This window comes from Rhodococcus sp. BP-261, from assembly GCF_019835205.1.
In the GTDB taxonomy this organism is placed as follows: Bacteria; Actinomycetota; Actinomycetes; order Mycobacteriales; family Mycobacteriaceae; genus Rhodococcoides; species Rhodococcoides kyotonensis_B.
The window spans coordinates 56,076-106,606 of record NZ_JABUCO010000019.1 but is presented as its reverse complement, the minus strand read 5'-3'; the positions used below and the strand labels follow the sequence as shown (position 1 = coordinate 106,606).

Genomic DNA, 50,531 nt, shown 5'->3' with positions numbered 1-50,531 from the left:
CGTGGCAACGTGGCACCAACGAGAACACCAACGGACTGCTTCGTCAGTACTTTCCCAAAGGCACCGATCTGTCCGTTCACTCCCCGGAACGGCTCGCCGAGGTCGAGGACCTACTCAACAACCGTCCCCGTAGGACCCTCGGATGGGATACTCCTCTGAAGGCATACGACAAGACGCTCGTTGCGATGACCGCTTGAGACCGCCTACATTGCCACTCACCTAGGCAGCTCTGTTCAGCCATTCCGCGATCCGCCGACGCAACCGACCCGGATCACGCACGACGGCGGTGAAGCTGTCGTCCGCTCCCCTGATCAACCCGAGCAGTAGATGTTCGGATCGGATCTCGGCGTCCTTGCGCGCAATGGCTTCGCGCAGAGACAGTTCGATTCCCTTCTTCGCGGCCGGTGCGAACGGAATGTGCCCGGTGCGCCGAAGCCATCCCCGCTTCTCCTCGGCCGGTCGGTCCAACGCGCCCTCACCGAACGACGCTTCGAGACTCGCACGCACGGCGTCCAAATCGATGCCTATCGACTCCAAGGCCTTCGCGTCGTCGTCGCCGAGCGCACGACCGTCCGCCAGCGTCGCCCGCACCGAGTCGACGGTGAATCCCTCCGCATCGAGCACCGACCGAAGCAACGAATCCGCCGTGTCGATGATGCCCAGAAAGACGTGTGCCGGTTCGATTTTCGACGCCTTCTGCTCGCGCGCGAATTCCTGAGCGGCGACGACTGCCATGCGCGCGCTGCCGGTGAATCGTTCGAACATCTCCTACCTCCCGTTGTGCTTCTTGTGCACGGCTTGCTTGCTGACGTCGAGGGCGTCGGCGATGGCCTGCCAGGACCATCCCTGCCTGCGCGCATTCGTCACCTGAATCGCTTCGAGCCGCTCGAGCAGCCTGCGCAGCGCGAGGACGGCGCGCAGACCCTCACTCGGATCGGGACTGCCTGCTGCGGCGGCGAGAGTCGTTGCTTCGGTCATGGTTGTCAATCTAGGTTGACGGGACGCGTTCGTCAACCCACGTTGACACCCTACGTGCGTGCGAATGTACAGCCGGCTATACATTCGCGCGCACGTAAGGTTTCACCCATGAGCACCGCGAACCTGACCCGGACCGAAACCCGCCGCCGCTCGCGCCACATCGACAACGTCACCTATCGCGTCGAACTCGATCTGCGCGGCGCCGTCGGCGACTCGGCGACCACGTTCGGTACGCGCACGACCATCACGTTCGACGCCTCGACCCCCGCCACCTGGCTCGACTTCATCGGCGCCGAGGTCAAATCGGTCACCCTCGACGGTGCCGACGTCCCGGTCGAGTACGACGGTGCGCGCATCCAACTGGTCGGACTCGGCAAATCCAACACCGTCGTCGTCGACGCGGTGGGACGCTACAGCCGGACGGGCGAGGGCCTGCATCGCTTCGTCGATCCCGTCGACGACGAGGTCTACCTGTACACGCAGTACGAACCCGCCGACGCACGACGGGTGTTCGCGAATTTCGAACAGCCGGACATCAAGGCGCCGTTCACGTTCCAGGTACAGGCCCCGGAGAACTGGGAGGTCCTGTCCAACCGAACCGGCACCACGAACGGATCGACGGCGACGTTCGAGCCGACGCTCCCGATCTCCACGTACATCACCGCGATCGCCGCCGGCCCGTACCATCGCGCCGAATCGGTGTGGCGGCACGGCGATCTCACCGTCGAGCTCGGGGCACTGTGCAGAAAGTCCCTCGCCGACCATTTCGATCCCGACGACATCTTCGAGATCACGAAGCAGGGCCTCGATTTCTTCCACGAGAAGTTCGACTTCCCCTACCCGTTCGGCAAGTACGACCAGATCTTCGTTCCCGAGTACAACCTCGGCGCCATGGAGAACCCGGGACTCGTGACCTTCACCGAGTCGTACGTATTCCGTTCCGCCGCAACCGAAGCGCAGTACGAGCAGCGCGCCAACACGATCCTGCACGAGATGGCACACATGTGGTTCGGCGACCTCGTGACGATGGAGTGGTGGGACGACCTGTGGCTCAAGGAGTCGTTCGCCGACTTCATGGGCGCATACTCATCCGCACACGCCACGCGCTTCACCGACGCGTGGGTCAGCTTCGCGAACCGCCGCAAGGCATGGGCATATCTGCAGGACCAGCTTCCGACGACGCATCCCATCGTCGCCGACATCCCGGACCTCGAAGCCGCGAAACTGAACTTCGACGGCATCACCTACGCCAAGGGCGCCAGCGTCCTCAAGCAACTCGCGGCATACGTCGGCGAGGATGCGTTCTTCGAGGCGTCACGCCGCTACTTCGCCGAATTCGCCTACGGGAACACCACTCTCGCAGACTTGCTGACGCACGCGTCCTCAGCATCCGGGCGGAACCTGGAGGACTGGTCCGCAGCGTGGTTGCAGACGACGGGCGTCTCGACGCTGACCTACACCGGCACGGGCGTCGAGCAGACCGACCCGCGACCGCATCGCATCGCCGTCGGCCTGTACGACGCGGACGTCGACGGCACCATCGTGCGCACGTCGCGTCGCGAGATCGACCTGGTCGACGCGTTCACACCGCTCGAACTTCCCAGCGCCGCACTGGTTCTCCTGAACGACGACGATCTCACCTACGCGAAGATCCGATTCGACGACCGTTCGCTCGACACCATTCGTACGTCGCTGGGAAGCGTCGTCGATCCCCTCGCGCGCGGGTTGATCTGGTCGGCACTGTGGAACGCGACGCGTGATGCGCAGCTCGACCCGCGCACCTACCTCGACATCGCGTCGCGCTTCGCTGCATCGGAGAGCAAGGTCGGCGTTCTGGCGGCGGTCGTCGCCAACGCTCAGTACGCGATCGATCACTACCTCGCCGATTCTGTTTCGGCAGCAGATGATTGGCTCGCCACATGCTGGTCACAGCTCGAAACCGCGGACCCGGGCAGCGACGCTCAGATCGTCTGGCTGCGCGCCGTCGCCGCCGCCGCGTCACGCTCCGACGTGCGATCCGGGCAGCTCGACCGCGTTCTCGACGGCACTCTGCCGATCGAAGGAATCGACCTCGATCCCGAACAGCGATGGATGCTGCTGAAGGGCGTCAGCGCCCGCGGAAACGCATCGTCGACGCGTCTCGACGCCGAATTGCAGACGGACGGAACGGCGTCGAGCCGTAACTCGCATCGCGCCGCGATGGCAGCGATGCCGAACGCCGACGCCAAGGCCACGGCATGGTCGGATCTGTTCGACTCCGACGAGCTGTCCAACGACGCGGTCGACGCGGCCGTGTGGGGATTCCGAGCCGGCGGCCGTCGCGATCTGCTCGAACCGTACGACGAACGCTACTTCGCCTCGATCGCCGACCTGTGGTCGACGCGCAGTATCGAGATCGCCCGACGCCTCGTCGTGGGTCTGTTCCCGCAGCAGGATTCGACCGACGCCGCCGACGCCTGGCTCGCGGCGCACGAATGGGCGCCCGCCGCGCTGAGGCGCCTGGTCGTCGAGCAGCGTGATCACCTCGCGCGCGCGTTGACGGTGCAGCGGGCGTTCTGAGCCCGTGACCGCGCAGGTTGCAGCGCACGCGCACGTTGCAACCTGCGCACCTGCTGGAACCTGCGCGGCGGGCGGCTGAGCTGACTGCGACCTAGACCCTGAACTCCCCGGTCCGAGCGAACCCCTCCAACGTCGCCGTCGGGCCGGTCAGGTCCATCCCCTGCCCTGCTACCCAGTCGTCGTCGAAATACGTTCCGGCGTAGCGCTCTCCGCCGTCGCACAGCAGTGTGACGACGCTGCCCTTCTTTCCGGCGGCGATCATGTCGGAGATCAGGCCGAAGGCTCCCCAGAGGTTGGTCCCGGTGGAGCCGCCGACGCGTCGGCCGAGCACCGTCGAGGCGTGCCGGGCGGCGGCGACGGATGCAGCGTCGGGAACGGCGATCATTCGGTCGATGACCTGACCGACGAACGACGGTTCGACGATGGGCCGTCCGATTCCCTCGATGCGCGACGGTTTGCCGGTCGAGAAACCCGCATCACCGGTCTCGTAGCCACCGATGAACGCCGAGTTCTCGGGATCGACGACGGCCAGACGCGTCGCATGACGCCGGTAGCGGATGTAGCGGCCGATCGTGGCGCTCGTCCCGCCGGTGCCCGCTCCGACGACGATCCACGTGGGGATCGGCGACTCTTCCTTGCCGAGCTGGTCGAAGATCGATTCGGCGATGTTGTTGTTGCCGCGCCAGTCCGTTGCGCGCTCGGCGTGCGTGAACTGGTCCATGTAGTGCGAGTGCGGCTCCGCCGCCAGCCGGTGCGCCTCGGTGTACATCGACGCGGGGTCGTCGACGAAATGGCAACGCCCGCCGTGGGATTCGATCAGTGCGATTTTCGCGGGGCTCGTGCTGCGCGGCATGATGGCGACGAATTTCAGGCCGAGCAGCCGCGCGAAGTACGCCTCGCTGACGGCCGTCGACCCGGACGACGCTTCGATGACCGTCGTGTTCTCGGTGACCCAGCCGTTGCAGATCGCGTACAGGAACAACGACCGCGCCAGCCGGTGCTTGAGGCTGCCGGTGATGTGGGTCGACTCGTCCTTCAGGTAGAGCTGCACCCCCCACGCGCCCGGCAGCGGGTACCGCAGCAGGTGCGTGTCCGCGCTTCGTTGCGCGTCGGCGTCGATCAGCCGGACCGCGTTGTCGACCCACTCACGCGACACCGAGTGGTCGACGACGCGCGACACTACTGTCCGTCCTCGCCGCGCAGCTTCGCTTGCAGTTCGGCGCGGGCTCGGCGACGGCCCTCGTCGACCCCTGCGATGGATTCGTTGACGCGGATGCGGAGCGATTTGAACAGCACCAACGACAACGGTAACGAAATGAGGACGGCGAACACCGCAGCGACGAGAACGGGCACTTCGACACCGACGAGGAGACCGATGCCGATGATCGCGGCCGCGATGACAACGACGAGCAACAGCCGGGCTCCCGAGTAAAGCGCGACGTCACGGAACAGTTGTCCCTTGGTCGCGGTGGGCACGGGCTTGGCATTGCGTTCGTTCACGAACCCCAGGTTACCGCCCCGACCGCGCCCGATTCGGACCGCCTGACTTATCCGATTTGTCTATTACCTCCCCTTTACCAACTTTAGATCAGTCGAGTACCTAGGGGTTCGAGTGCCACCATGGAGCCCGACATCGAAAGTTGTTTCATTCACGTCACGGCAACGGCCGACGACGAGCAGCGAGAACGACCGGTTTCCGCGCTGCCGTGACACAGCATGCAGGAGGACACGACAAGATGAGCGCACCAACACTGCACAAGGCTCAGGACGCATTGCTCACCCCGGGACAGGTAGCCGCGCTCTTCCACGTCGATCCGAAGACCGTGACCCGCTGGGCACATGCAGGACGACTCGGATCGCTTCGCACTCCCGGAGGCCACCGTCGCTTTCGCGAGGCCGAGGTGATGCAGCTGCTGACCTCCCTCACCACCGAGGCCGGTCACCGGTAGGTCGCCGTTCGACGCAGGCGCCGAATTCTCAGGAAACTGCGAGCCGCGTAGGGTGCCAACGGCTCCCCTGCGCGGCTACCCTCGTATGAGGAGGTGCGTCGTGATCTATCTTTTGGCGTTGATCGGTTTGATTGCAGTGATCGTGTTGTTCTGGAAGGCGTTCGGACCCACGCGTCAGGCGCCCGCAGGCAAGGTGATCGGCCCTGACGACGACCCTGAATTCCTGTGGCGCATGAACCGTGACGCGAAGCGTTCCGGCAAGGACGGCCCGGATACCAGCTCACCGGAACCGACCGAATAGACCTGCGGGACAACCGAAGAACACAGACCAGCCCGCTGCTCACGCGCGGGCTGGTCTCGTCTTACCGCCGCTCGACTCGTCGGCCTCGCGCGCTCGCTCGACGTCCCCCGGTCGATTGCTCGGGAATCCGGCGGCGACGGCGGCAGCGAGTTCCAGCAGAGCGTGCCTCGTACCGCGACGCAGTCGCTTCAAGTCGATCTCGGCGCCTTCCTCGAGATGCGGGTCGAAGGGAACGATCACGACCTGCCTGCATCGCTGCTCGAAATGTTCGACGACCTTCGGTACATCCACCTTCCCCGCCCGTGGGCGGACAGCGTTGACGACCGCGACCGACGAACGCACGAGTTCCCGATGCCCGTGCGCGTCGAGCCAGTCCAACGTGGCCGACGCGCTGCGAGCTCCGTCCACCGAACTGGAGCTGACGACGACGAGCGCGTCGGACCCGGCGAGAATTCTGTCCATCGCCGAGTGCATCAACCCGGTTCCGCAATCGGTGAGCACGATGTTGTAGAACTTCTCGAGCAACGTGACGGTGCGGTCGTAGTCGCTGCCGCTGAACGCGTCCGACACTGCCGGGTCGGAATCCGACGCGAGCACCTCGAGCCGATACCGATTCTGTGACGTGTACGCGCGGACGTCGCTGTAACGACGCAGATCGTCGATGTCCCGCAACAAATTTCGTACCGTCGCGGGGGTCTCCGTCGGCACCTTCTGACTCAGTGTGCCGCGGTCCGGATTGGCATCGACGGCGATCACGCGGTCGCCGCGGATGCTTGCGAACGTCGAGCCGAGCGTCGCCGTCGTCGTGGTCTTCCCAACGCCACCCTTGAGGCTGAGGACCGAGACGCGGTAGCAGCCGACGAGGTGGCGGTCGACCTGCGTGGTCAGGCGAAGCCATCGTTCGTCGCGGGCGCTGTTGCCGACGTGAACGCGTCGGCCGGTGACCTCGTACAGCCACCGACGCCACCCCGAATGCGGCGGCGGTGAGGCCGTCTTGATCAGCAGGGCGTTGGTCAGATCGAGCGCCGACGCCTGCACGACGGGCGGCAGGCGTTCCGGCTCGGGTGCGGCAGGCTCCCCAGTGCCCACCGATTGCCACGACGTCGTCTTCTGTTCGGCCACGAGCGATCCCCCATCGCTGTCGACTGCTCCCCCGACGCCGGAGGCTACCAGCTAGTTCAGACCGGCATACGAATGGAGACCCGAGACGACCATGTTGATGATGAAGAGGTTGAACAGCATGGCGATGAATCCGGCGACGTTGATCCAGGCCGCACGGGTGTTACGCCATCCCGACGTCGCACGGGCATGCAGGTACGCCGCGTACACGATCCAGGTGATGAACGACATCGTCTCCTTGGGATCCCAGCCCCAGAAGCGGCCCCACGCCGCCTCGGCCCAGATGGCGCCGAGGATGACGCCCGCACCGAACAGTGGGAACGCGACGATGGTGGTCTTGTACGCAAGCCGGTCGAGCGCCTGGGCGTCCGGAAGCTTGGACGCGAAACGACCCCAGAAGCCGGTGCCCTCCTGTCCGGGCTCGTTCCGGATGCGGAGCAGGAAGAGCACGCTGGCCACACCCGACACAAGGAAGATGCCGCTGCCGACGCTGACGATGGTGACGTGGATCGGCAGCCAGTACGACCGAAGCGCGGGAACGACGGGTGCCGCGTCGGCGTAGAGCTTGGTCGCCGCCAGGAACATCAGAACGATGACCGGAGCGAGCACGAACACCAGCATCGGACGCATGGACCGCCTACGCAGCAGCAAGATCGATGTCAGGGTCGCGGCCGCGGTAGCCATCGCGACGAACTCGTACATGTTGCCGAGCGGGAAGCGATCGGTGGCGAAACCACGCAGCACGACCGACGCCGCGTGCAGCGCCAGCGCCGGGAACAGCAGTGCGTAGCCCATGCCCGCGAGGCGGTCGGACATCGGGCGCTTCGGAGTCTCGACTACACGGCCGGGCACATCTTTAGCCGTGACAGGTGCACCACTGCCGACCAGATCACGCGCCTGCGCCTTCGACGCCTTCATCGATGCGTACTGCGCGGTGAGCAGGATGAACGCAAGCACGTAGATCGTGAACGCGGATTCGAAGCACAGATCGCTGTAGTGCGCGAGTGTCTCGTTGATCGGCATCGGTCAGTTCTCCTGGTTGGTCCGGTCAGCGGTGGGCCGGTCTGCAGTGGACACGTCACCGATCAGCTTCTCGCAGAGCCTGTCGAACTCGTCTCCCCAGCCCGCCTGATCGGTACGGGCGAGCCCGCCAAGCTCTACTACAGTACGTCGTGTATCGGGTTCCGTGGTGAGCCGGACCCAGACGCGACGTCGTTTGACGATCAGCGAGACCAGCAGGCCACCCATCATCGTCAGCGCGAACACGAGCACCCACGTCTGCGCGGGGTCGTGCGAGACCTGCAGGTTCACGAATTCCTCGGCGCCGTCGAAGCGGACGGTCGTGCCGTCGGAGAGCGTCGACGTCTCCCCCGGCTTCAGGTTCACTCGATCCTGCTTGACGAGCCTGCCCTGATTGATCATTTCCTTGTTCAGCGAGAACAACGACTGCGGGTAGCCGGTGTCCAGACCGGTGTCACCCTTGTAGATGTCGACGGCGACGGCCGGATCCGTCATGGCCGGATAGCTCGACGACAACAGGTTGCCGTGGAAGAACGCCGTCGGCGCGAACAGTCCCTCGATCGCGATCTGATTCTTGCGACGCTCGGTCGCGTCGGGATAGAGGCCGCCGGGCGGGTCGATCCGCAGCACGCCGCTGGAGAGGAACGTCGTCGCATCCGTCGGCTGCCACTGGATGGTCTCGGTGCGGGTCTCGCCGTTCGGGAACGTCACCGTGAACGTCGGCGCGTACCCGTGCCCCTGCAGGTAGACACGGTCGCCAGCGACGCGCAACGGGTGGTTGACCTGCAGCGTGTCGTCACGCCAGACGTTGTTCGTCAGGTCGTCGCCCGCCTGATATTCGATGTTCGACGTGAACATCTCGGCCTGGCCGTTGTCGAGGTAGTCGGCCTTGAAGTCCTTGACGCGGATGCACAGCGGCTCGAGGCCGGTGCCGTCGACGAGCTGGCCGGCACGGAACCCGTCGTAGATCGCGGGCGACGTGCTGCAGAATCCGGGGCCGTCGTTGGCGATGACGACGACGTTGCCTTCGTAGCCGAGGAGTTTGCCGAGAGCGATCGCCGCGAGCAATCCGACGAGCGACAGGTGAAAGACGAGGTTGCCGAACTCGCGGAGGTAGCCCCTCTCGGCCGAGAGAGTCACGGTGTCGCCGGAACCCCTGCGAGCGACCCGCCACCCACGTAGCTGCGCCGCGACCTTGTCGGCGGTGTTCTCCGCCGACTCGTCGGTCGTGTAGGTGCGGTGGTGAGGCAGACGCGCGAGATTGCGAGGCGTCGGAACGGGCTTGGTGCGCAATGCGCGTCCGTGTTCGACGCACCGCGGCACGATACAGCCGACGAGCGAGATGAACAGCAACGCGTAGATCGCGGTGAACCAGAAGCTGGAGAAGACGTCGAACAGTTCGAGCTTGTCCATGAGCGGGCCGAGAGTCGGCCGGGCTGCGATGTATTCGTCGACCTTGCCCGAGTTCAGGCTTCGCTGCGGAACCAGCGCGCCGGGAATGGCCGCGAACGCGAGGAGGAACAGCAGAACCAGCGCGGTGCGCATGCTGGTGAGACTGCGCCACGTGTTGCGCACCAACGCAAGTGCGCGTCCACCCGCGGACTGACGCGGCGGGTTCTGCGACGGCTCGGCGTCGAGGTCCGTCGTATTGCTGGTCGTATAACTCATATGGGAAGCACCACATCGGACACGAAAGCGTCGCGGACCCAGCCCACGAACACGTCCCACGCACCCGTGACGAGTGCAATTCCTACTGCTATCAACATGATTCCGCCGAACACCTGTATCTGTCGTGCATGGGTGCGAAGCCATCCGACTCCGCGAAGAGCGCTGGCCGAACCGAACGCGAGAATCACGAACGGCAGGCCGAGTCCGAGGCAGTACGCGACGATCAGCACGACGCCTCGTGCCGCCGTCGCACCCTCGGTTCCCGCTGCGAGCGAGATGACACCTGCGAGCGTCGGCCCGAGGCACGGCGTCCAGCCGAGCGCGAACACACCGCCGAGGAGGGGCGCACCGACGAGGCTGCCGATTCGACGCGGCTCGAACCGGACGTCGCGCTGCAGCGCAGGCACGAGACCGATGAACACCAGGCCCATCGCGATGGTGACGACACCGCCGATGCGCATCAGCAGGTCACGGTTGACCGACAGCACCGAAATCGCACCGAACACCGTCGCCGTGGCCAGCACGAACACGACGGTGAAGCCGAGCACGAACAGTCCGGCGGCACCGGCGACCCGTAGCTTCGTCGACGTCCGAACCTTCGTCGTCGCGGCTTCCGACGCGGTCACCGCGGGCGCGTCGGCGCCGACGACACCCGCGAGGTACGACAGGTAGCCCGGTACGAGCGGCACGACGCACGGCGACGCGAACGACACCAGACCGGCGAGCAGGCAGACGCCGAGCGCGAGGACGAGCGGGCCCGTCGACGCCGTCGTCTGGAACGTCTCGCCTATCCCTGCCAGATGGACCGTGCTCACTGCTGACCTGACTCCTCGCCCGCGACTCGTTCGACGACGGGCTGCAGATCCTCGGCGAGGAGCTCACGCAGGAACACCGCGGCGACGCGGTGCTGCTTGTCGAGCACGATCGTGGTCGGAACGACCGACGTCGGGATACCACCGAGCGCGGACAACGTGCGCATCGGCGGGTCGTAGATCGACGGGTACGTCACCTTGTTGTCGATGACGAAGTCCTGAGCCTTGTCCTGGGCGTTGTCGCGAACGTTGATGCCGAGAAACTGAACGCCGAGATCCTTGGTGCTCTCGAAGACCTTCTCGAGGTCGTCGGCCTCGCCGCGGCACGGGCCACACCACTGGCCCCACACGTTGAGCACGACGGCTTTGCCCTCGTAGTCGTCGAGCGAGGTGGTCTTGCCCTCTTCCATCAGGTCGGGACCGGACAGCTCACCGATGGTGCCTCGATCCGACGGCGGATCGTAGTAGATCTCGGTCTGCCCACCGGGCGAGACGAAGTCGAACGTGCCGCCCGTCGCGACCGCGTCGGTGCCCGTCGCGCAGCCCGCGGTGACGGCGACGACAGCGAGAGCAGAGGCCAGAACCTTACGCACCGGAGACCCTTGGATCGCTGGCACCCGCAGGCTCGGAGTAGACGATGTCGACGAGCGTGTCGCCTTCGTAGACGAGCGACGTCAGCGACGCGAGCCCGCACTGCCGATGCCGCGGGTCGTGCCACAGACGATCGCCCTGGAGAAAGCGTCGTAACGTCCAGACCGGGAGCTGATGGCTGACGCAGACCGCCTCGTGTCCGACGGCCGCGACCCGTGCCGCGTTGACGGCAGCGAGCATGCGATGCGCGATCTGCAGGTACGGCTCGCCCCACGACGGGGTGAACGGGTCGCGCAGCTTCCACCAGTGGCGGGGCCGACGCAGCGCGCCGTCGCCGACGGAGACGCGCAGACCCTCGAAGTCGTTTCCGGCCTCGATCAGGTTCGCGTCCTCGGCGATCGTCAGGCCGTGGGCCTGCGCGATCGGCGCCGCGGTCTCCTGTGCGCGCTGCAGCGGCGATGCAACGACGTGGGTGATGTCGTGGCCGGCGAGAGCGCGGGCCACCGCAGCAGCCTGCGACTGGCCCGTGACGGACAGCCGGAAACCGGGCAGGCGTCCGTACAGGATGCCCTTCGGGTTGTGCACTTCCCCGTGTCGCAGAACATGCACGATGGTCCGCGTCGCCTGATGCGGATGGGTCTCGCTGGAGTCGGATGTGCTGGGCACAGGGCTGCTCACTTGGTTCCTGCTTCTGCTCGGGCCGCTGCGCGGGCTGCATGGGGAAGGGCGTCGGCGATGATCTCGAACGCGGCGTCGTCGAGTGCCGCAGACACGAACCACGCTTCGAACGCGCTCGGCGGCGGGTAGACCCCGCGGGCGAGCAGCTCATGGAAGAAGGCCGGATAGCGCCACGTCTCCGCAGCCTTGGCACCCGCGTAGTCGGTGACGGGACCGTCCGAGAAGAACACGCTCACCATAGTGCCTGCGAACTGCACGTGATGACGAACGCCTGCCTCGGTCAACGCGTCGCCGAGCAGGCCGCCGAGACGCTCGGAATTCTTCTGCAGCTTCTCGTAGACGGCCGCGTCGGCCAGCTGCAGGCTCGCCAGGCCCGCCGCAACGGCGACGGGATTACCGGACAACGTGCCCGCCTGGTAGACCGGTCCGGCGGGTGCCAGGTAAGCCATGACGTCGGCGCGTCCTCCGAAGGCCGCGGCAGGCAGGCCACCGCTCATGACCTTGCCGAAGGTGTAGAGGTCACCGGCGATGCCGTCGATGCCGTACCAGCCGGCGGCGCTGACGCGGAAGCCCGTCATCACCTCGTCCATGATCAACAGCGCGCCGTTGTCCGTGGCCAGGCGTCGAAGACCGGCGTTGAAGCCGGGGACAGGCGGGACCGCGCCCATGTTGCCTGCCGCGGCCTCGGTGATGATGCACGCGATCTGGTCCGGGTTCTCGGCGAAGACCGCTTCGACGGCCGCGAGGTCGTTGTAGGGAACGACGATGGTGTCCGACGCCTGTGCGCCGGTGACGCCGGGCGACGTCGGCAGCCCGAACGTGGCGAGGCCGGATCCGGCGTCGGCGAGCAACGCGTCGACGTGTCCGTGATAGCAGCCGGAGAACTTGACGATCTTGGTGCGGCCGGTGAATCCACGTGCCAACCGGACGGCGCTCATCGTGGCCTCTGTGCCGGAATTCACAAGCCGAACCTGGTCGACGGGACCCACGCGGCGCACGATTTCCTCCGCGAGCGCGATCTCCCGCTCGGTCGGTGCGCCGAAGGACAGGCCGGTCGACGCGGCCTTCTGAACGGCGTCGACGACGGCCGGATGTGCATGCCCGTGGATCATCGGACCCCACGAGCAGATGAGGTCGACGTACTTGTTTCCGTCGGCGTCCGTCATCGTGTATCCGCTGGCCTCGGTGATGAACCGAGGAGTTCCACCCACCGAGTGGAATGCGCGCACCGGGGAGTTCACACCACCCGGGATGACAGCGCTTGCGCGCTCGAAGAGCTGGGCCGAAACTTCGGGCTCGTAGCCGGGGGAAACAGTCACGAAACCCAGTGTCCCAGGTTTGCCGATCTCGCCAACTACAGGGCGTAATAATTCAGCGCTTCTCGTCCTCGTCGTCGTCCTTGTCGTCCGGCACGAAGATCATCGCGACGAGGATCAACGCCCAGATGCCCAGCGGCCACCCGGGCCAGTACCCGTTCGATTCGCCGTCGGAGATCGACTGGAACCCCCAGATCCCGGTCATGATGACGGCGCCGCCGAACCACCAGCGCCACTCGTCTAAGTACTCCCGCCATTCCTTGGAGCTCGTCGACTCGGCGGGCGGATCGGCAGGCTTCTCGACGGGAAGATCGTCGGTGAGTCGGGCGAGTTCGCCGCGCGTCGACGATGTCCAGACGGCGTCGAGCCGCTGCTCGTACTCGGCCATCGTCAGTCGTCCCTCGGCCATGGCCGTACCGAGAAACCTGGCCGTGTCCTCACGTTCTGCAGTTCCGACGCGAATCCGGTCGGCCCTGCCGTCGAACCTCTCCATATCGCTCATGACGCGCCCTTCGATCGAGAAACGCACTGTCCGAAATGTCAGGTTACCGAGACCTGGTTACGTCCGGCTGCCGAGAGTAGTTTGGGATAAGTCGGCGATACGGATTTCGTGTCGCACAGGCGGACCGTGTCGGGAGGTCATCGACGTGACTACATCACAGAAGTCGATCGCCGAAATGAGTTCGGACGATCTCTGCGACTTGTACGACAAGCTGAAAAGCGAAGTACGAGAAGCCATTCAAACGAATGCACCCGCCGAGCTCGTTCTCCAGGCGGAGAACGAGCTGCGGCGGGTGGGCAATCAGTTGCGGCGACGCGGCCTCTAGGTCGGACCCGGTCCGTGCATCACTGGGGTCGGCGATGCTCGCCGACGTGATTCGGGTCGACGACGTGATTCCGATCAGTCCGACCGGTGTCGACATGCCTGCCGTCGGGGCCGGCGGGGTTCTGCTGCGCGGCGGGGTTCTGTGCTGCGTGATCGCGGCCGTGGTGTTCCTGAACCCGGTGTTCCTGGGTCCCGTGTTCCTGGGTCCGGCCTCCGGTCTTCACATCCGGGTCGACCTTGTTCGCGCGGGCGAATTCGGCGTCGAGCTCGTCGCGTGACGTTGCAGCATCCCCCTGGTGTTCCTGGGCCTGCAGCGAGAGCCTGCGCGCCTCGGCGGCCTTGGCTTCCGCGTCGGCCTCGGCGCGACGAGCCTTTGCCGCACTTTCGTCGGCGATGGCCTGCTGACGTTCCACGTCGGTGGCCCGCTCGGCGGCCTTCTCACGGATGCGATTCGCTTCGGCCCGTTTGGCCGTTTGCTGTTTACGAGACAGCGCCAGTGCGAGTGCGACGACGATCAGAACGACGACGACCGCAATGATGATCCAGACTGCTGTGTTCATGTCCGCTCCCCAACCTAGTAGTCGTGGGTGCGGATACCCGGCGCAGCGCTGGGCAAACGGAGGCGGCTGCGCCGCACGTGCGCGCGAATGTGCATCCCGCTATACATTCGCACGCACGGGGCGTAGCCATCCGGGCGCGTCGGCGACGAAGCTCTCGCGGGTGCGCGATCCTGCGCCCGCGGGCACGCGGCCGATCAGAGGCACGCCGGTGACGTCGGGAAGTTCGGCGAGGTTGGTGACAGCAGCGAGATCGGGGTCCGCCGGCCAGGAGCCGATGATCAGCCCCGCGCAGTGGACGCCGGCTGCGGCGAGGGCATCCGTCGTGAGCTGCGAATGGTTCAGCGTGCCGAGCCCGGCGCTGCACACGACGACGACCGGCACGTTCAGGCGCCGAGCGACGTCCAGCAGCGTGAAGTCGCCGAACCGGACGAGGAGGCCGCCTGCACCTTCGACGAGCACGAGGTCGCTGTCGATCGCGTCGATGCCCGCCGCCACGTCGTCGAGAGCCAGCTCGGGCAGTCCGGCGCGACGCGCAGCGACGTTCGGAGCGAGCGGATCCGGATAGCGGGCGAATTCGTGGAGCCGGTCGACGCCGGTGAGCCGTTCGATCTCGGCCAAGTCCCCCGGCTCACCTGGAAGCACACCGGTCTGCGCAGGTTTGCACACCGCAACCGACTTGCCCGACGCCTGAGCCGTCGCCGCCAGGGCCGCAGTGACCACGGTCTTTCCGACATCCGTCGACGTCCCGGTCACGATCAGAGCCGTCATGCCGCTGCTCGATCGAGAATCGAGCCGAGGACCTGCGCGACGCGATTCAGCTCGTCCTCGGTCAACGTCGCACGTGCGGTCAGCCGCAGCCTCGACGTCCCCACCGGGACCGACGGTGGCCGGAAGCAGCCGACGTGCACGCCCTGTTCGCGCGCGTCGTCGGCAGCGCGGACCGCTGTGTCGGGGTCGCCGAGGACGACGGACACCACGGCCGACTGCGAGTGCGGGACGCCCGCGATATCGGCGAGACGGTCGGCGCGCTCGCGCACGGCGGCGGCTCGTTCGGGCTCGTTCCTCAGCACGGTCAACGCAGCCGACGCCGCCCCGACGGCTGCAGGCGCGAGCCCGGTGTCGAAGACGAACGGCCGCGCGGTGTCGATCAGATGGTCCCGGACGGCAGCCGGGCCGAGCACGACGCCTCCCTGCGACGCAAGCGATTTCGACAACGTGGCCGTGACGACGATGTCCGGCGCCCCGTCGAGGCCTTGCTCCTGGACATACCCACGACCGCCCGTTCCTCGCACGCCGAGCCCGTGGGCTTCGTCCACGACGAGCAGCGCCTCGTGCGCTCTGCTCAGCCGGTGCAATTCGTGGAGCGGGGCGAGCTCGCCGTCGGCGCTGAACACCGAGTCGGTGACGACGAGGGCGCGCTCCTCGGAACGCTCCCGAAGCACGTGTTCGACGCGCGCCAGGTCCGTGCGGTCGTAGATCTCGACGCGCGCCCTCGACAACCGACAGGCATCGACGAGCGATGCATGGGAGTGCGCGTCGGACAACACGAGCGACCCGCGGCCGGACAGTGCGGTGACCGCCGCCAGATTCGCGGTGTAGCCGGACGAGAAGACGAGCGCGGACTCCGCGCCCATGAACGTCGACAGGGCGTGCTCGAGTTGGTCGTGCAACGTCGTGGTGCCGGTGACCAGGCGCGATCCCGTCGCACCGGTTCCGAACGCTCGCGTTGCCGCGCAGGCCGCATCGACGACGTCGGGATGCCGCACGAGGCCGAGGTAGTCGTTCGACGCGAGGTCGATCATTCGATCGGCGGTTGTACGCGCACGCAGCACGCGGTGCAGCCCCGAGTTCCGTCGGTGCTGGGCCGCGTCGGTCAGCCAGTCGAGTGTCGCCACGCGAGCGACCATACTTGAACGGTGTTCAAGTTCAAACCGTCGACGCAACCGCCACCATCGCCCTCGTGATGGCGTCGACGTCGTTTCCGCTGCACACGTACGGTGGCATGGCGTAGACGAGCTTGCCGAACGGACGCAGCCACACGCCCTCTCGGATCGCCGCGTCGGTCGCGCGTTGCATGTCGACGGGTTCGTGCATCTCGACGACGCCGATGCCGCCGAGGACGCGGACGTCGGCCACACCGGGGAGGTCACCGGCCTCCGCGAGGCCCACGCGCAATCCGGACTCGAGGGCCGCGACCTCGCCCTGCCAGTCGCGTTCCAGCAGTAACTCGACGGCCGCGACCGCCACCGCACACGCGAGCGGATTGCCCATGAACGTCGGGCCGTGCATCAGTCCGCCTGCCTCGCCCGCGCTGATCGCAGCAGCCACGTCCGCGGTGCACAGCGTCGCCGCCAACGTCATGTATCCGCCGGTCAGAGCCTTGCCGACGCACATCACGTCCGGCGTCACGGACACGTGGTCCGCAGCGAACAACGCGCCGGTGCGGCCGAAACCGGTGGCGATCTCGTCGAAAACAAGCAGCACGCCGTGCTCGTCTGCCATGCGTCGGAGTTCGGTGAGATACCGCGGATCGTGGAAGCGCATCCCGCCCGCCCCCTGCACGACGGGTTCGACGACGATCGCGGCGATCTCGTCGGCCCGCGCCGCGAGGATGGTCTCGAACTCGACGACGTAGTCGGCGTCGAACTCGCGCGGCGGCGACGGCGCGAAGATCTGCTGCGTCAGCACGTTCGTCCACAGCGCGTGCATACCGCCGTCGGGATCGCAGATGCTCATCGGCGCGAACGTGTCGCCGTGATAACCCCCGCGCCACGTGAGCAGCCGGTTCTTGCCGGGCCGACCGCACGCACGCCAGTACTGGATACACATCTTGACCGCGACCTCGACCGACACCGAACCCGAATCCGCGAAGAACACTTTCTCCAGACCGTGCGGGGTGATGGCGACCAACAGCTCGGCCAGACGCGCCGCCGGGTGGTGGGTCAGGCCGCCGAACATGACGTGAGCCATCCGGCCCAACTGGTCCCGGGCGGCCGCGTCGAGAACGGGGTGGCGGTAGCCGTGGACGGCGGCCCACCACGAGCTCATGCCGTCGATCAATTCGGTGCCGTCGGCGAGCCGCAGCCGAACCCCGTCCGCACTCTCGACGACGAGCGGAGTCGTCGAGCTGGGGAATCCGCCATATGGATGCCACACGTGGTCGGCATCGATCCGAAGTATCCGTGAAGTATCGATGGTCCGACACCCTACGTAACGGCCCGCGAATCGTGTAACGCCCGTGTTACCACTGCATTACACTCGGTGCGCATGGAGGCACAACACGAACCCGCGCGGTACTCCTGGCCGGATGGTTTCCGGGAACACCTCATCCGCGAACTCGACGGTTTCAGCCCCATCGTGACCCGAGCCATCGAGGACGGCGGCGCGTCGCTGTTTCACGACGGTCCGTACGGGCGTAGCAGCTTCTGGTCGCGTGTGCGCGCGTTCGGCCGCGAATACCTGTGGCCGTCCTGATCTCGAAGTAGGTTTATCGGACCGCGCGACAGGTTACCGTCGAGTATGGCAACCACCTCGGAGCATCTGCGTAACACATTGGACGGTCGCTGGCGCGACGTGAAGAACGAGGCCCGCGCACAACTCGTCCGGGACGAGTTCCGCCCGCACTACACACCCAACACCGTCATCGCGCGGACGAAGGCGCTCGAGCAACTGAAGCTGCTCGCGCAGCACGGCGCAGCCGACGACGGTTTCAAGAAGGAACACGGCGGCACCGGCGACGTCGGCGCAGCCGTCACGATGATCGAGATGCTCGCCATGTCCGACCTGTCGCTCATGGTCAAGGCAGGCGTCCAGTGGGGCCTGTTCGGCGGCGCGATCGAGAACCTGGGCACCGAACGCCACCACGAAGCGTATGTCCGACGCCTCATCGACCTCGACCTGCTCGGCTGCTTCGCGATGACCGAGACCGGCCACGGCAGCGACGTGCAATCGCTCGAGACGACGGCCACCTACGATCGCGAGACGGGCGAATTCGTCGTCCACTCTCCGACTCCGTCCTCGCGCAAGGACTACATCGGCGGCGCCGCCGAAACCGCCACCGTCGCAGCAGTGTTCGCGCAACTGATCACCGCCGGTCCGGGCGAGGAACCGGAAAGCCATGGCGTCCACTGTTTCTTCGTGCCGCTGCGCGACGAGAACGGCGACGACCTGCCGGGCGTCACGACGTCGGACTGTCAGTACAAGGGCGGTCTGCCCGGTGTCGACAACGGCCGCATCATGTTCGACCACGTCCGTATCCCCCGCGACAACCTGCTGAACAAGTACGCCGACGTCGCCGAGGACGGCACCTACTCGTCGCCGATCGAGAATCCCAGCCGACGCTTCTTCACGATGCTCGGCACGCTCATCCGCGGACGCGTCACCGTCGGCGGCAGCGCGGCAGCGGCGGCACGCGTCGCACTGGACATCGCGACGCGATACGCCCTGCAGCGCAGGCAGTTCTCGGCGCCGAAGTCCGACGAGGAAGTGCTGATCATGGACTACCTCGTCCATCAGCGCCGACTGTTCCCACTGATCGCGAAGTCGTACGCATTGCAGTTCGCGCAGAACGAGCTGGTCGCCAAACTGCACGAGCTGCAGACGGCCGACAACCCCGACGCCGAAGAGCAGCGCGAACTCGAATCCCGCGCAGCAGGATTGAAGGCCGCCAACACCTGGCACGCCACCAAGGCGATCCAGGAAGCACGCGAAGCATGCGGTGGCGCCGGCTATCTCGCCGAGAACCGGTTGATCTCCCTCAAGGCGGACACCGACGTGTTCACGACGTTCGAAGGTGACAATCACGTTCTGACGCAGCTCGTCGCCAAAGAACTTCTCACCGCGTACGCCGACGACATCAAGAGCATGAGCCCCGTCGAGTGGGTGCGTTTCGCGGCGGAGTTCGCGGGCGATCGCGTCGTCAAACGCACTGCGGCACAGACGATCATGCAGACCATCCTCGACAGCCGGCAGGACAACGAGGAAGAGGGTTCGCTGTTCAACCGCGGCACCCAGGTCAAGATGTTCGAAGACCGCGAAGACTACCTGCTGTCCACCGTCGCACGCCGTCTGCAGGGCAAGGCGAAGGAAATGAGCGCGTTCGACGCGTTCAACTCGGTCCAGGATCACGTGCTGCACGCGGCCAGCGCGCACATCGACCGCATCATCCTCGAGGCGTTCGTCGCCGGAATCTCGTCGTGCGAGGACGAGAAGGCGAAGGAAATCCTCGAGCAGGTGTGCGACCTGTACGCGCTGTCGGTCATCGACGAGGACAAGGCGTGGTTCATCGAGCACCGCTACCTGTCCACCGAACGCTCGAAGGCCGTCACCCGCGGAATCAACGAGCGCTGCCGAACCCTGCGCCCGCACGCCGTCGAACTCGTCGACGGACTTGGGGTGCCGGAACAGCTCCTCGGTGCAGCGATGCTCGGGCACCCGCAAGCGGGTACCGACGAAGAGGAAGCCGCGAACCCCAGCAAGGCCTGACGCTGCGCAGGCATTCCGGCCCGTGCCCACGTTCGGCCCCTGACCCCCGCCCGGGTCCGGACCCCCGCTCGGGACCGAATGACGCCCTCGGTCACTCTGAGTGACCGAGGGCGTCATTCGCTCACCTGGCGTCCCGCGGGATTCCGGAGCGAGGGCGTCCAACGGTCACTCAGAGTGACCGAACGTCACCTTCGGTCCGGAAAACCCTGGCGGTCCGAAAACCCCGGGCGGTCCGGAAAACCCGGGCGGTCCGAAATACTAGGGGCTCGGCGTGACGCGCAGGACCCGGTCTCCGTTTCCGTTGTCCGTTGTCAACAGGAGCGATCCGTCGGCCAGCGGCTCCATCGACCGGAGTCGTCCGTACTCCCCTTCGAGTGCGACGGCTTCCTGCGCGACCTGGGTGCCGTCGTCGGTCAGCTTCAGGAACACCAGCTTCTGTCCCTGCTGGCTGGAGATGACTGCCGCACCGGCCCACTCACCCCAGGCCGAACCGTCGACGAAGGCGAGGTCGGGGGTCGCGATGGTCGGCTCGCCCGAACTCCAGACGGCCCCGATCGCCCCAGGGACGCGTTCGGGGTCGGTCATCGGCACCGACTCGTCGTAGATCAACGGGTTTCGGTCGGGCTTGTAGCCGTAGTTCCCGCCGGCGACCAACAGGTTCAGCTCGTCGTCGCGGGTCGTTCCCTGCTCCACTTCGTACAGGCGATCGGTTCCCGGTTGGAACGCCAGACCCTGCACGTTCCGGTGACCGAGCGTGTACACGCGCCCTGGCGCATTGGCCGCCGCCGAACCGTCGGCATTCACGTGAAGAACCTTGCCGCCCAATGAGTTTCGATCCTGAGGAACGCTGGGCGACGCCGTGTCACCGGTCCCGATGTAAAGAGTGCCGTCGGGCGCAGCCAGAATTCGACAGCCTCCGTGCCGACCGGTTGCAGCGACGGGGATGTCGTCGACGACGGTCTGCGTGCGGGTCAGGGTGGTCCACTCCGGATCGACGGTCCAGCGAAAGACTGCGATGCTGTTCCCACCATCGCCCGCACTGCCGGGCATCGCGCTGCCGGTTCCCAGCCCTTCGCCTTCGACACCCTGACACGTGTACAGCGCTCGGGACTCCGAGAAGTCCTGTGCCAGTTCGATTCCCATCAGACCGGTCTCACCCTGCGCATACAGGTCGTCGAGGTCCGCGGCCAGATCGGCGACGGTTCCGTCGGGTCGTTTGACGACGAAACGCCCGCTGCGCTCCCCGGTGAGAATTGCGCCGTCGGGCGCCACGACCACGTCCCAGGGCTTGTTCAACCCGTCGAGCTCGGTGGTCACCTGCAGTTCGGGCAGGTCAGGGCTGGGCTGCGCGCCCGCGCCCGACGAACAGGCGAGCGTCAGACAGACGCTCGCCGCGAGAACTCCGGTACCGGTCAGCGCTTTGTTCACGAACACTCCTCGACAGGGGTCGAATCAGGCTCATGACAAATACCACAGTAATCAATAGGTAAACCGGACTTCGTCGAAACGAACACCGCTGCTCACGATACGAGCGTGTAACCGGCTTCCGTGACGGCCGCGGCCACTGCCGAACTCTCGATTGCGTTGTCGCTGAACACCACGACGTTGCCCGTCGCGACGTCGACCTGCACGTCGGTGACACCCGCCAGTTCGGAAATCTCCTCGAAAACCGAAGCGGCACAATGCTGGCAGGTCATTCCCTCGACGACGTAACTGCCTTGCACTCCAACAACCTTCTCTCCGCTTGCTTTTCGCACGAATCAGGAACGGACGAGGCGAGCGATGGCGTCGGACGCCTCTTTCACCTTCGCATCCGCCTCAGGGCCACCCTTCTTGGCGGCCTCGACGACGCAACCCGCCAGGTGCGCGTCGAGCAGCTTGATCGAGACGGACTGCAACGCCTTGGTGGCGGCGGACACCTGGGTGAGGACGTCGATGCAATACCTGTCCTCGGCGACCATGCGCGAGATTCCGGCGATCTGACCCTCGATACGACGGAGCCTCTTCAAGAGGCCGTCCTGCTCGGTCGAGTAGCTGCTCATGCCGACCACCATACCCCTACCGGGTATGGGAACGCACCCACGACCACCGGCGAACCGCGTCGACGACCAGCAGACCTGCCACGACGACGCACACCGTGGCGATGGTGATCCACGACCCGGAGTACTGCGTGGAGGTGTAGGCCGGAGCGCCGTCGGGAACCGCCGCGTACCGATACACATCGACACCCACGTTCCAGCACACGACGGCGACGATCACGGCGACGACCGCTCCCACTGCCTCGAATGCGGCCACTGCTCTGCTCACACGATCTCCTTCTTGGCGTGCTCGAGGCCCGCTCGCAACCCGTCGTCGTCCTTGGCCCACGCCTGCACCAAGGCACCCCCGACCAGACGCAGCCCGATCGGATGGCGTCGACGCGGCACGCCGTGCAACTCGCCGAGCACGCGCGCGGTTTCCCACTTCTTCGGCTCGTAGTCGCCGTCCGCATAGTCGGCGGGCGGCAGGATCGCGTCGATGTCCGAGATGTCCAGCACCTCGGTTCCCTGTCGAAGCGCCGTGGGCGTGAGTTCGACACTGACGTGCCGACGCGCGGCCGTGACCTGCACGTACGTGAAGCCGACGAGCACGAGGGCGAAGATCCCGAGCGGGACCCAGTGCACGACCGGGCCGGTCAGGAGTTCGACGATCAGTACGGCGATGCAGAACAGCGGACCCCACAGCAACGCCCGCCACCGCGCCCCCGGCTCGGTGAACAGCACAGGACCGGGTTCAGTCACCGTGGAACCACCGACGCGCCGACGGGCGGTAGACGAGCATGCATGCCGCGAGCAACACGAGTGCGATGGCCAGAAGTTCCTGGAACGCCCCGACCGCGAGCACGCCGAACACCAGCACCAGCGCGGCGAACCCCGACAGTGCGACGAGAATTCGCCGCACCATCGCGTGGCCGGCACGCACCGGTCCGGCGAGGAAACCCAGGGTCAGACCGAGTACCGCACAGACCACACCGATGACCCGAACGAACGACAGATACGAATCGATGTCCGCGGCGCTGTTGCCCTGCGATTCGAGAGCGGACCGCAGTTGGTCGACGGGAGCCGTCAGCGTCAGCAGGGCGACGAGAACGAGCAGGATAGCGGCCACCAGCCACAACACGTATGCGGCAGTGACGACTCCGGGCCGTGCACCGGCGGGAACACTGGTACTCACACGTACATACTGCCTGTTCAGCCCGTGACGAGCGCAGGCACCACGATGATCAGCGCGACGAGAATGCCGAGCGCCACCACCAGTCCGATGAGCAGCAGTTCACGACTGGTGCTGTGGGGACATTTCACTGTGGTGGTGTGCCTGGTGGAGTCGGCAGGAACGACCCAGCTGGACCGTCCTTCGGCGTCGAACTGCATGGGACTCCCCCTCGCACATCGCTGTGACGGCAATCACGGTACACCTGCACGAGTGCTCCGCGGAAGCGCCGAGGCGAGGGCGTGCGTCAGCCGGCGGTGAAGCCCAGGGCCATGATGAAGACAGCGACCGACACCGCAGCGAGAAGCCCCAGCAGCGCCCAGACGGGCCTGCCGCGTTCCTCGTCCTCGCGTCGAATTTCCGGTTGTGTCATCGCACTGGATCCGATCACTCGAAGTTCACTTACGAGTGATGCTAGTCACATGGTGCGCATGTGACGCATGAGACACGCGGGACTGACCGAACTACGTCAGCGAAATGGTTTCGGCGTACGCGACGCCAGGAAGTATTCGTTCGACTCCCTGCGGTGCATCAGGTAGATCGCACCCGCGGCCAGCACACCCTGCAGAATGCCTGCGACACCCAGGACGATCGCCATGGCGCCGTCGTTCGCACCGAATCCGAACAGCTGCGGGACGGTCAGAACAACGGTGGCCGTTCCGATCATCGTCAACACCATGCGGGCCCACATCCGACCCGTGCGCATCTTGTTCACCCAGTACAGGAACAACGCGGCGAATCCGGCCGCGATCAAGACCATCACGACGAGTGCCGCGATCAGGTAGTTCTCGGCGGTGTCGAGCGTCAGCGGGATGGACGCGTCCTGCGCCTTGATGTCGTCGACGAGTTGCTGCGCGAACACCGAGCGCTCCCCGTACACGACGACTAGCGTCGCCAACAGGTTGATCGTGCCGAGCAGCGCCACGCCCCACCAGAGGTGACGGGCAGTCTCGACGTCGACCGGCGCGGGCCTCGGCTTCGGTTCCAACGGAGGTGGGCCGTGCTCGGCTTCCCAACGTGCCCAATCGGGCTCGGGTGGCTGATGGCCGTTCTCCGGGTTCCAGGGAGTACTCACAGCCAGCCCGCCGCTTCCGTTGCCCAGTACGTCAACACGATGTCCGCACCCGCGCGGCGGATACTCGTCAGTGATTCCAGAATCGCGGCGTCACGGTCGATCCACCCGTTCTGCGCAGCCGCGGTGATCATCGAATACTCACCCGAGATCTGGTATGCGGCAACGGGAACCGGAGACATGTTCGCGACGTCGCGCAGAATGTCGAGGTAGGACATGGCGGGTTTGACCATCACCATGTCGGCGCCTTCGGCGAGATCGAGTTCGACCTCGTACGTCGCTTCGCGACGGTTCGCCGAATCCTGTTGATAGGTACGGCGATCGCCCTGCAACGACGACCCGACGGCCTCGCGGAACGGTCCGTAGAACGCCGACGCGTACTTCGCCGAGTACGCCAACTGGCCGACGTCGTGATGCCCGGCCGCGTCGAGCCCGGCACGAATCGCCGCGACCTGACCGTCCATCATTCCGCTCGGGCCGAGCAGGTGTGCACCCGAATCCGCTTGCGCCACAGCCATGTCGACGTATCGGGTGAGCGTCGCGTCGTTGTCGACGGCACCGCCCTCGGTCAGCACTCCACAGTGGCCGTGGTCGGTGAATTCGTCGAGGCACGTGTCGGCCATGATGACGGTGGCGTCACCGAGATCCGACTTCAGCCGTCGCAGACCGCGATTGAGGATTCCCTGCGGATCGGTGGCGCCGGAACCGTCGGCGTCCTTGTCCTCGGGCCGGGGAACGCCGAACAGCATCACGCCGCCGACGCCCGCAGCCACCGCTTCCTCGGCGGCCTTGCTCAGCGAATCGAGCGTGTGTTGGTAGACGCCCGGCATCGACGTGATCTCACGGGGAGCATCGATGCCGTCGGCGACGAACATCGGTAGCACGAGATGCCGTGGCTGCAGCGAGGTTTCGGCGACGAGTCGGCGGATCGCCGGCGTGCGACGCAGTCGGCGGGGGCGGTCTACTGGGAACACGGTGGAATGCCTCACTTCGTTCGGCACGTGCGTGGGAATGTATAGCCCGCTACACATTCCCACGCACATGCGCGTTAGCGCCTGCGACTCTTCTTCCGCGGAGGAGGCAACGCGCCCTCGGCGCGGAGGCGAGCTGCGTGCTCGGCCAGCGCCTCGATGAGCGGTCCCACCTGCGCGGTCTCGGGCTGCACGTCGACGCGCAGTCCGAATTCGACTGCGGTCTCGGCAGTCTTGGGCCCGATGCACGCGACGAGCGTGCGTGCATGCGGCTTACCGGCGATACCGACGAGGTTGCGCACCGTCGAACTCGACGTGAAGCAGACGGCGTCGAATCCACCGGTCTTGATCATCTCGCGGGTCTCGGCCGGCGGCGGCGCGGCGCGCACGGTGCGGTACGCGGTGACGTCGTCGATCTCCCAGCCGCGTTCACGCAGACCCTCGGCAAGCGTCTCGGTCGCAATGTCGGCGCGCGGCAACAGAACTCGATTGACCGGGTCGAAGACCTCGTCGTACGGCGGGAAGTCCTCGAGCAGTCCGAGGGACGACTGATCACCGGACGGCAGCAGTTCGGGGTTGATGCCGAACGAGCGGACCTTGGCGGCGGTTGCTTCGCCGACGCACGCGATCTTGACGCCCGAGAACGCACGCGCGTCCAGGCCGAACTCCTCGAACTTCTCCCACACGGCGCGCACGGCGTTCGTGGAGGTGAAGACAACCCACTGGTAACGGCCGTCGACCAGTCCCTTGACCGAACGCTCCATCTGCGCCGGGCTACGAGGCGGCTCGACGGCGATGGTCGGAACCTCGATCGGGATGGCTCCGTGCGTGACGAGCCGATCGCTCATCTCGCCTGCCTGGTCCTTGGTCCGCGGCACCAGCACGGTCCAGCCGTACAGTGCGCGAGATTCCCACCAGGACATCTTGTTTCGGCCGGAGACGACCTTGCCGACGGTCACGACGAGTGAGCCGACGAGTTCGCTGCCGGCGTCGTTGAGCGTCGCGAGCGTTGCCTCGACGGTGCGCTGCTGACGCGTCGTGCCGCGGACGGTGATCGCGGCGGGGGTCTGCGGTGCGAGTCCGTGCTCGACGAGCGCGCTCGCCGTCTCGGCCAGGTGACCGGACGTCGCGTGCAGCACGAGCGGGCCGGGAGCAGCGGCGAGCGCAGCCCAGTCGACCTCACCGCGCACGTCGGCTTCGGTGTGTCCCGATCCGAGGGCCATGCCGGCGTAGCTCGGCACGGCGGATCCGGACGGCAGACCGGGGAGCACCTCGAACTGCACGTGAGTGCGGGCGACCGCGGTGACCTCGGCGATGACGGAATCCGCGGTCAGCGGGTCGCCGGACACGAGGCGGATGACGTCGTGGCCGTTCTTGGCCTCGGTCAGCAAGGTCTTGGCGACCTCGGCGGGCTCGCCGAGTGCGGGACGGACGTCGACGCCGTTCTCACCCGTTTCCGGATCGCGCGGCAGGTCGTTGCCGACGAGTGCGATGACGCCCTGGTCGACGTCGGGATCGGTGAAGGCGAGTTCAGCGGCTCCGAGCACCTCGCGTGCTCGAACGGTGAGCAGAGCCGGGTCGCCCGGCCCCGACCCCACGAACAGGATCCGTCCGTTGGCGTTCTTGCGGACTGGGCTCATCGGTTGTTCTCCAGTGCTGTCTTGTGCGGGTAGTGCAGTTCGATCGGGGTTGCCGAGCCCCGTTTCGGTATCAAGCGCGCGGTCGCGATGGATTCGCCGCGTACCGGGGGCCGTGAGGCCCTGCGTTTGGCACGTCCGCGTGTGGGTGCAGTGATCGACCTAGACATGCGGTGTTCCTCCGGATGCGGCGGGCTCGGTGACGTCGACGAGGTCGCGTGCGCCGAGATCGAGCAGCTCGCGGGCCAGGTCACGGCCGAGTTCCTCGGCATTGTGAGTCGATCCGACGATCGAGGCCCTGATGGTGTCGCTGCCGTCGATCGCCGCGACGCAACCGCGAACCGACAGTTCGTCGAACACGCGTCCGTCCTCGTCGATGGATTCGACGACCTCGGCGATCGCACCGACGGGGGCGGTACAGCCTGCTTCGAGTTCGGCGAGTAGTCCCCGCTCGGCCAGCACGGCCGCGCGGGTGTTCGGATCGTCGAGCGTGCCGATGGCTTCGGCGAGTTCGGTGTCTCCCGCACGGCATTCGACGGCGAGCGCACCCTGTGCGGGCGCCGGAAGCAGCTGCACCGGATCGAGCGATTCGGTGACGACGTCCAGCCTGCCGATGCGGGACAGCCCGGCACGGGCGACGACGACGGCGTCGAGCTCGCCGGACGCGACCTTGCCGATGCGGGTGTCGAGGTTGCCGCGCAGCGGGAGGATGTCGAGTCCCTGGCCGAGTGCGCGCAACTGCGCTGCTCGACGCGGTGCCGACGTTCCGACCTTCGCGCCGGTCGGCAGTTCTCCCAGTACGAGCCCGTCGCGTGCGACGAGTGCGTCGCGGGGATCTTCGCGCGGCGGAATCGCGGCGATGACGAAGCGCTCGTCGGGTGCCGTCGGCAGGTCCTTGTAGGAGTGCACGGCGACGTCGACCTTGCCGTCCGTCAACGCCTCACGCAGCGCCGCGGTGAACACACCGACGCCGATCTCCTGAACCGGTGCCGCCGACAGATCCCCTGCCGTCTTGACGATGACCAGCTCCGCGTCGAGGCCTGCGGCGATCAAGCCCTGCCGCACCGTCTCGGCCTGCGTCGTCGCGAGCAGGCTTCCTCGCGTTCCGACCCGTACTACTCGCTTGCTTTCCTGGTCATTCCGCAGGCTCCACTCCTGCCCCGTCCCGGTCACTCCGACTGTCCCTTCCGGGCATCGGTACGGCTGGCGGTGAAGTCGTCCACGAGTTCCATTCCGTTGATCTCGATCGGGCTGGCGACAGCCTCGACCGTTCCTGGGCTGAGCTCGAACAGCTCACGCAGTGCCGCGGCGTACGAGTCGCCGCCGGGGGTGGTCGCGAGCTGCTTGACCCGCACGGTGGGCGAGTGCAGAAGCTTGTCGACGACGCGTCGCACCGTCCTGGCGACCTCGTCGCGCTGCGGCGAGTCGAGGCCGGGCAGGCGCGACTCGAGGCGCAGGAGTTCGCCTTCGACGACCTCGGCGGCGCGCTGGCGCAGAGCGGTGACGGTCGGAGTGACCTCGGCCAGACGCTGGCCCGCAAGGTATCCGGACAGCTCGGAGGAGACGATCTCGCGGGCCGCGGCCGCGTCGGTGGACGCAGCTCCTGCCGCAGGGTCGCGCTGCAGCGACTCCATGTCGAAGATGTCGACGCCGGGCAGTCCGGCGACGGAATGGTCGACGTCGCGAGGCAGCCCGAGATCGCAGATGGCGAGCGTTCGGCCCGGTTCACGCTGTGCGAGCGCGAGGTGCGCGTCCGCCAGCGAGACGACGGCGCCGACCGCGCCGGTACAGGTGACGAGAACGTCCGCGTCGGCCAGCGCGGCAGGCAGCTCGTCGAGGTCCATGGCCACGGCCGACACTCCCGCGGACGTCGCGGTCTCGGCGAGGTGGTCGGCACGCACGCGGGTGCGATTGACGACGATCAGACGACCGATTCCGGCGCGTCCCAAGTGCGCGACGGCCAGTCCGCCCATCGCACCCGCACCGAGGACGACGGCCGTGCGGCCGGCGAGGGACCCGTCGAACAGGGCGGCAGCGCGATCGAGCGCCACCGAGACGACCGACGCACCCGCCGAGTCGATGCCCGTCTCCGAATGGACCCGCTTGCCGACCCGCAACGCCTGCTGCGCGAGCTCGTGCAACACGCGTCCCGACGCCTGCTGGCTGTCCGACGCGGCATACGCCGTCCGGATCTGGCCGAGAATCTGCTGTTCGCCGATGACCATGGAGTCCAGGCCGCTGGCCACCGCGAACAGGTGCTCGACGGCGGCTTCGCTGTAGCGCACGTACGCGTGCTTGGTGAGCTCGGGGACCTGCAGTCCGGAGTGTTCGGCGAGAATCTCGCCGACCGAGGCGAGTGCCCCGTGGAACGCGTCGACCACTGCGTAGATCTCGACGCGGTTGCACGTCGAGACCACCATGACCTCGGAGATGTTTCCGCCGGCCATGAGCTTGTCGGTCAGCTTGGGACGGTCCGTGTCCGTGATCGCGACACGCTCGAGGACTGCGACGGGAGCGCTACGGTGCGAAATCCCGACGAGAAGGACACTCACGGTGCAATCACCGATCCATTTCTTGTGTTACTGCTGGTAGAACCTGGGGAACTGATGACGCCGGCCGCAACTCCGGCTCCGGGCAGACCGCCCGGCGACACTCTCGGGCCCCGGCTACGTCCCAACCGAGGCGTCGTGGGTAGATCCGGTGCGCCGTGGGCAGCTTCCCTGCGGGAGCTGTTGAACGACAGGACCTGCATCTCGACGGCCAGGTCGACGCGTCGTACTTCCACACGGTCCGGGACGTCGAGTTCCACCGGAGAGAAGCTGAGGATGCACTCGACTCCGCCGGCGACGAACGCCGACGCGACGGCCTGGGCTGCGTCGTCCGGCGTCGCGATGACTCCGATGGTGGCCTCGAGCTCACGGCATCCGACCTCGAGAGTGTCGACGTGCCTGACCTGCAGGCCATCGATGTCCAAGCCGACGCGGGCCGGATCGACGTCGAACAGTCCGACCATCGAGAAGCCGCGACGGCCGAATCCGCCGTACCGCGCGAGGGCCTGTCCGAGATTGCCGACTCCGACGAGGACGACCTTGTGGCCGCGGTCGAGTCCGAGGGCGCTCTCGATCTTGGCGCGTAGGCGCATGACGTCGTATCCGACTCCGCGCACGCCGTTGGGTCCGAGGAAGGACAGGTCCTTGCGCAGTTTCGCCGATCCCACGCCCGCGGCGTTGGCGAGTTCCTCGCTGGAAACGATGAGAACGCCGTCGTCGGCGAGGATTCCGAGGACCCGCAAGTAGGTCGCCAATCGGGTCACCGTAGCCTGGGGGATGACGCGTTCGGAACCGACGGATCGCTCGACCGGGGCCGGCACAACCGGGCGCTCTCGGGTCACGTTCCTGGCTCCTCGTCCGAACGGCCGCGACGCCGTTCTTCACGCTGATCCTGCTGATGCTCATGGTGGCGTTCGGCAGGGTTCGTTCCCCGCTGAACTCGCAGGAATCCCTCCTGCGCCTCAACCACGGTAACTGCTTGTGAACGAATGAACAAAGTCGCTGGATCCGTGCTAGAGGTGCCCTCACCTGCAAAGCGAGAGCAATCACACCTTCTTAGGGTGTCCTCGCGCAACCAGATCGGCGCGCAATCGGGGCTCGTCAACCTCCCAGTAACTGTGCTCACGGCCGTCGAGAAGGACGACGGGAACGCGGTCTCCGTACTCGGCGCGCAGGTCAGGCCTGGTCGCCGCAGCCTCGTCGACGTCGATCATGTCGACGGTCAGCCCGTGCTCGGCGCACAACGCGGTCAGAACACCGAGAGCGTCGGCGCAGGTGTAGCAGCCCGCGCGGGTGAGAAGGACCACGGACGTGCGTTCGGATTCCATGCCCCTACTGTTTCACCGGCGCCGCTCGAGACGAACGTCACACCGCATCCTGCCCTCCGTGGCACGTCATCCGCCTGCAGGACGCTCGGTCGGTGACGGTCCCACGGTCTAGGGTTGTGGGTAGCGCTCGAGCAGGGAGGTACGCCGAAGATGATCGACGGGGGTTCCGAGACGCCTGGCACCGATTCGTCCGATGCCGACACGTCCAAGGCAACCGAGTCCGACGCCGCGTCACCCGAGACGGCTGCCGAACTCGACCTGCCTGTGTCCGACGTGCCGGACGCCGACATGCTCGAGACGTCCGACCCGGAGACCGACAAACGGCGCAAACGTCGCTTTCGTAATCCGCTCGGTCCGACCGACGCGCAGGTTCGCGCCAGCGTCGCAGGTGAGGCCAGCGCCGACGCCGCCATCGCGTTGCAGATCGAGGGCGGCAACACCGTTCCCCTCGACCTGACCGCCGCGGCGTTCTTCGACGTCGACAACACGATGGTCCAGGGTGCGTCGATCATCCATTTCGCCCGTGGCCTTGCAGCGCGCAAGTACTTCACCAGTGGCGACCTGGCCCAATTCGCTTGGCAGCAAATCAAATTCAGAGTGAGCGGCAAGGAGAACAGCGACGACGTCGCGAGCGGCCGCGAGAAGGCTCTGTCGTTCATCACGGGCCGGTCGACCGCCGAACTCGCGCGACTCGGCGAGGAAATCTACGACGAGCTCATCGCCGACAAGATCTGGCCTGGCACCGCAGCGCTCGCCCAGATGCACCTCGACGCAGGCCAGCAGGTCTGGCTCGTGACGGCGACCCCGCTCGAACTCGCACAGATCATCGCCGAGCGTCTCGGCCTGACGGGTGCGTTGGGTACCGTCGCCGAGAGCAAGGACGGCATCTTCACGGGTCGGCTCGTCGGCGACATCCTGCACGGGCTCGGCAAAGCGCATGCGGTCCGCACGCTGGCCATCCGCGAGGGCCTCAATCTCAAACGGTGCACGGCGTACTCGGACAGCCACAACGACGTGCCGATGTTGTCCCTCGTCGGAACTGCCGTCGCCGTCAATCCCGACGCCGACCTGCGCGAGCTGGCGAAGAACCGCGGCTGGGAGATTCGCGACTTCCGCACCGGTCGCAAGGCAGCGAAGATCGGCGTCCCGACGGCGCTGGCTCTCGGCGCGGTCGGCGGCGGGCTCGCGGCAGTCCTGGGTCGGCGGAAAGCCGCCTAGAGCGTCAACTGCATCAGCGTCAGATCCAGCCACCGGTCGAATTTGACGCCGACCTGCGGCATCTGCCCGACGGTCACGAAGCCGAACTTCTCGTGCAGTGCGATGGACGTCGAGTTGAGCGATTCGATGACGCCGACGAGCACATGCACTCCCCCGCCACGAGCACGTGCGATCAGCTCCGTCATCAACGCACTCGCGACGCCTCGCCGGTGAAAGTCGCCCTGCACGTAGACCGAATGCTCCATCGTGAGCCGGTAGCCGCTCTTGGGCCGCCACTGCGCGTACGACGCGTATCCGGCGACCCGGCCGTCGATCACCGCCGTCAGGACGGGGTAGCCGGCGCGAAGTCGACCGTCGAGCCACTCCATCCGGTCGTCGAGACCGACTTCCGTCTCGTCCCAGATCGCCGTCGTGTTTCTGATGGCGTCGTTGTGGATCTCGAGGATCGACGGAAGGTCTTCGGTCACGGTGTCGCGAATGAGCATTCGGAGAACACTACTGCTCAGCCCAAGAACACGTTTCTGCGCTTGGCGAGCAGCCGGTACAGGGTGTGCTGGATGGTCTCGCGCACGTGGTCGGTGAGCTCGAACAACACCATCGGATCTTCCGACGCCTGGGCGTCGTACGCGTCGGTCGGGATCGGCTTGCCGAACTCGATGTACCACTTCGACGGCAGCGGAATCAGCCCGAGCGGACCGAGGTGCGGGAAGAACGGCGTGACCGGGAAATACGGCATACCCATCAACCGCGCGAGCGGGGCGATGTCACCGATCTTGGGATAGATCTCCTCGGAGCCGACGATCGAGCACGGCACGATCGGAGCACCTGCACGTAGTGCGGCCGAGACGAATCCACCGCGCCCGAAGCGTTGCAGCTTGTATCGCTCGCTGAACGGCTTGCCGATTCCCTTGAAGCCCTCCGGGAACACCGCGGCGACCTCACCCATCCGCAGCAGTCGTTCCGCATCGGGATTGCACGCGAGCGTGTGGCCCGCCTTGCGCGCGATGGTCCCGACGCCCGGCATCTCGAATGCCATGTCCGCGGCCAACATTCGCAACGGGCGACGCTGCGGGTGATGGTCTCGGACGGCGACGGACGCCATGAGCGCGTCGATGGGAATGACACCGGCATGGTTGGCGACGACGAGCGCACCGCCGTCGTCGGGGATGTTCTCGATGCCCTTGATCTCGACGCGGAACCACTTGTCGAACAGCGGCCGCAGCAAGGGAAGCCAGACCGCGTCGGCGAAGTGCGGGTCGTATCCGAACTCGTCGACCGAGTACTCACCGGCCAGCCGTCGGCGGACGAACTCGGCGGTGCCCGCGATCTGCTCGACCAGTTTGTCCTTGACGGCGTCGACCGGCGACGGCTCCGGCGCCTCGGTGGGCATCGGCAGTGCCGTCGTCGGCGTGATCAGCGGGGTGGGCGGCGACGGCTCGGTGTACGACGACGGATGCCTGCTGCGGCCCTGATCGGCGTGGCCGGCGGGACGCACGGAACGCCCCGACCCACCGCCGTGCAGTGGAATCACTTTGGCCACGTCCGTCACCCTTCCCGTCCTGAATCCGTTGTGGCCAAAGCTCTCCGTGATACGTCTGCCCCCGTCTCGACAGCCGCGAGCAACCGTTTCTCCACCGTGTCGACCCAGTCGACTCCCAGTACGGGCCGTAGTGCGGCGCCCCGGACGAAGTCGTCGAACGCTTGAACCGTGGTCCACCGCGGCTCGAAACCGAGGTCCGACCGCATACGCGTCGTGTCGAGCCCACAGCCGAAGTGGAAATAGTCGAGTTGCTCGGTCGTGAACTCGCGCATCATCCCGCCCATCAGTGCGCGACCCACGCTCTTGAACAACGCGAACGGCACGGGCACTTCGATGCGTCCTGCGCGACGGATTGCCTGCGACAGCATGATCGTGCCGTCCGCGCCGACGTTGAAGGTGCCTGCGGGACCGCTGACCGTGGCCCGCTCGAGCGCCGCGAGCGCGTCTTCCTCGTGCAACAGCTGCATGCGCGCGTCGCGCCCGATGATGCTCGGAATGACGGGTGACGTCATGTATCGCGAGATGGTTCCGTTGAGCCTCGGCCCGATCAGCGGCGCCATCCGCAGGATCGACACGGCGATGTCGGGGCGACGACGACCCAGACCGCGGAGATAGCCCTCGATGTCGATCGTGTCGCGGGCGAACGCACCCTTCGGTGGGCGCCTGGCACTCATTTCCTCGGTGAACTTGGCCGGGTCCTTGGCGCTGCATCCGTACACGGACGACGACGACCGAAGCACGACCTTCTGCACCGTCGGCGACTTCTGACATACCGCGAACAACTGCATCGCGCCGATGACGTTGAGATCCTTCATCGTGGCGCGGCCGCCGGACTTGGGCGGCTTGGTGATGGTCGCCGCGTGCACGACGGTGTCGACGGACGCGTTGCGGATGACCTTTCCGATGAGCGGGTTACGGATGTCCGCACGAACGAATTCCGCCCGACCCATGCGTCGCAGCAGATCCTTGCTCGGTGACCGGGCGTCGACGGCGATGACTCGTTCGATCGACGGATTCTGCGCGAGACGCGTGACGAGATATCCACCCAGGAACCGGCTCGCCCCCGTGACGAGAGCCACTTTCGGCGCTGCCACGCCGCGGTCGATCGAGTTCACCGACACCCCCGTCCCTGGCCGCAGTCTGCCCTACGCGGGTCCTCCCGCAGGCTCCACTCTCAGCAGCCTACTGGAATACCGAGAAGATGCGAGCGCTCACGAAAAGGCACCCTGTGCAGGAAGAATGTATGTGCGGACAACCTGACCGCAGAGCTTCTGCGAAAACAAAAGAGCCCGTCACCGGACGGTGACGGGCTCTTCGGCGAAGCTTTACTTACCGAGTTTCCTGCGCTGCACTCGGGTACGACGAAGCAGCTTGCGGTGCTTCTTCTTCGACATGCGCTTGCGACGCTTCTTGATCACTGAACCCATGGCGGGTATCCCTCACGTTCTTCTCTTGCGTTTCGCGCACGCGAAGTTGCGTACGCCTACCTGGCGCCTCGAACTCCCCCGGCACCCTGTCTGACACGACAAGTTGCCGGCGAAGCCGTCGATTCACCGAGCTGGCGCTCGGGCCTCGTTGTTCGCGGCCCGTTGCAACGGCAGCGACTGGCACGACGGATGTCGATCTTACCGGTGGATCCATCGATCCACGAAACCGGCCCGACTTCCGCCCGTAAGCCGCTGTTCTCCGTCAGCCCGCGTCGAAGTACGACGTCTCGAGGTAGTCGTGTACCGCCTTCGCGTGAACACGGAACGACCGACCTACTCGAACTGCAGGCAGTTCTCCGCTGTGCACCAGCCGGTACACAGTCATCTTGGACACCCTCATCAGCGTCGCCACCTCGGCGACCGTGAGGAATTGCGTTCCAGCTACGGCTGGCTGACCATCCGAGGACGAAACCTTGGACGGCTTGTTTGCAGGCGCCATCAATCCACATACCTCCGGCACGTCTCGCGCGGCAGGCTTCCCCTCCTGCCGAACAGACACGCACGTGCTACCCGTGAGCTTAACGTGACTCGTGGGGTTACTGCGACGGGTGTCGGTAAGAGAATTTCTATTCGGGTGTGATGCCCATCTCAGTGGCCCGGTCGTTCGCAGCGCCCAGAGCATCGAAAAATGCAGCTCGGAGGCCACCTTGCTCCAATTTTCGGACTGCAGCAGCCGTCGTGCCACCGGGCGAAGTGACGGCATATCGAAGTTCTGTCGGCGTTTCGTCCGAACGATCGAGCATTGCCGCCGATCCGACCATCGTCTGAACCACCAGCGCCGACGCGACGTCGCGCGTCAGCCCGAGACCGACACCGGCGTCGATCATGGCTTCGGCGACCAGGAAGAAATAGGCCGGCCCCGAGCCGGACACCGCGGTGACGGCGTCGAGCTGGTTCTCCTTGACGGTGACGACCTTGCCCACGGACGACAGAATGCCGCGGACGAGTTCCAGATGCTCGGCCTTCGCGTAGCGCCCGGGTGCCAGGACGCTGACGCCCTCGCCGACGAGCATCGGCGTGTTCGGCATGACACGGATGACGGGGAAACCGGCAGGGAGCTTCGGCTCGAACTTGACGGTCGGAACACCGGCGATCAGCGACACGATCAGCTGCTCACGTTCGCCGTCCAGGTCGGTCTTCGCGATCTCGGTGACGACGGCCTCGGCGTCGCCCGGCTTGACGGCCAGCACGATCACGTCGGCGTTCTCCGACGCCTCGGAGATGGTGGTCGTCAGGATTCCGTACGTCGACGCCAGCTCTGCGGCCCGCGCCTCGAACTTCTCGGCCACCACCAGGTCACGAACCGCGTGACCCGATTCGAGGAGACCCGCGATCAGCGCCTCGCCGATCCGGCCACCTCCGATTACTGCAATTCTCGTCATGGCCGTAAGCCTGCCACGATGTGGCTGCGCCACCCGTGCGTGGGTAGTTGGTCTCTGTTCCGACTATCCGCGCACGGCGGGAGTGGAGCCTGCAGGAACGACCCGATTTCGGCGGGAGTGGAGCCTGCAGGAACGACCCGATTTCGGCGCCGAAGGCGCCCTATCGCGGGACCATCGCCAGCTGCCTGCTCTGCACGACGACGGCGCCCGTCGAATCCAGGACGAGGTGATCTTCCTCGAACCACGTCCCGCCGATGACCGTGCTGCTCGCGGCCACTCGCAGCCACCCGGGCGCGGGAGATCGCCGCAGATAGGCCGTCAGCTGAACCGTCGGCGCCCATCCGAACATGCCGCGGTTCATCGTGACCGGTGCGCAGATGTCGCCCGTCATGAGCGCGAACAGCACCGCTGTGTCGACGTCTGCCTCGTCGTCGGGACGCGGACGTACCCACATCCGGACCTCCGGCTCGCCTTGCTGGCCTGTCAAGAAATGGGCGGACGACGGATCGATCCGCATCTCGCAGCCCTGCGCGAGGTGCACGATCGACGCCATCGGATGGTCACCACCGATCGCCTGGGTCTCGGCAGGCGGCTCCGCGGGCATCGACGCGAGCGACGACGCCACCTCGTGGCGCGGCGCGTCGGTGTCCGGACGTCCCAGCGTGACGACGGCCCGGACGGCGACGCGTCCGCCCTGGCTCAGCTCGACGTCGACGTGGCTGACCTGCTTGCCGCGCTTGCGGACGATCGTCGCCAGGTCGACGCCACCCGGATCGGGCGCGTTCAGATAGCTGGCGCTGACCGCGAGCGGCTGTAGGTCGTCGTCGGCGAGTTGGGCCTTGGCTGCGGCGGCGCAGGTGGCGAGCAACGTACCGCCGTGCACTTTGGGACCGATCGTCCAGGTGGAGTCGATCACCGCGGCGAACGTGCCCTCGGTGTCGCCGAGGTCGATCGTCGTGACCGTCGTTGCGGTTCGGAACGGGCTGGTCATTGTTCTGGCCTTTCGAGTGCCGAGGCGATGTCGTGATGGGCGAGGCGCCGCAGCGCCGTGATGACGGGTTCGTAGACGGCCGTTCCGATCACCGCGTATTCGACGGCGGCTTCCACGGAGTCCGGCATGAGCGAGAGGTCGTAGTCGGCGATACCGCGGATATGGCGTCCGTACACCTCGAGACGCTCGTCGGTCATCGCAATGCCGACTTCCTCGGCCGCCCGGAGCGCCCGTTCGAGCTGGGCGACCGCGACGAATCTGGGGTCGTAGACCTGTCCCAGCTTCTCCAACGCCGCCTTCGCTCGTGGGTAGTCGGGGACGTCGACGTCGTAGGGCGGCAGTTCGGCGATTGCGCGTCCCAACGTCTCGAACAGAGACGCCTTCGGGTGCTCGATCAGGCGCAGCACTGTCCCGATTCGATCGATCGAGAGTCCGGCGCCGGCCAGCGCCTTGATCAACGCGAGCCGCTCCACGTGCTCGTCGCCGTACGTCGACTGCGTGGCACTCGTCGACTTCCCCGGCATCAGCAGGCCTTCGCGAAGGTAGTACTTCACCGTGGCCAGCGGGACACCCGAGGTGGCCACCAGCTCCGACACGCGCACGAGAACCCTTCCCACCAGTTGGATACTTGAACTATCCAACGACCCTAACGCATGGCCTCCGGATCGATCAGCGCAGGTGACGGCGCGCGAAGGCCAGGGCCTGGCCGAGCATCGACGACCGTTCCTGCAGCGTCCTCGCGTTCTGGGTGTTGATCTCGACGACGGCCTGACCGCGGAAGCCGCGTCGCATCAGCTCGGTACACACCTCGACGCACGGCTGCTCACCGTGCCCCGGAATCAGATGTTCGTCGATCGACGCACCACGCCCGTCGGCCAGATGCAGATGCGCGAGGCCGACGCCCATGCGGTTCATGAGGTCGACCGCGTCGGCGCCCGCGGTCGCGGTGTGCGACAGATCGAGCGTGTAGTGGGCGTGACCGGAATCGGTCGGATCGTACGACGGGGCGAACGCCGACAACGCCGCGCCGGGCCCGCCACGTTTCCGCAGCCGAGCCGCCGATCCTTCCTTGCGGCCGAAGAAGCGGTCGGCACGCATCGGGAACATGTTCTCGACCGCCACGATGACGTCGGAACCCATCTCGAGATCCGCGACCTGGTCGGAGAAGCCGTCGGCGTAGCGCTTCTGCCATCGGAACGGCGGGTGCACGACGACGGTGGCAGCGCCCAACTTCTCTGCCGCCTGCACCGATCGCTCGAGCTTCGCCACCGGATCCGAGCCCCACACGCGCTGCGAGATCAGCAGGCAGGGCGCATGAATCGCCTGCACGGGCACCCCGTACTTCCGCGACAACGCGGCGACGCCTTCGACGTCCTGGCTGATCGACTCGGCCCACACCATCAGCTCGATGCCGTCGTAGCCGAGTTCGGCGGCGAACCGGAACGCAGCCTCGGTGTTCTGCGGATACACCGAAGCGGTGGACAGTCCGACGGCAACCTCAGGCGCGCTCATGACGCCTTGTCAGCCGGTACTCAGTTGGAACGCGAGCGGCCCGAGCGTCACGAACACCCCGACCGCGATTGCGATGACCATGCTGATCATGTCGTCCGTCCGTCGCAGAATGCGCACGACGGCGACCAGTCCGACGATCACCAGCACCGCCAGGATCAGTGCGACCCACGGAAGCATGTCCCACAGCTTCTCGAAGCCCTTGAACAGCAGCGCGCCGACGACGATCGCGACGACACCCTGACCCGCGAGAACGAGCCACTGCTTGGCGGCGTCCTTCTTGGCCGGGGTCGTGGGGACGTCGGAGTCGCCGGAATCGTCCGTGACCGCATCGGTGATCTCGGTGGCCGCGTCGTCGGAATCGGAGGTGCGCGAGGGCTTCTTCTCGAGCTGCGGCTTCTCGTCCTTGTCGACGTCGTCCTTGTCGACGTCGTCCGCGGGACGCTCGACCGCAGGCATCGCGCGAGTGACCGGCTTCGCCGTCGTCGACGTGGTGTCGGCCTTCGCCTCGGGCGTCGAAGCGACCTCGGGCTTCGGCGCGACAGCGGGCTTCGGCGCGACAGCGGGCTTCGGCGCGACGACGGGCTTCTGCGCGACGGCCGGTTTCGGCCGGGCCTGGGTTTCCGACGTCCCGTCGGTCCTGGCCGTGACGTCGGTCTTGGGCTCGGCGTCACGCTCGGATCGATCGGATCGGTTGCGCTGGACGAACCCAGTGGACCGCGAGCGCGACGTGATCGGAACCGGTCGCTGAGACGGGACGGACCCGTACGGCCGTCGCTCGTTCTCGTCGTGCGCCTTGTTCATCAGGTCGCCTGCGGCGGTGGTCGAACCGGACAGCAGTTCCGGCTCGGGCTGCGCGCGCTTGGGTTCGGACGGCTTGGACTCGGCAGGCTTGAACTGAGCCGCCTTGGAGACTGCCGGCGTCGGCTTCGGGGCCGCCTCGGGCTCCGGCGTGATGACGGGGGCCTCACCCGCGGTCGGTTCGTCGCGGACGACGGGGATCTCGCCGGTGAGTTCGGCGACCGAGATGCCGCCCTTCACACCGCGCCGACGTCGGCCGCCCGTGCTGAAGTTGCCCTTCTGCCCGTTACGCGCGAGGAGTTCGGCGACGGAAATCTGCCCGGTGTCCTCCGGGTTCGTGTTGTTCTCGGTCACGTCGTGCTCACCACCAGATCGCCGTCCGTTTCGGTGTCCAGCTTCCGCAAAATCAAACCTTCCCTGAGCGCCCACGGACAGATCTCGATCGTATCGATCGACAAAGCCCGCATGCCCGCCTCTGCTACGAGCGCCCCGGCCACCAATTGCGGTGAGCGGTCGGCGCTGACTCCTTCCAATTCTGCACGGTCCGCCGCGGTCATCCGCGATATGAACGCTATGAGTTGCCTGAGACCGTTCGCCGTCAACGTCCGCGGCACCCGCGGGCCTGCCGCCGACGGTGCCGCACCCGTCAACCGCGCGAGCGAACGGAAGGTCTTCGACGTCGCGACCACGCGGTCGGGCTCGCCTGCGCCGAGCAGCTCCTTGGCCGGTGTCGCGAGTTCCGCGTCGAGCCAGTCACGCAGAACGGCGACGCGCCGCTTGCCGGGCGGGTCGGCGACGAGCCAATCTCTTGTCAGACGGCCTGCACCGAGCGGCAGCGAGAACGCGACGTCCGGATCCTCGTCGCTCCCCGACGTCAGTTCGAGCGAGCCGCCACCGATGTCGATGTTCAGAATGCGTCCTGCGCTCCACCCGAACCAGCGTCGAACCGCGAGGAACGTGAGACGAGCCTCGTCGACGCCGGACAGCGTCTGCAGATCGACGCCCGTCTCGTTCTTCACGCGGGCGAGGACGACGTCGCAGTTGTGTGCGTCGCGGACCGCGGAGGTGGCGAACGCCATCAACTCTTCGCACCCGGACTTCTCGGCGATCGCTGCGAAGTCGCCTACCTCGTTCACCAGGCGTTCTGCACCGGCCGCGGTGATGTTGCCGTCGGCGTCGGTGTTCTCCGAGAGTCGGAGCGTCGCCTTCGACGAACTCATCGGAGTGGGGTGCCCACCACGATGTGCATCCACCACCAGTAGATGCACGGTGTTGCTTCCGACGTCGAGCACCCCTAATCGCACACAACCACGGTACTGGGTCTAGCGTCGTCACTTGTGACAGCAGGTAGCAAGCAGCCGACCTTTGCTGCAGAAGTCGATCTGGATTTTCCCCGCGAGTGGGTGGAATTCCCCGACCCGGACAACTCCGAACACATCATCGCGGCGGACCTGACGTGGCTGCTGTCGAACTGGACTTGCGTGTTCGGCACACCCGCCTGCCAGGGAACCGTCGCGGGCCGCCCCGACGACGGATGCTGTTCGCACGGCGCGTTCCTGTCCGACGACGACGACAAGAAGAAGCTGGACGAGTCGGTGAAGTTGCTCACCGCCGAGGACTGGCAGTTCATGGAGAAGGGCCTGGGCAAGAAGGGCTACGTCGAGTACGACGACCTGAACGACGAGGAATCGCTGCGCACCCGGCGCTACAAGGGCGCGTGCATCTTCCAGAACCGGCCGGGATTCGCCGGTGGAATCGGCTGCGCGCTGCACTCGATGGCGTTGAGGAAGGGCATCGAGCCGCTGACGGTGAAGCCCGACGTCTGCTGGCAGCTCCCCATCCGTCGCACCCAGGACTGGGAAACGCGTCCCGACGGCACCGAGATCCTGAAGACGACGATCGGCGAGTACGACCGTCGCGGCTGGGGCGAGGGTGGACACGACCTGGCGTGGTACTGCTCCGGCTCCCCCGACGCGCACGTCGGCAGCAAGCAGGTGTTCGAGTCGTACGAGCCCGAGCTGACCGAACTGCTCGGTAAGGCGGCGTACGACGAGTTGGCGTCGCTGTGCAGGCGTCGTCGCGGACTCGGGCTCATCGCCGTGCACCCGGCGACGCGTGAGGCGCAGCGGACGAAGTAGGGGCCTTCGGCCCACGTGCGCGAAAATACATAGCGGGCTATACATTCCCACGCACGTAGGGCTGTCAGGGCACGATCACCGCGCGGCCACGGATCCTGCCCGCGTGCAGGTTCTCGTACGCCTGCGGTGCCTCGTCGAGCGAGTACTTCTCGACGTGGATCTGGATCGCACCGCGCTTGGCGAGCTCGACCACCTCGATGAGCTCTGCCCGCGAACCCCAGTTGATGGCTCGGCCGGTGACGTCGAGCGGAACCGTGCGCTGTCCGATCTTCACCGCACCACTCGCGACACCGATCACGACGACGTGTCCGGCCATCGCGACCATTCCTGCCGCGAGGTCGGCCGTCGGCTGAATGCCGACGAAGTCGAACACGACGTCCGCGCCGAGTCCGCGAGTGATGTCCTTGACCGAGTCGGCCGCTGCGGGCTCGGACTTGAACGTGTGGTCGGCTCCGACCTTCTTCGCGAATTCGAGCTGCTCGTCACCGAGATCCAGCGCGACGACGGTCGCCTGCGTCAGGGCCTTCAGAATCTGGATCGCGACGTGCCCGAGACCACCCGCACCGATGACGACGGCCGTCGTTCCCGGCGTCAGCTTCGGCAGCACCGACTTGACTGCGCGGTAGGGCGTCAGGCCCGCGTCGGTCAGGGACACGCTGGTGACAGGGTCGAGGTCACCCAGCGGGACGAGGTGGCGGGCGTCGTCGACGATCATGTACTCGGCCATGCCACCGTCGCTGAAGATGCCGGGCGCGCGCATCCCCTTCTCGCAGTTCATCTCGTTGCCCTGTGCGCACTGGTAGCAGCGGCCACATCCCCACGGCCCGTAGACCAGCACCGACTCGCCGACCTCGACGCCGGTGACGCCGTCACCCACTGCCTCGACGACGCCTGCAACCTCGTGGCCGAGCGTCAGCGGCAGGGGCTTGAAGTAGTACTCCTCCTCGGAGACACCCATGATGAACTCGTCCGAGTGGCAAGCGCCCGCGGCCGTGACGCGGAGCAGAATCTCCGACGCCGACGGGGTGGGCGTGTCGATCTCGACGAGTTCGGGGCGGGATCCGATGGTGCGGTACTGCAGGGCTTTCATGGCAACGCTTCTTCCGTAGTATTCGTCGATTGCAATACTTGAATCTTAAACCTTACGGAAGGGCGACTCGGTCCCCAGGTGCACGAAAATACATAGCCCTCTATGCATTTTCGTGCACGTGCGCCGAAGGCGCCTACCCCTCGAGCTTGTAGCCCAGACCGCGGACCGTGACGAGATGCTCGGGCTTGGCCGGATCCGATTCGATCTTCGATCGCAGACGCTTGACGTGCACGTCGAGGGTCTTGGTGTCGCCGACGTAGTCCGCGCCCCACACCCGATCGATCAACTGGCCACGCGTCAGTACGCGGCCGGAGTTACGCAACAGGTACTCCAGCAGGTCGAATTCCTTCAGCGGCAACGTGATCTGCTCGTTGTCGACCATCACCACATGCCGTTCGACGTCCATGCGCACCGGACCTGCTTCGAGCACGCCGGTGTCGGCCGCGCCGTCGATGTCGGCGTCACTGCCGCGTCGCAGTACGGCACGAATCCGCGCGATCAGCTCGCGAGCCGAATACGGCTTGGTGACGTAGTCGTCGGCGCCGAGTTCGAGACCGACGACCTTGTCGATTTCGCTGTCCCGCGCCGTCACCATGATCACCGGAACACCCGACCGTGCACGCAGCTGCTTGCACACGTCGGTACCGCTCATACCGGGAAGCATGAGGTCGAGCAGAACGATGTCGGCGCCCGCACGATCGAATTCCGCGAGAGCCGAGGGTCCGTCACCGGCGACCGTCGCCTCGAAACCCTCCTTACGGAGCAGAAAGGCCAAAGGATCGGCCAACGATTCCTCGTCCTCGACGATCAGCACGTTGGTCACTGTTTCTCTCTTTCCGTCGACCCGGGGTCGTCTTCCTCGAAATAGGCGGGGATCTGAAGGGTGAAAGTCGATCCGGTGCCGAGCTTGCTCCACAGCGAGATGCTCCCGTTGTGGTTGGCTGCGACGTGTTTGGCGATGGCCAGGCCGAGGCCCGTCCCGCCGGTTGCCCGCGAACGCGCTTTGTCGACGCGGAAGAATCGTTCGAAGACCCGTTCCTGGTCTTCCTTAGCGATGCCGATGCCGCGGTCGGTGACAGCGAAGGCGACGGACTGGCCGCGTAGCGCGCGGCTGACCGACACCGGCGAGCCGTCGGGCGAGTAGGCGATGGCGTTCTGGATGAGATTGGCGAGGGCCGTCACCAGCAGCGCCTGATCGCCCAGCACCTCGAGGCCGCTGGGGTGGTCGGTCGTGACGGTGATGCCGGCGTTCTCGGCGGCAAGCTTGGACCGGTCGAGCGCGGCGGCCACGACGCTGTCGACGTCGACGACCTCGAGGTCCGGCAGCTTCTCCGCCCCTTGCAGCCGGGACAGCGCGATCAACTCGGTCACCATGTTGCCGAGCCGCTTCGATTCGGCGACGACCTTTCCACCGAAGTGGCGTACCGAGTCCGGGTCGTCGGCGGATTCGAGAAGCGCCTCGGCGAGCAGACTCATCGCGCCGACGGGCGTCTTCAGTTCGTGGCTGACGTTCGCGACGAAGTCCCGACGCGTCGCCTCCATCCGGACCTGCTCGGAATCGTCGTCGGCGAACAGGACGACGAAGCGACTGTCTTCTTTGCTGAGGAGACGTGCGACGGCTTTGACGGCGATCCTGTCGCGTCCGGTGCGTGGATTTTTGGCGGTCAGATCGATCTCGACGGACTGTCCGTCTTCGAGAACTTTCTGCGCCGCCTCCCATGCCCGATCGTCGATGAGGCGATTACGCACGAGGCCCAACTCCTCGGCCCGCGGATTGAACAGGACTACGTCGTGGAACTTGTCGACGACCGCGATCCCGCTCTCCGACGCCAACACGATCAGGTCCAGAACCTGGGACATCGTCAAGCCCGACGACGCTCGTCGCCGCTCCGAATGTCGTGTGTTGATGTACGGGATGAGAACACCGCCGACGAGGTATCCACCGAACGCTGCAGACAATGCCAGCAGGACGGCCGATGCAACACTCACACCGGAATCGTACGTTCGATGGACAGCTCACATACGCAGGGTGCAGGCATTTCCTGGTCGTCACAGCCCTCGTCGACGATGTTCTTCGTTCGTTCACCTACTGTTCCGGAGAAACGGACTCCCGGAGCGGATCCTGCTACTTGGCGCCCTGGTTCGCGACGGCGGCAGCGCCGGCGGCTGCGGCCTCGGGGTCGAGGTAGGTGCCACCCGGGTTCGACGGCACGAGCTTGCCGTCGCCGCCCTCGAAGTCGTACTGCAGCGGGATGCCCGTCGGAATGTTCAGCGCGGCGATATCGGCGTCGGAGATCTCGTCGAGGTACTTCACGAGTGCGCGAAGCGAGTTGCCGTGAGCGGCGACGAGGACGTTCTTGCCCGCGCGCAGCTCGGCGACGATGGTCTCCTCGAAGTACGGAATGAGCCGGTCGACGACGTCCTTCAGGCATTCCGTCAGTGGGACGCTGTCCAGATCGGAGTATCGGACGTCGGCATCCTGGCTGTACTCGCTGCCTGCCTCGATCGGCGGCGGAGGGGTGTCGTAGCTACGACGCCACAGCATGAACTGCTCGTCGCCGTACTTGTCCTTGGTCTCGGCCTTGTTCAGGCCCTGCAGAGCGCCGTAGTGCCGTTCGTTGAGTCGCCAATCGCGGACGACGGGGATCCAGTGGCGATCGGCCGCGTCGAGCGCGATGTTCGCCGTGCTGATCGCCCGGCGCAGCAGTGACGTGTACAGCACGTCGGGAAGCACGCCGGATTCTGCGAGCAGTTCGCCTGCGCGCTTGCCCTCGGCCTCGCCCTTCTCCGTCAGGCGGACATCGACCCACCCGGTGAACTGGTTGGATGCGTTCCATTCACTCTCGCCGTGGCGGAGCAGAATCAAGGTTCCGATACTCATGCGGCCAGTTTCTCACGCGGGCGCCCAGCTCTCTCGGTCGCCGATCCACGTTCAGGCGTCGACAGGCTTTCGCGCTACCAGCACAGCCACCATCACCACCATGACCACGGCCGTCAGGGTGATGGGAATCGGAATGACCGGGTCGAGAAGCACCAGCACAGCGCCCACCGGCACGACTGTATTGACGACGCGATCCGCGTTGTTCCTGATGGCCAGGAACCAGACGCCGAGCACGAAGACGGCGATCGGCACCGTGACGGTGAACGACGCGGCGACGTCGTTCAATTCGCTGTGGTGCGTCAGCACGTCGATCTCGACCTCGATGCCTGCGGAGAACGCACCGGCCGCCGCGAACACGAAGTAGTGCACGTAGCCGTACTTCAACGAGGAGCCGATGCCGCGGATCGCCCGGTGATGAGGCGGCCAGAAGTAGATCCACCACAGCGAGGCCGTGACGACGAGTGTCAGTACCGCGATCGAGATGAGCGGAGCGAGTGCGGTCTCGTCGTGCAGCGCCTCGATGATGGCGTTGGCAGACGCGAGCAGGCTCTCACCGAGCAGGATCAGGGTGAACAATCCGTAGCGTTCGGTGATGTGGTGCGGATGCCACGGCGTCGAACCGTTTCTTTCGGCGACGACGGGAATCGACACCTCGACGGCGGCGAGCGCGACGAAACAGACGATCTGCCATGGCCCTCCGGGCACGAACAGCCACAGGATCCACAGGATCTGGACGCCGCCGATGCCGAACGCGTAGGTCAGCGCAGTGGTCTTGTGATCGGGTGACCTCGACGCCCGAAGCCACTGCGCGATCATCGCGATGCGCATGACCACGTAGCCGAAGACAAGCACCGCGTAGTTCTCGTCCGTGAACGCCGGCTCGATACCTGCCGCCAGCACGAGCACGCCCGCCATCTGCACAACCGTCATCGCTCGGTAGAGCCAGTCGTCGGTGTCGAACGACGTCGCGAACCAGGTGAAGTTCATCCACGCCCACCAGATGGCGAAGAACACCATCAGGTAGCTGACGAGCCCCTGCGCGATGTGATCCTCGGTCAGCGCATGATGCAGCTGGACCGAGGCGATACTGACCGCCACGACGAACACGAGGTCGAAGAACAGCTCCAACGAACTCGCGGCGCGATGCGGCTCCTGCGGATCCCTCGCGCGCATCGGCACGAGGCGAAACGACGTGGTCGGTAGGTTCACGGGTAGGACGATAGGCGACGTCGCCGCACGTGCGTGGCAATGTGTAGCGGGCTGTACATTCCCACGCACGGACGCGTCAGCGCACTCCCGCCCAGACCTCGCGCGTCGAAGGACGCGGATCGTCGACGACCGACGACTGTTCGCCGAACATCATGACCGAGCGGTCGTCGCCGTAGCGGACCCATCCGGGGTCACCGTCGCGCACGAAGTCGACCCAGGCCCGGTGCATCTCGTCCGCAAGTTTCTGCGGAGGGTTCGCGCCGGTGATGCGCGCGGTCTCGGGCTTGCCCAGCACGTCGAACACGAACGGGATCTCGAGCGCGTGGCAGGCGCCGAGATTTCCGTCGAACAACGTTGAGCGCCAAGCGAATTCGTAGACGAACGCCCGCCCGCCCCGCGATTCGACGACGCGAAGCGCCGGGATCCGAAAGAACCAGTCCGTCATCACTGCGATCAGCAGCTCGCCGGGAGAGGCGTCGGGTAGCTGCGCGCGGTAGGCGTCGACCGCGGTGTCGATGTCGACGCCGTACGCGCCGAGCAGCAGCCGAATCCGGTCTTCGTTCACGTAGCCGGTCACACCTGCGGGCACGAGGAAGAACGCGAACTCCTCACTGGTGGTCCCGATCAGAATTTCGACGTCCACGCCCGCACCCCCGGCGATGCGCGCATACGGCAACTCCGGCACCACGTCACCGTCGATGTACGGCTCGAACGGCATGACGTTGAACGCGAGTTCGCCCCACGCACCCGTCGGCGCCTCGGCCGAGATTCGATCGCCGAGTTCTCGCTGCGCGTCCACGAACTGCTCGACCGGGACGGACGCCAGTCCCTCTACCGTCGGCTCCACTCCGACGGCCTGAGCCAGTGCTTCCGCCACCTTGGACGCCGTCGGCTCCGAGATCACGTGGTGTCCGGCACCGCTCTGCAGGATTGCGCGCTGGAACAGCCCTTCCGCACGCGGCATCGACACCAGCGTCCCGACGCTCATGGCCCCGGCCGATTCGCCGGCGACCGTCACCCTCCCCGGATCACCTCCGAACGCCGAAATGTTGTCGCGTACCCATTCGAGCGCCGCAACCTGATCCAGCAGACCCCGGTTCGCGGGCGCGCCCTCGATGCGTGCGAACCCGTCGGCGCCGAGTCGGTAGTTGATCGCCACCGCGACGACGCCGTCGCGGGCGAACGCCGAACCGTCGTAGATCGGCACGGCGTTGCTGCCGTTGACGAACGCGCCGCCGTGGATCCAGACGAACACCGGCAGGCCGGACTCCTCGGTGCCCGGCGTCCAGACGTTCAGGTTGAGGCACTCGTCGCCGGGCACGACCGGCTCGACGAGGATGTCGCTGGTCGGCGGCCGGTAGCCGATCTTGGGTGCGGTGGCGCCGAGCGTCGTCGCGTCGCGCACGCCCTCCCACGTCGGAGGGGCCGTCGGCGCCGCGAAGCGCAACGGTCCGAACGGAGCTTCCGCGTACGGAATTCCGAGGAACGTGGTGACCGCTCCGTCACGTTGTCCGCGCAACCGGCCCTGAGCTATGTCGAGAGTGACGTCCATGAACCTTTACTACCCGATTCAGGGTCCCGCACTACTCGATTCTCGCGACCTTGTAGTAGACCAACGCACCGATCCACACGGCGAAGAACGTGCCGACGACGAACTGCCCGGCGAGATTCAGATCGATCGACGCGAGGAAATCCCACGGCTGCCCGGTCAGCCCGAGTTCGTCGCCGAGCAGAGACAGCAGCTGCACCGACCCGATGACGACGGCGACGAAGATCGACAGCGACGTCATCGTGATGTTGTAGTAGATCTTTCGGATCGGGGTGACGAACGCCCAGCCGTACGCCTTGGACATGAAGATTCCGTCGATGGTGTCCATCGTCGTCATGCCTGCGGCGAAGATGATGGGCAACGCGATGATCGCGAGCGGCGGCAACCCTCCTGCCATCGCCGTCGTGCCGGCGACGGCGAGAAGTCCGACCTGGGTGGCCGTGTCGAATCCGAGCCCGAACAGCAGGCCGAGCGGGTACATCTGCCAGGAGTCCTTGATGAACCGGTCGTAGCGTCCGCGGAAGATTCGGTTCAGCAGCCCACGTTTCGCGAGCAACTCGTCGAGGTGTTCCTCCGAGTACTCCCCTGCCCTCGCCCGTCGCCACACCCGCACGATCCCGGCGAGGACGGCGAAGTTGAGCACCGCGATCAGGAACAGGAATCCGCCCGACACGAGCGTGCCGATGATGCCTCCGACGCCCGCGAACGCATCTTGGAACGCAGTGGCTTTCGCGGCCACGACGGCGATCGCTGCGACGAACACGAACACGACCGTCGAATGTCCGAGAGAGAAGAACAGCCCGACGGCCAACGGCCGCTTGCCTTTCTGCAACAGGAATCGCGTCGTATCGTCGATCGCCGCGATGTGGTCGGCATCGAATGCGTGACGCATCCCGAGTGTGTAGGCGAGCACTCCGGCACCTGCGTAGACGAGAGTGCCGTCGGCGCCGGTCAATTCGTGAATACGTGGGATGGCGTCGTAGTGCGCGAACAATCCCCATCCCACGACGTGCAGACCGGCGATGAACACGAACATCCCGACCAGGCGCGGAATCTCGTCGCGCGTGAACCGACCACGCCGGTCCGAGGTGGCCGCGGGCCTGTCCAGAGTCGTCATCGTCCCACCTGTTCCGTCGCGAGCGCATCGGCGGTGCTCGTCAGTCCCGTCAGGTCCCGCACGACGCGCACCCGCTGGCAATGTTCGGCATAGAGCGGCAGGTCACACGAGCCGAGCCCCCACGAGTACCGCGGTTCGGGTGTCAGCCAGATCGTTTCCCGTGCGCGACGCGTGATCTCGGCGAACGCCTCAACATTGGGATCGAGACCGTTCGATCGTCCGTCCGCCAGAACCACCACGGTCGTACGACGACTCACGGCGTTGCCGTGCTCGTCGAGGAACTGCCCGAACGCATTTCCGTGATCGGAGTTGCCGTCGACGTCGAGCACGTCACCGCCGAACACCAACCCCAACGCATGTTCGACGCTGTGGTCGGCGAACAGATCGGTGATCTCCACCAGTTCGGAGACGAATGCGAAGGTTCGCACCTGACTGACCAAGTCCTGCAGGCCATGTACGAGATGGAGGGTGAACCGGGCGGTGGCGCGGACCGACAGGCTGACGTCGGTCAGCAGCAGCAGCCGTGGTTTGTCCTCGCTGCGCTGCACGGTCACGGGCCGGAACGGGACACCGTCGTACCGCATGTTTCGACGCATCGTCCGGCCCGAGTCGACGCGTCCGCGCGCGCCTGCTTTTCGGCGATGTGTCAGCGCACCGTGCAGCGATTGGGTCAGCCTCCGCAGCGATTCTTCCAGTTCGGCCCGCTCGTGCTCGCCGACGTGATCGACCTTCGCGACGCGGTCCTCACGGCCCTCGACGACGGTGTTCTCCAGTGCCAGAAGCGATTCCAGATGATGCTTGAGCGCAGCAGGCAGGTTGGCCAACACACCCGCGAGACGTTCACGCAGCGCCGTCGCTTCGTCGAGCACGTCACCTTGCACGTCGTCGGGTAGGTCGTCGAGCCAGCCGAACAGTGCATCCTCCTCCGCGACCGACAGATCCGCGTCGACCT

At 66.1% G+C, this 50,531-nt stretch carries 59 protein-coding genes (1 of these 59 only partly in view); 9 read left to right on the top strand and 50 right to left on the bottom strand.

All coding sequences use genetic code 11. From position 1 onward, the window contains the following. Nucleotides 1–197: IS30 family transposase (locus HQ354_RS19265; protein ID WP_133299112.1), on the top strand; the 197-nt coding region annotated here is incomplete at its 5' end. Nucleotides 198–219: 22 nt separating this feature from the next. On the opposite strand, the gene HQ354_RS19260 is transcribed toward HQ354_RS19265, so the two are convergent. Together HQ354_RS19260 and HQ354_RS19255 are read right to left on the bottom strand one after the other, a co-directional pair. Then, nucleotides 220–765, bottom strand: coding sequence for a Clp protease N-terminal domain-containing protein (locus HQ354_RS19260; RefSeq protein ID WP_068427469.1), 546 nt, complete (start codon nucleotides 763–765; stop codon nucleotides 220–222). Between the two features lie 3 nt (nucleotides 766–768). Further along, the gene (locus HQ354_RS19255; RefSeq protein WP_068427468.1) at nucleotides 769–978 is read right to left on the bottom strand and encodes a hypothetical protein; all 210 of its coding nucleotides are present in this window, start codon (nucleotides 976–978) and stop codon (nucleotides 769–771) included. 108 nt (nucleotides 979–1,086) lie between these two features. Between HQ354_RS19255 and pepN the strand changes: the two genes are divergently transcribed. After that, nucleotides 1,087–3,537 (top strand): aminopeptidase N, encoded by a 2,451-nt coding sequence (gene pepN / locus HQ354_RS19250; protein ID WP_222635362.1) that lies wholly within the window; start codon nucleotides 1,087–1,089, stop codon nucleotides 3,535–3,537. Between the two features lie 91 nt (nucleotides 3,538–3,628). On the opposite strand, the gene HQ354_RS19245 is transcribed toward pepN, so the two are convergent. Further along, entirely contained in the window at nucleotides 3,629–4,717 is a 1,089-nt protein-coding gene (locus tag HQ354_RS19245) for a PLP-dependent cysteine synthase family protein (RefSeq protein WP_068427462.1), read from the bottom strand. Then, nucleotides 4,717–5,037 carry a DUF4229 domain-containing protein gene (locus HQ354_RS19240; RefSeq protein WP_068427461.1) on the bottom strand — a complete coding sequence of 107 codons (321 nt, stop codon included), beginning with the start codon at nucleotides 5,035–5,037 and terminating at the stop codon, nucleotides 4,717–4,719. Before HQ354_RS19240 ends, HQ354_RS19245 begins: the two co-directional genes overlap by 1 nt. A 236-nt stretch (nucleotides 5,038–5,273) precedes the next feature. On the opposite strand from HQ354_RS19240, the gene HQ354_RS19235 reads away from it, so the two are divergent. Both HQ354_RS19235 and HQ354_RS19230 read left to right on the top strand, forming a co-directional pair. Then, nucleotides 5,274–5,486 (top strand): BldC family transcriptional regulator, encoded by a 213-nt coding sequence (locus HQ354_RS19235; protein ID WP_068427505.1) that lies wholly within the window; start codon nucleotides 5,274–5,276, stop codon nucleotides 5,484–5,486. Between the two features lie 100 nt (nucleotides 5,487–5,586). Further along, the gene (locus HQ354_RS19230) at nucleotides 5,587–5,787 is read left to right on the top strand and encodes a hypothetical protein (protein WP_068427459.1); all 201 of its coding nucleotides are present in this window, start codon (nucleotides 5,587–5,589) and stop codon (nucleotides 5,785–5,787) included. 39 nt (nucleotides 5,788–5,826) lie between these two features. Here HQ354_RS19230 and HQ354_RS19225 read toward each other — a convergent pair whose 3' ends face one another. From HQ354_RS19225 to HQ354_RS19190, 8 genes are all read right to left on the bottom strand, one after another. Next, a complete protein-coding gene (locus HQ354_RS19225) occupies nucleotides 5,827–6,876 on the bottom strand; it encodes a MinD/ParA family protein (protein ID WP_374107349.1) in 1,050 nt (349 codons plus the stop codon). An 84-nt stretch (nucleotides 6,877–6,960) separates the two neighbouring features. Beyond that, nucleotides 6,961–7,929 carry a c-type cytochrome biogenesis protein CcsB gene (ccsB, locus tag HQ354_RS19220; protein ID WP_068427458.1) on the bottom strand — a complete coding sequence of 323 codons (969 nt, stop codon included), beginning with the start codon at nucleotides 7,927–7,929 and terminating at the stop codon, nucleotides 6,961–6,963. Nucleotides 7,930–7,932: 3 nt separating this feature from the next. Next, nucleotides 7,933–9,594, bottom strand: a complete 1,662-nt coding sequence (locus HQ354_RS19215) for a cytochrome c biogenesis protein ResB (RefSeq protein ID WP_068427457.1) — start codon at nucleotides 9,592–9,594, stop codon at nucleotides 7,933–7,935. Further along, nucleotides 9,591–10,409 (bottom strand): cytochrome c biogenesis CcdA family protein, encoded by an 819-nt coding sequence (locus tag HQ354_RS19210; RefSeq protein ID WP_068427456.1) that lies wholly within the window; start codon nucleotides 10,407–10,409, stop codon nucleotides 9,591–9,593. The genes HQ354_RS19215 and HQ354_RS19210 overlap by 4 nt, the downstream gene beginning before the upstream one ends. Continuing rightward, nucleotides 10,406–10,999, bottom strand: a complete 594-nt coding sequence (locus HQ354_RS19205; protein ID WP_167676526.1) for a TlpA disulfide reductase family protein — start codon at nucleotides 10,997–10,999, stop codon at nucleotides 10,406–10,408. Before HQ354_RS19205 ends, HQ354_RS19210 begins: the two co-directional genes overlap by 4 nt. Then, nucleotides 10,992–11,675, bottom strand: a complete 684-nt coding sequence (locus HQ354_RS19200; protein ID WP_371828808.1) for a histidine phosphatase family protein — start codon at nucleotides 11,673–11,675, stop codon at nucleotides 10,992–10,994. Before HQ354_RS19200 ends, HQ354_RS19205 begins: the two co-directional genes overlap by 8 nt. Then, a complete protein-coding gene (gene hemL, locus HQ354_RS19195; protein ID WP_167676528.1) occupies nucleotides 11,672–12,994 on the bottom strand; it encodes a glutamate-1-semialdehyde 2,1-aminomutase in 1,323 nt (440 codons plus the stop codon). The genes HQ354_RS19200 and hemL overlap by 4 nt, the downstream gene beginning before the upstream one ends. A gap of 52 nt (nucleotides 12,995–13,046) precedes the next feature. Continuing rightward, a complete protein-coding gene (locus HQ354_RS19190; protein WP_068427450.1) occupies nucleotides 13,047–13,493 on the bottom strand; it encodes a DUF1707 domain-containing protein in 447 nt (148 codons plus the stop codon). A 145-nt stretch (nucleotides 13,494–13,638) separates the two neighbouring features. On the opposite strand from HQ354_RS19190, the gene HQ354_RS19185 reads away from it, so the two are divergent. Then, nucleotides 13,639–13,818, top strand: a complete 180-nt coding sequence (locus HQ354_RS19185; RefSeq protein ID WP_167676530.1) for a hypothetical protein — start codon at nucleotides 13,639–13,641, stop codon at nucleotides 13,816–13,818. A 19-nt stretch (nucleotides 13,819–13,837) separates the two neighbouring features. On the opposite strand, the gene HQ354_RS19180 is transcribed toward HQ354_RS19185, so the two are convergent. From HQ354_RS19180 to HQ354_RS19165, 4 genes are all read right to left on the bottom strand, one after another. Then, nucleotides 13,838–14,377: a hypothetical protein gene (locus tag HQ354_RS19180; protein WP_068427449.1), complete on the bottom strand. Its 540-nt coding sequence runs from the start codon at nucleotides 14,375–14,377 to the stop codon at nucleotides 13,838–13,840. A gap of 99 nt (nucleotides 14,378–14,476) precedes the next feature. Continuing rightward, a complete protein-coding gene (bioD, locus tag HQ354_RS19175) occupies nucleotides 14,477–15,145 on the bottom strand; it encodes a dethiobiotin synthase (RefSeq protein ID WP_222635361.1) in 669 nt (222 codons plus the stop codon). Further along, nucleotides 15,142–16,284, bottom strand: coding sequence for an 8-amino-7-oxononanoate synthase (locus HQ354_RS19170; protein WP_068427446.1), 1,143 nt, complete (start codon nucleotides 16,282–16,284; stop codon nucleotides 15,142–15,144). Before HQ354_RS19170 ends, bioD begins: the two co-directional genes overlap by 4 nt. A gap of 19 nt (nucleotides 16,285–16,303) precedes the next feature. Continuing rightward, complete coding sequence (locus HQ354_RS19165; protein WP_068427445.1) at nucleotides 16,304–17,572, bottom strand: adenosylmethionine--8-amino-7-oxononanoate transaminase; 1,269 nt, start codon at nucleotides 17,570–17,572, stop codon at nucleotides 16,304–16,306. Between the two features lie 72 nt (nucleotides 17,573–17,644). Between HQ354_RS19165 and HQ354_RS19160 the strand changes: the two genes are divergently transcribed. Beyond that, nucleotides 17,645–17,851 carry an inositol 2-dehydrogenase gene (locus tag HQ354_RS19160; protein WP_068427444.1) on the top strand — a complete coding sequence of 69 codons (207 nt, stop codon included), beginning with the start codon at nucleotides 17,645–17,647 and terminating at the stop codon, nucleotides 17,849–17,851. A gap of 45 nt (nucleotides 17,852–17,896) precedes the next feature. After that, on the top strand, nucleotides 17,897–19,861 hold the full coding sequence (locus HQ354_RS19155) for an acyl-CoA dehydrogenase (RefSeq protein WP_167676533.1): 1,965 nt from the start codon (nucleotides 17,897–17,899) through the stop codon (nucleotides 19,859–19,861). A 258-nt stretch (nucleotides 19,862–20,119) separates the two neighbouring features. Here the strand turns inward: HQ354_RS19155 and HQ354_RS19150 are convergent, their stop codons facing one another. From HQ354_RS19150 to HQ354_RS19085, 15 genes are all read right to left on the bottom strand, one after another. Beyond that, nucleotides 20,120–21,289 carry a sorbosone dehydrogenase family protein gene (locus tag HQ354_RS19150; protein WP_222635360.1) on the bottom strand — a complete coding sequence of 390 codons (1,170 nt, stop codon included), beginning with the start codon at nucleotides 21,287–21,289 and terminating at the stop codon, nucleotides 20,120–20,122. Nucleotides 21,290–21,381: 92 nt separating this feature from the next. Continuing rightward, on the bottom strand, nucleotides 21,382–21,585 hold the full coding sequence (locus tag HQ354_RS19145) for a heavy-metal-associated domain-containing protein (protein ID WP_308115232.1): 204 nt from the start codon (nucleotides 21,583–21,585) through the stop codon (nucleotides 21,382–21,384). Nucleotides 21,586–21,621: 36 nt separating this feature from the next. After that, a complete protein-coding gene (locus HQ354_RS19140; RefSeq protein WP_222635359.1) occupies nucleotides 21,622–21,903 on the bottom strand; it encodes a metal-sensitive transcriptional regulator in 282 nt (93 codons plus the stop codon). 16 nt (nucleotides 21,904–21,919) lie between these two features. Then, nucleotides 21,920–22,168 carry a hypothetical protein gene (locus HQ354_RS19135; protein ID WP_068427441.1) on the bottom strand — a complete coding sequence of 83 codons (249 nt, stop codon included), beginning with the start codon at nucleotides 22,166–22,168 and terminating at the stop codon, nucleotides 21,920–21,922. Then, nucleotides 22,165–22,641: a hypothetical protein gene (locus HQ354_RS19130; protein WP_114328158.1), complete on the bottom strand. Its 477-nt coding sequence runs from the start codon at nucleotides 22,639–22,641 to the stop codon at nucleotides 22,165–22,167. The genes HQ354_RS19135 and HQ354_RS19130 overlap by 4 nt, the downstream gene beginning before the upstream one ends. Continuing rightward, on the bottom strand, nucleotides 22,634–23,074 hold the full coding sequence (locus HQ354_RS19125) for a hypothetical protein (RefSeq protein ID WP_084423820.1): 441 nt from the start codon (nucleotides 23,072–23,074) through the stop codon (nucleotides 22,634–22,636). Before HQ354_RS19125 ends, HQ354_RS19130 begins: the two co-directional genes overlap by 8 nt. 17 nt (nucleotides 23,075–23,091) lie before the next feature. After that, the gene (locus HQ354_RS19120) at nucleotides 23,092–23,271 is read right to left on the bottom strand and encodes a hypothetical protein (RefSeq protein ID WP_068427436.1); all 180 of its coding nucleotides are present in this window, start codon (nucleotides 23,269–23,271) and stop codon (nucleotides 23,092–23,094) included. A gap of 86 nt (nucleotides 23,272–23,357) precedes the next feature. Continuing rightward, nucleotides 23,358–23,483 carry a hypothetical protein gene (locus tag HQ354_RS25660; protein ID WP_261768920.1) on the bottom strand — a complete coding sequence of 42 codons (126 nt, stop codon included), beginning with the start codon at nucleotides 23,481–23,483 and terminating at the stop codon, nucleotides 23,358–23,360. A gap of 96 nt (nucleotides 23,484–23,579) precedes the next feature. Continuing rightward, complete coding sequence (locus tag HQ354_RS19115) at nucleotides 23,580–24,185, bottom strand: hypothetical protein (RefSeq protein WP_068427435.1); 606 nt, start codon at nucleotides 24,183–24,185, stop codon at nucleotides 23,580–23,582. Then, a complete protein-coding gene (hemB, locus tag HQ354_RS19110; protein WP_068427433.1) occupies nucleotides 24,182–25,156 on the bottom strand; it encodes a porphobilinogen synthase in 975 nt (324 codons plus the stop codon). Before hemB ends, HQ354_RS19115 begins: the two co-directional genes overlap by 4 nt. Nucleotides 25,157–25,230: 74 nt before the next feature. Then, complete coding sequence (locus HQ354_RS19105; RefSeq protein ID WP_068427431.1) at nucleotides 25,231–26,793, bottom strand: bifunctional uroporphyrinogen-III C-methyltransferase/uroporphyrinogen-III synthase; 1,563 nt, start codon at nucleotides 26,791–26,793, stop codon at nucleotides 25,231–25,233. Nucleotides 26,794–26,952: 159 nt separating this feature from the next. Further along, on the bottom strand, nucleotides 26,953–27,963 hold the full coding sequence (gene hemC, locus HQ354_RS19100) for a hydroxymethylbilane synthase (protein ID WP_254303544.1): 1,011 nt from the start codon (nucleotides 27,961–27,963) through the stop codon (nucleotides 26,953–26,955). Next, the gene (locus HQ354_RS19095) at nucleotides 27,960–29,342 is read right to left on the bottom strand and encodes a glutamyl-tRNA reductase (RefSeq protein WP_068427427.1); all 1,383 of its coding nucleotides are present in this window, start codon (nucleotides 29,340–29,342) and stop codon (nucleotides 27,960–27,962) included. Before HQ354_RS19095 ends, hemC begins: the two co-directional genes overlap by 4 nt. Further along, on the bottom strand, nucleotides 29,339–30,181 hold the full coding sequence (locus HQ354_RS19090) for a redox-sensing transcriptional repressor Rex (RefSeq protein ID WP_068427424.1): 843 nt from the start codon (nucleotides 30,179–30,181) through the stop codon (nucleotides 29,339–29,341). Before HQ354_RS19090 ends, HQ354_RS19095 begins: the two co-directional genes overlap by 4 nt. 204 nt (nucleotides 30,182–30,385) lie before the next feature. Next, entirely contained in the window at nucleotides 30,386–30,667 is a 282-nt protein-coding gene (locus HQ354_RS19085) for a glutaredoxin family protein (protein ID WP_068427423.1), read from the bottom strand. A 288-nt stretch (nucleotides 30,668–30,955) separates the two neighbouring features. On the opposite strand from HQ354_RS19085, the gene HQ354_RS19080 reads away from it, so the two are divergent. Beyond that, a complete protein-coding gene (locus HQ354_RS19080) occupies nucleotides 30,956–31,885 on the top strand; it encodes an HAD family phosphatase (RefSeq protein ID WP_068427487.1) in 930 nt (309 codons plus the stop codon). Here the strand turns inward: HQ354_RS19080 and HQ354_RS19075 are convergent. From HQ354_RS19075 to HQ354_RS19025, 11 genes are all read right to left on the bottom strand, one after another. Further along, the gene (locus tag HQ354_RS19075) at nucleotides 31,882–32,370 is read right to left on the bottom strand and encodes a GNAT family N-acetyltransferase (protein ID WP_068427422.1); all 489 of its coding nucleotides are present in this window, start codon (nucleotides 32,368–32,370) and stop codon (nucleotides 31,882–31,884) included. The two genes, HQ354_RS19080 and HQ354_RS19075, sit on opposite strands and share 4 nt — an antisense overlap. 17 nt (nucleotides 32,371–32,387) lie before the next feature. After that, nucleotides 32,388–33,434, bottom strand: a complete 1,047-nt coding sequence (locus HQ354_RS19070) for a lysophospholipid acyltransferase family protein (protein ID WP_068427420.1) — start codon at nucleotides 33,432–33,434, stop codon at nucleotides 32,388–32,390. Next, entirely contained in the window at nucleotides 33,431–34,540 is a 1,110-nt protein-coding gene (locus HQ354_RS19065; protein WP_068427485.1) for an NAD-dependent epimerase/dehydratase family protein, read from the bottom strand. The genes HQ354_RS19070 and HQ354_RS19065 overlap by 4 nt, the downstream gene beginning before the upstream one ends. A 210-nt stretch (nucleotides 34,541–34,750) precedes the next feature. Then, complete coding sequence (locus tag HQ354_RS19060) at nucleotides 34,751–34,852, bottom strand: 30S ribosomal protein bS22 (RefSeq protein ID WP_003402602.1); 102 nt, start codon at nucleotides 34,850–34,852, stop codon at nucleotides 34,751–34,753. Between the two features lie 262 nt (nucleotides 34,853–35,114). Continuing rightward, a complete protein-coding gene (locus HQ354_RS19055) occupies nucleotides 35,115–35,351 on the bottom strand; it encodes a helix-turn-helix domain-containing protein (RefSeq protein WP_068427418.1) in 237 nt (78 codons plus the stop codon). A 127-nt stretch (nucleotides 35,352–35,478) separates the two neighbouring features. Next, nucleotides 35,479–36,294 carry a pyrroline-5-carboxylate reductase gene (gene proC / locus HQ354_RS19050; RefSeq protein WP_068427415.1) on the bottom strand — a complete coding sequence of 272 codons (816 nt, stop codon included), beginning with the start codon at nucleotides 36,292–36,294 and terminating at the stop codon, nucleotides 35,479–35,481. Nucleotides 36,295–36,454: 160 nt separating this feature from the next. After that, nucleotides 36,455–37,285 (bottom strand): thioesterase family protein, encoded by an 831-nt coding sequence (locus HQ354_RS19045; protein ID WP_068427413.1) that lies wholly within the window; start codon nucleotides 37,283–37,285, stop codon nucleotides 36,455–36,457. Further along, a complete protein-coding gene (locus HQ354_RS19040) occupies nucleotides 37,282–37,887 on the bottom strand; it encodes a MerR family transcriptional regulator (RefSeq protein WP_167676593.1) in 606 nt (201 codons plus the stop codon). Before HQ354_RS19040 ends, HQ354_RS19045 begins: the two co-directional genes overlap by 4 nt. 67 nt (nucleotides 37,888–37,954) lie before the next feature. Next, nucleotides 37,955–38,797 carry a sugar phosphate isomerase/epimerase gene (locus tag HQ354_RS19035; RefSeq protein WP_167676535.1) on the bottom strand — a complete coding sequence of 281 codons (843 nt, stop codon included), beginning with the start codon at nucleotides 38,795–38,797 and terminating at the stop codon, nucleotides 37,955–37,957. Between the two features lie 9 nt (nucleotides 38,798–38,806). Next, a complete protein-coding gene (locus HQ354_RS19030; RefSeq protein ID WP_167676536.1) occupies nucleotides 38,807–39,949 on the bottom strand; it encodes a hypothetical protein in 1,143 nt (380 codons plus the stop codon). Next, the gene (locus HQ354_RS19025; RefSeq protein ID WP_068427406.1) at nucleotides 39,946–40,899 is read right to left on the bottom strand and encodes a Ppx/GppA phosphatase family protein; all 954 of its coding nucleotides are present in this window, start codon (nucleotides 40,897–40,899) and stop codon (nucleotides 39,946–39,948) included. The genes HQ354_RS19030 and HQ354_RS19025 overlap by 4 nt, the downstream gene beginning before the upstream one ends. A 33-nt stretch (nucleotides 40,900–40,932) precedes the next feature. Between HQ354_RS19025 and HQ354_RS19020 the strand changes: the two genes are divergently transcribed. Next, nucleotides 40,933–41,733 carry a hypothetical protein gene (locus HQ354_RS19020; RefSeq protein ID WP_068427404.1) on the top strand — a complete coding sequence of 267 codons (801 nt, stop codon included), beginning with the start codon at nucleotides 40,933–40,935 and terminating at the stop codon, nucleotides 41,731–41,733. Nucleotides 41,734–41,797: 64 nt separating this feature from the next. On the opposite strand, the gene HQ354_RS19015 is transcribed toward HQ354_RS19020, so the two are convergent. From HQ354_RS19015 to HQ354_RS18980, 8 genes are all read right to left on the bottom strand, one after another. Then, nucleotides 41,798–42,823 (bottom strand): NAD(P)-dependent alcohol dehydrogenase, encoded by a 1,026-nt coding sequence (locus HQ354_RS19015; RefSeq protein ID WP_068427403.1) that lies wholly within the window; start codon nucleotides 42,821–42,823, stop codon nucleotides 41,798–41,800. Between the two features lie 133 nt (nucleotides 42,824–42,956). Beyond that, nucleotides 42,957–43,646 carry a response regulator transcription factor gene (locus HQ354_RS19010; RefSeq protein ID WP_068427402.1) on the bottom strand — a complete coding sequence of 230 codons (690 nt, stop codon included), beginning with the start codon at nucleotides 43,644–43,646 and terminating at the stop codon, nucleotides 42,957–42,959. Beyond that, complete coding sequence (locus tag HQ354_RS19005) at nucleotides 43,643–44,812, bottom strand: cell wall metabolism sensor histidine kinase WalK (RefSeq protein ID WP_068427401.1); 1,170 nt, start codon at nucleotides 44,810–44,812, stop codon at nucleotides 43,643–43,645. Before HQ354_RS19005 ends, HQ354_RS19010 begins: the two co-directional genes overlap by 4 nt. A gap of 136 nt (nucleotides 44,813–44,948) precedes the next feature. Beyond that, nucleotides 44,949–45,704, bottom strand: a complete 756-nt coding sequence (locus HQ354_RS19000; protein WP_167676537.1) for a phosphoglyceromutase — start codon at nucleotides 45,702–45,704, stop codon at nucleotides 44,949–44,951. Between the two features lie 51 nt (nucleotides 45,705–45,755). Continuing rightward, nucleotides 45,756–46,877: a low temperature requirement protein A gene (locus HQ354_RS18995; protein ID WP_167676594.1), complete on the bottom strand. Its 1,122-nt coding sequence runs from the start codon at nucleotides 46,875–46,877 to the stop codon at nucleotides 45,756–45,758. 112 nt (nucleotides 46,878–46,989) lie between these two features. Next, complete coding sequence (locus HQ354_RS18990; RefSeq protein ID WP_222635358.1) at nucleotides 46,990–48,465, bottom strand: carboxylesterase/lipase family protein; 1,476 nt, start codon at nucleotides 48,463–48,465, stop codon at nucleotides 46,990–46,992. A 31-nt stretch (nucleotides 48,466–48,496) separates the two neighbouring features. Next, a complete protein-coding gene (locus HQ354_RS18985) occupies nucleotides 48,497–49,579 on the bottom strand; it encodes a HoxN/HupN/NixA family nickel/cobalt transporter (protein WP_068427397.1) in 1,083 nt (360 codons plus the stop codon). Then, nucleotides 49,576–50,531 carry the 3' portion of a VWA domain-containing protein gene (locus HQ354_RS18980; RefSeq protein ID WP_068427395.1) on the bottom strand. The gene runs 571 nt beyond the window's last position, so the window shows 956 of its 1,527 coding nt (coding positions 572–1,527); its start codon lies beyond the right edge, outside the window — the gene reads right to left on this strand; it ends in the stop codon at nucleotides 49,576–49,578. The genes HQ354_RS18985 and HQ354_RS18980 overlap by 4 nt, the downstream gene beginning before the upstream one ends.

What these genes read in the sequence shown, in the direction of transcription:
- ccsB (WP_068427458.1), bottom strand. Translation starts at nt 7,929, where the DNA reads ATGCCGATCAACGAGACACTCGCGCACTACAGCGATCTGTGCTTCGAA.
- HQ354_RS19140 (WP_222635359.1), bottom strand. Translation starts at nt 21,903, where the DNA reads ATGAGCAGCTACTCGACCGAGCAGGACGGCCTCTTGAAGAGGCTCCGT.
- HQ354_RS19075 (WP_068427422.1), bottom strand. Translation starts at nt 32,370, where the DNA reads ATGCTCATTCGCGACACCGTGACCGAAGACCTTCCGTCGATCCTCGAG.
- HQ354_RS19000 (WP_167676537.1), bottom strand. Translation starts at nt 45,704, where the DNA reads ATGAGTATCGGAACCTTGATTCTGCTCCGCCACGGCGAGAGTGAATGG.
- HQ354_RS19170 (WP_068427446.1), bottom strand. Translation starts at nt 16,284, where the DNA reads ATGGTCGCTCGCGTGGCGACACTCGACTGGCTGACCGACGCGGCCCAG.
- HQ354_RS18995 (WP_167676594.1), bottom strand. Translation starts at nt 46,877, where the DNA reads ATGCGCGCGAGGGATCCGCAGGAGCCGCATCGCGCCGCGAGTTCGTTG.
- HQ354_RS18985 (WP_068427397.1), bottom strand. Translation starts at nt 49,579, where the DNA reads ATGACGACTCTGGACAGGCCCGCGGCCACCTCGGACCGGCGTGGTCGG.
- HQ354_RS19215 (WP_068427457.1), bottom strand. Translation starts at nt 9,594, where the DNA reads ATGAGTTATACGACCAGCAATACGACGGACCTCGACGCCGAGCCGTCG.
- HQ354_RS25660 (WP_261768920.1), bottom strand. Translation starts at nt 23,483, where the DNA reads ATGACACAACCGGAAATTCGACGCGAGGACGAGGAACGCGGCAGGCCC.
- HQ354_RS19015 (WP_068427403.1), bottom strand. Translation starts at nt 42,823, where the DNA reads ATGAAAGCCCTGCAGTACCGCACCATCGGATCCCGCCCCGAACTCGTC.
- HQ354_RS19155 (WP_167676533.1), top strand. Translation starts at nt 17,897, where the DNA reads ATGGCAACCACCTCGGAGCATCTGCGTAACACATTGGACGGTCGCTGG.
- pepN (WP_222635362.1), top strand. Translation starts at nt 1,087, where the DNA reads ATGAGCACCGCGAACCTGACCCGGACCGAAACCCGCCGCCGCTCGCGC.
- HQ354_RS19255 (WP_068427468.1), bottom strand. Translation starts at nt 978, where the DNA reads ATGACCGAAGCAACGACTCTCGCCGCCGCAGCAGGCAGTCCCGATCCG.
- bioD (WP_222635361.1), bottom strand. Translation starts at nt 15,145, where the DNA reads ATGACGGCTCTGATCGTGACCGGGACGTCGACGGATGTCGGAAAGACC.
- HQ354_RS19105 (WP_068427431.1), bottom strand. Translation starts at nt 26,793, where the DNA reads ATGAGCCCAGTCCGCAAGAACGCCAACGGACGGATCCTGTTCGTGGGG.
- HQ354_RS19055 (WP_068427418.1), bottom strand. Translation starts at nt 35,351, where the DNA reads ATGGCGCCTGCAAACAAGCCGTCCAAGGTTTCGTCCTCGGATGGTCAG.
- HQ354_RS19180 (WP_068427449.1), bottom strand. Translation starts at nt 14,377, where the DNA reads ATGAACACAGCAGTCTGGATCATCATTGCGGTCGTCGTCGTTCTGATC.
- HQ354_RS19035 (WP_167676535.1), bottom strand. Translation starts at nt 38,797, where the DNA reads ATGAGCGCGCCTGAGGTTGCCGTCGGACTGTCCACCGCTTCGGTGTAT.
- proC (WP_068427415.1), bottom strand. Translation starts at nt 36,294, where the DNA reads ATGACGAGAATTGCAGTAATCGGAGGTGGCCGGATCGGCGAGGCGCTG.
- HQ354_RS19085 (WP_068427423.1), bottom strand. Translation starts at nt 30,667, where the DNA reads ATGGAATCCGAACGCACGTCCGTGGTCCTTCTCACCCGCGCGGGCTGC.
- HQ354_RS19190 (WP_068427450.1), bottom strand. Translation starts at nt 13,493, where the DNA reads ATGAGCGATATGGAGAGGTTCGACGGCAGGGCCGACCGGATTCGCGTC.
- HQ354_RS19235 (WP_068427505.1), top strand. Translation starts at nt 5,274, where the DNA reads ATGAGCGCACCAACACTGCACAAGGCTCAGGACGCATTGCTCACCCCG.
- HQ354_RS18990 (WP_222635358.1), bottom strand. Translation starts at nt 48,465, where the DNA reads ATGGACGTCACTCTCGACATAGCTCAGGGCCGGTTGCGCGGACAACGT.
- HQ354_RS19080 (WP_068427487.1), top strand. Translation starts at nt 30,956, where the DNA reads ATGCTCGAGACGTCCGACCCGGAGACCGACAAACGGCGCAAACGTCGC.
- HQ354_RS19260 (WP_068427469.1), bottom strand. Translation starts at nt 765, where the DNA reads ATGTTCGAACGATTCACCGGCAGCGCGCGCATGGCAGTCGTCGCCGCT.
- HQ354_RS19060 (WP_003402602.1), bottom strand. Translation starts at nt 34,852, where the DNA reads ATGGGTTCAGTGATCAAGAAGCGTCGCAAGCGCATGTCGAAGAAGAAG.
- HQ354_RS19160 (WP_068427444.1), top strand. Translation starts at nt 17,645, where the DNA reads ATGGAGGCACAACACGAACCCGCGCGGTACTCCTGGCCGGATGGTTTC.
- HQ354_RS19045 (WP_068427413.1), bottom strand. Translation starts at nt 37,285, where the DNA reads ATGACCAGCCCGTTCCGAACCGCAACGACGGTCACGACGATCGACCTC.
- HQ354_RS19120 (WP_068427436.1), bottom strand. Translation starts at nt 23,271, where the DNA reads ATGCAGTTCGACGCCGAAGGACGGTCCAGCTGGGTCGTTCCTGCCGAC.